This window comes from Paraburkholderia sp. (assembly GCF_049581445.1).
Taxonomy (GTDB): domain Bacteria; phylum Pseudomonadota; class Gammaproteobacteria; order Burkholderiales; family Burkholderiaceae; genus Paraburkholderia.
Genome location: NZ_JBAURZ010000047.1, coordinates 1 through 46,188, shown reverse-complemented (window position 1 = coordinate 46,188; position 46,188 = coordinate 1). Strand labels below are relative to the sequence as shown.

The 46,188-nt window shown below is 61.3% G+C and carries 39 protein-coding genes and 6 tRNA genes; 14 read left to right on the top strand and 31 right to left on the bottom strand.

All coding sequences use genetic code 11. The annotated features are described in order from the left end of the window. Positions 1–450 precede the first annotated feature (450 nt). On the top strand, positions 451–1,758 hold the full coding sequence (gene aceA / locus WCA85_RS03345; RefSeq protein ID WP_424061758.1) for an isocitrate lyase: 1,308 nt from the start codon (positions 451–453) through the stop codon (positions 1,756–1,758). Between the two features lie 204 nt (positions 1,759–1,962). Here the strand turns inward: aceA and WCA85_RS03340 are convergent, their stop codons facing one another. Beyond that, positions 1,963–2,397 carry a universal stress protein gene (locus tag WCA85_RS03340; protein WP_424061757.1) on the bottom strand — a complete coding sequence of 145 codons (435 nt, stop codon included), beginning with the start codon at positions 2,395–2,397 and terminating at the stop codon, positions 1,963–1,965. Between the two features lie 167 nt (positions 2,398–2,564). Continuing rightward, positions 2,565–3,467 (bottom strand): LysR family transcriptional regulator, encoded by a 903-nt coding sequence (locus WCA85_RS03335; RefSeq protein ID WP_424061756.1) that lies wholly within the window; start codon positions 3,465–3,467, stop codon positions 2,565–2,567. A gap of 161 nt (positions 3,468–3,628) precedes the next feature. On the opposite strand from WCA85_RS03335, the gene WCA85_RS03330 reads away from it, so the two are divergent. Continuing rightward, positions 3,629–4,351, top strand: coding sequence for a haloacid dehalogenase type II (locus WCA85_RS03330; RefSeq protein ID WP_424061755.1), 723 nt, complete (start codon positions 3,629–3,631; stop codon positions 4,349–4,351). 174 nt (positions 4,352–4,525) lie between these two features. Beyond that, a complete protein-coding gene (gene aceB / locus WCA85_RS03325; protein ID WP_424061754.1) occupies positions 4,526–6,127 on the top strand; it encodes a malate synthase A in 1,602 nt (533 codons plus the stop codon). A gap of 165 nt (positions 6,128–6,292) precedes the next feature. Here aceB and WCA85_RS03320 read toward each other — a convergent pair whose 3' ends face one another. Then, a complete protein-coding gene (locus WCA85_RS03320; RefSeq protein ID WP_424061753.1) occupies positions 6,293–6,700 on the bottom strand; it encodes a gamma-glutamylcyclotransferase family protein in 408 nt (135 codons plus the stop codon). Between the two features lie 164 nt (positions 6,701–6,864). Between WCA85_RS03320 and WCA85_RS03315 the strand changes: the two genes are divergently transcribed. Then, positions 6,865–7,842, top strand: coding sequence for an AraC family transcriptional regulator (locus WCA85_RS03315; protein WP_424061752.1), 978 nt, complete (start codon positions 6,865–6,867; stop codon positions 7,840–7,842). 43 nt (positions 7,843–7,885) lie between these two features. On the opposite strand, the gene WCA85_RS03310 is transcribed toward WCA85_RS03315, so the two are convergent. The 6 genes from WCA85_RS03310 to xylA form a co-directional block, all read right to left on the bottom strand. After that, positions 7,886–8,350: a GNAT family N-acetyltransferase gene (locus tag WCA85_RS03310; protein WP_424061751.1), complete on the bottom strand. Its 465-nt coding sequence runs from the start codon at positions 8,348–8,350 to the stop codon at positions 7,886–7,888. A 251-nt stretch (positions 8,351–8,601) separates the two neighbouring features. Further along, on the bottom strand, positions 8,602–9,801 hold the full coding sequence (locus WCA85_RS03305) for a sugar ABC transporter permease (protein ID WP_424061750.1): 1,200 nt from the start codon (positions 9,799–9,801) through the stop codon (positions 8,602–8,604). Then, positions 9,798–11,357 (bottom strand): D-xylose ABC transporter ATP-binding protein, encoded by a 1,560-nt coding sequence (xylG, locus tag WCA85_RS03300; RefSeq protein ID WP_424061749.1) that lies wholly within the window; start codon positions 11,355–11,357, stop codon positions 9,798–9,800. Before xylG ends, WCA85_RS03305 begins: the two co-directional genes overlap by 4 nt. Positions 11,358–11,436: 79 nt before the next feature. Continuing rightward, positions 11,437–12,465 (bottom strand): D-xylose ABC transporter substrate-binding protein, encoded by a 1,029-nt coding sequence (gene xylF / locus WCA85_RS03295; RefSeq protein ID WP_424061748.1) that lies wholly within the window; start codon positions 12,463–12,465, stop codon positions 11,437–11,439. A gap of 222 nt (positions 12,466–12,687) precedes the next feature. Next, positions 12,688–14,166, bottom strand: coding sequence for a xylulokinase (gene xylB / locus WCA85_RS03290; protein WP_424061747.1), 1,479 nt, complete (start codon positions 14,164–14,166; stop codon positions 12,688–12,690). A 156-nt stretch (positions 14,167–14,322) separates the two neighbouring features. Next, the gene (gene xylA / locus WCA85_RS03285; RefSeq protein WP_424061746.1) at positions 14,323–15,645 is read right to left on the bottom strand and encodes a xylose isomerase; all 1,323 of its coding nucleotides are present in this window, start codon (positions 15,643–15,645) and stop codon (positions 14,323–14,325) included. A 341-nt stretch (positions 15,646–15,986) separates the two neighbouring features. Between xylA and WCA85_RS03280 the strand changes: the two genes are divergently transcribed. From WCA85_RS03280 to WCA85_RS03270, 3 genes are all read left to right on the top strand, one after another. Further along, a complete protein-coding gene (locus WCA85_RS03280; protein WP_424061745.1) occupies positions 15,987–17,204 on the top strand; it encodes a XylR family transcriptional regulator in 1,218 nt (405 codons plus the stop codon). 45 nt (positions 17,205–17,249) lie between these two features. After that, on the top strand, positions 17,250–18,332 hold the full coding sequence (locus WCA85_RS03275) for an aldose epimerase family protein (RefSeq protein WP_424061743.1): 1,083 nt from the start codon (positions 17,250–17,252) through the stop codon (positions 18,330–18,332). A gap of 277 nt (positions 18,333–18,609) precedes the next feature. Continuing rightward, positions 18,610–19,050: a hypothetical protein gene (locus WCA85_RS03270; RefSeq protein ID WP_424061742.1), complete on the top strand. Its 441-nt coding sequence runs from the start codon at positions 18,610–18,612 to the stop codon at positions 19,048–19,050. A gap of 48 nt (positions 19,051–19,098) precedes the next feature. On the opposite strand, the gene WCA85_RS03265 is transcribed toward WCA85_RS03270, so the two are convergent. The 7 genes from WCA85_RS03265 to gltX form a co-directional block, all read right to left on the bottom strand. Then, a complete protein-coding gene (locus WCA85_RS03265; RefSeq protein WP_424061740.1) occupies positions 19,099–20,070 on the bottom strand; it encodes a hypothetical protein in 972 nt (323 codons plus the stop codon). Positions 20,071–20,521: 451 nt separating this feature from the next. Continuing rightward, positions 20,522–20,598, bottom strand: a tRNA-Asp gene (locus WCA85_RS03260). Positions 20,599–20,683: 85 nt separating this feature from the next. Continuing rightward, positions 20,684–20,759, bottom strand: a tRNA-Glu gene (locus tag WCA85_RS03255). Between the two features lie 60 nt (positions 20,760–20,819). Next, positions 20,820–20,896 (bottom strand) — tRNA-Asp (locus tag WCA85_RS03250). A 104-nt stretch (positions 20,897–21,000) separates the two neighbouring features. Further along, a tRNA-Glu gene (locus WCA85_RS03245) sits at positions 21,001–21,076 on the bottom strand. A gap of 154 nt (positions 21,077–21,230) precedes the next feature. Then, positions 21,231–21,306 (bottom strand) — tRNA-Ala (locus tag WCA85_RS03240). A 121-nt stretch (positions 21,307–21,427) separates the two neighbouring features. Next, positions 21,428–22,837 (bottom strand): glutamate--tRNA ligase, encoded by a 1,410-nt coding sequence (gltX, locus tag WCA85_RS03235; RefSeq protein ID WP_424061739.1) that lies wholly within the window; start codon positions 22,835–22,837, stop codon positions 21,428–21,430. A gap of 430 nt (positions 22,838–23,267) precedes the next feature. Here gltX and WCA85_RS03230 point away from each other — a divergent pair, with 430 nt between their 5' ends. Beyond that, a complete protein-coding gene (locus WCA85_RS03230; protein WP_424061738.1) occupies positions 23,268–24,239 on the top strand; it encodes a patatin-like phospholipase family protein in 972 nt (323 codons plus the stop codon). 127 nt (positions 24,240–24,366) lie between these two features. Here WCA85_RS03230 and WCA85_RS03225 read toward each other — a convergent pair whose 3' ends face one another. From WCA85_RS03225 to WCA85_RS03205, 5 genes are all read right to left on the bottom strand, one after another. After that, a complete protein-coding gene (locus WCA85_RS03225; RefSeq protein ID WP_424061736.1) occupies positions 24,367–25,041 on the bottom strand; it encodes a C40 family peptidase in 675 nt (224 codons plus the stop codon). A 128-nt stretch (positions 25,042–25,169) separates the two neighbouring features. Continuing rightward, positions 25,170–26,792: an ABC transporter ATP-binding protein gene (locus tag WCA85_RS03220; protein WP_424061734.1), complete on the bottom strand. Its 1,623-nt coding sequence runs from the start codon at positions 26,790–26,792 to the stop codon at positions 25,170–25,172. After that, positions 26,789–27,895, bottom strand: a complete 1,107-nt coding sequence (locus tag WCA85_RS03215) for an ABC transporter permease (protein WP_424061733.1) — start codon at positions 27,893–27,895, stop codon at positions 26,789–26,791. Before WCA85_RS03215 ends, WCA85_RS03220 begins: the two co-directional genes overlap by 4 nt. Before the next feature lies 1 nt (position 27,896). Beyond that, positions 27,897–28,934 carry a microcin C ABC transporter permease YejB gene (locus tag WCA85_RS03210; RefSeq protein ID WP_424061731.1) on the bottom strand — a complete coding sequence of 346 codons (1,038 nt, stop codon included), beginning with the start codon at positions 28,932–28,934 and terminating at the stop codon, positions 27,897–27,899. A gap of 74 nt (positions 28,935–29,008) precedes the next feature. Beyond that, positions 29,009–30,892, bottom strand: a complete 1,884-nt coding sequence (locus tag WCA85_RS03205) for an extracellular solute-binding protein (protein ID WP_424061730.1) — start codon at positions 30,890–30,892, stop codon at positions 29,009–29,011. Between the two features lie 174 nt (positions 30,893–31,066). Between WCA85_RS03205 and fabI the strand changes: the two genes are divergently transcribed. Continuing rightward, positions 31,067–31,858 (top strand): enoyl-ACP reductase FabI, encoded by a 792-nt coding sequence (gene fabI / locus WCA85_RS03200; protein WP_424061728.1) that lies wholly within the window; start codon positions 31,067–31,069, stop codon positions 31,856–31,858. Between the two features lie 179 nt (positions 31,859–32,037). On the opposite strand, the gene WCA85_RS03195 is transcribed toward fabI, so the two are convergent. The 8 genes from WCA85_RS03195 to cysS all read right to left on the bottom strand — a co-directional run bounded on the left by WCA85_RS03195 (position 32,038) and on the right by cysS (position 39,907). Then, the gene (locus WCA85_RS03195; protein WP_424061727.1) at positions 32,038–32,370 is read right to left on the bottom strand and encodes a hypothetical protein; all 333 of its coding nucleotides are present in this window, start codon (positions 32,368–32,370) and stop codon (positions 32,038–32,040) included. A gap of 417 nt (positions 32,371–32,787) precedes the next feature. Next, positions 32,788–32,881, bottom strand: a tRNA-Ser gene (locus WCA85_RS03190). Between the two features lie 227 nt (positions 32,882–33,108). Continuing rightward, complete coding sequence (locus WCA85_RS03185) at positions 33,109–34,359, bottom strand: aspartate kinase (protein WP_424061726.1); 1,251 nt, start codon at positions 34,357–34,359, stop codon at positions 33,109–33,111. Between the two features lie 75 nt (positions 34,360–34,434). Further along, entirely contained in the window at positions 34,435–34,668 is a 234-nt protein-coding gene (locus WCA85_RS03180; RefSeq protein WP_424061725.1) for a hypothetical protein, read from the bottom strand. Between the two features lie 85 nt (positions 34,669–34,753). Beyond that, a complete protein-coding gene (gene tilS, locus WCA85_RS03175) occupies positions 34,754–36,202 on the bottom strand; it encodes a tRNA lysidine(34) synthetase TilS (RefSeq protein ID WP_424061724.1) in 1,449 nt (482 codons plus the stop codon). A 52-nt stretch (positions 36,203–36,254) separates the two neighbouring features. After that, positions 36,255–37,226: an acetyl-CoA carboxylase carboxyltransferase subunit alpha gene (locus WCA85_RS03170; RefSeq protein ID WP_424061723.1), complete on the bottom strand. Its 972-nt coding sequence runs from the start codon at positions 37,224–37,226 to the stop codon at positions 36,255–36,257. Positions 37,227–37,421: 195 nt separating this feature from the next. After that, positions 37,422–38,462 carry a DNA-3-methyladenine glycosylase family protein gene (locus WCA85_RS03165; protein WP_424061722.1) on the bottom strand — a complete coding sequence of 347 codons (1,041 nt, stop codon included), beginning with the start codon at positions 38,460–38,462 and terminating at the stop codon, positions 37,422–37,424. A gap of 47 nt (positions 38,463–38,509) precedes the next feature. Then, positions 38,510–39,907, bottom strand: coding sequence for a cysteine--tRNA ligase (cysS, locus tag WCA85_RS03160; RefSeq protein WP_424061721.1), 1,398 nt, complete (start codon positions 39,905–39,907; stop codon positions 38,510–38,512). A 228-nt stretch (positions 39,908–40,135) separates the two neighbouring features. Between cysS and WCA85_RS03155 the strand changes: the two genes are divergently transcribed. The 4 genes from WCA85_RS03155 (at position 40,136) to WCA85_RS03140 (ending at position 43,191) form a co-directional block, all read left to right on the top strand. Continuing rightward, on the top strand, positions 40,136–40,861 hold the full coding sequence (locus WCA85_RS03155) for a tetratricopeptide repeat protein (protein ID WP_424061720.1): 726 nt from the start codon (positions 40,136–40,138) through the stop codon (positions 40,859–40,861). 71 nt (positions 40,862–40,932) lie between these two features. After that, complete coding sequence (locus tag WCA85_RS03150; RefSeq protein WP_424061719.1) at positions 40,933–41,514, top strand: peptidylprolyl isomerase; 582 nt, start codon at positions 40,933–40,935, stop codon at positions 41,512–41,514. A 251-nt stretch (positions 41,515–41,765) separates the two neighbouring features. After that, on the top strand, positions 41,766–42,260 hold the full coding sequence (locus tag WCA85_RS03145; protein ID WP_424061718.1) for a peptidylprolyl isomerase: 495 nt from the start codon (positions 41,766–41,768) through the stop codon (positions 42,258–42,260). Positions 42,261–42,393: 133 nt separating this feature from the next. Then, positions 42,394–43,191 carry a UDP-2,3-diacylglucosamine diphosphatase gene (locus WCA85_RS03140; protein ID WP_424061717.1) on the top strand — a complete coding sequence of 266 codons (798 nt, stop codon included), beginning with the start codon at positions 42,394–42,396 and terminating at the stop codon, positions 43,189–43,191. Positions 43,192–43,347: 156 nt separating this feature from the next. Here WCA85_RS03140 and cysE read toward each other — a convergent pair whose 3' ends face one another. Both cysE and WCA85_RS03130 read right to left on the bottom strand, forming a co-directional pair. Next, positions 43,348–44,169, bottom strand: a complete 822-nt coding sequence (gene cysE / locus WCA85_RS03135) for a serine O-acetyltransferase (RefSeq protein ID WP_424061716.1) — start codon at positions 44,167–44,169, stop codon at positions 43,348–43,350. 250 nt (positions 44,170–44,419) lie between these two features. After that, positions 44,420–45,310, bottom strand: coding sequence for an RNA methyltransferase (locus tag WCA85_RS03130; RefSeq protein ID WP_424061759.1), 891 nt, complete (start codon positions 45,308–45,310; stop codon positions 44,420–44,422). Between the two features lie 322 nt (positions 45,311–45,632). Here WCA85_RS03130 and WCA85_RS03125 point away from each other — a divergent pair. Continuing rightward, a partial coding sequence (locus WCA85_RS03125) for an inositol monophosphatase family protein (RefSeq protein ID WP_424061715.1) occupies positions 45,633–46,188 on the top strand: 556 nt, incomplete at its 3' end.

The following is a 46,188-nucleotide window of genomic DNA, read 5'->3' as shown; positions in this document are numbered from 1 at the left end:
GGCTACGGTGGCTCGCGTGACGGTGGCTACGGCGCACGCCGCAGCGACGGTCCGCGTACGGCGCGTCGCGGCAGCTAAATGGGCCACGGGTGGCCAACCGCCGCCCCAAACTCAGAAGAAACCGGTGCTCATGCACCGGTTTTTTTTCGTCCCGGCCTAAATTTCACGATGTGGAAAATTTTTTTGCCTCGTAAAAAATCGTGCTGCGTGGCACAACAACGTCTATTGCAGCAGGGAAAATCTCATTTCTTAATGCGGAATGATACATGTAAATGATTGATTATAAAAAATAAAAAATCTCCAACAAAGCTCCCTCTGCGTCTATTTTGCGCATCTCCTTTTGCCTAGACTCTTATACAAGACTTCACGAAACGAAACGCCCTCGCGGCGCCCGCTTCTGGAAGACAGAGTTCACCGATCCCACATCTCAGGCAAACCAAGGAGAACACCATGACGTCACGCCAGGAACAAGCCCAGCAGCTCCAGCAACAATGGGAAACCGATCCGCGCTGGAAAGGCATCAAGCGGACCTACACCGCCGAAGACGTGGTGCGCCTGCGTGGCTCGATCCCGGTTGAGCACACGCTCGCCAAACGCGGTGCGGAAAAGCTGTGGCATAGCGTCAACACCGAGCCGTTTGTGAACTCGCTTGGCGCATTGACCGGCAATCAGGCCATGCAGCAGGTGAAGGCCGGTCTGAAGGCGATCTACCTGTCGGGCTGGCAAGTGGCAGGCGACGCCAATGTCGCAGGTGAAATGTACCCGGACCAGTCGCTATACCCGGCCAACTCGGTGCCGCTCGTCGTGAAGCGCATCAACAACACGCTCACCCGCGCTGACCAGATTCAATGGTCCGAAGGCAAGAACCCGGGCGACGAAGGCTATGTGGATTTCTTCGCGCCGATCGTGGCCGACGCTGAAGCCGGATTCGGCGGCGTGCTGAACGCGTTCGAACTGATGAAGGCGATGATCGAAGCCGGCGCCTCAGGCGTGCACTTCGAAGATCAACTCGCTTCAGTGAAGAAGTGCGGCCACATGGGCGGCAAAGTGCTTGTACCGACGCGCGAAAACATCGCCAAGCTGACCGCTGCGCGTCTGGCCGCCGACGTCTCCGGCACGGCGACCGTCCTGCTGGCCCGCACCGATGCAGAAGCGGCTGATCTGGTGACGTCGGACATCGACGATAACGACAAACCGTTCCTGACGGGCGAGCGCACGGTGGAAGGCTTCTACCGCACGCGCCCGGGTATCGAGCAGGCCATCTCGCGCGGCCTCGCTTATGCGCCGTATGCCGACATGATCTGGTGCGAAACCGGCAAGCCGGATCTCGAGTTCGCGAAGAAATTTGCTGACGCGATCCACAAGCAGTTCCCGGACAAGTTGCTGTCGTACAACTGCTCGCCGTCGTTCAACTGGAAGAAGAATCTGGACGACGCGACCATCGCCAAGTTCCAGCGCGAACTCGGTGCGATGGGCTACAAGTTCCAGTTCATCACGCTGGCCGGCTTCCACGCGCTGAACTACTCGATGTTCAACCTGGCGCACGGCTATGCCCGCAATCAGATGACCGCGTTCGTCGAAATGCAGCAAGCGGAATTTGCTGCGGCCGAAAAGGGCTTCACCGCCGTGAAGCACCAGCGCGAAGTGGGCACGGGCTACTTCGACGCCGTCACGCAAACGGTCGAGCGCGATGCGTCGACGACCGCGCTGCACGGCTCAACCGAAGACGAGCAGTTTTTCGACAAGAAGGTGGCGTAACACACGTCGGGCCTGCGGCGCGGGCCTGGCGGGAATCTGGGAGACAGTAGAGCACGCGGCAAATGCAAAGCGTGCCGGTTGGAAGCGGCGCGTCGGCCTTAACGCCGGCGCGCTTTTCCAGCGCGTTTCTCGGCCTTTGTTCAGCGTTTTTTCAGCGGCAGCGAAGTACGGAGCCGCAAGCGACGCCTCTCGCCCACCCACACTTCAGCGGTACACGATCACCGGAATCTTGGTATGCGTGAGCACCCGCTGCGTTTCGCTGCCTATCAGCAGGCTGCCGAGTCCTCGGCGTCCATGCGAGGCCATGAAGATGACGTCGCAGCCGCCCTTCTCCGCAGCTTCGATGATGCCCAGGTACGGTGAGGGATGGACGCTGGTGCGGCTGGTGACCGCGACACCCACGTTACGCGCGGCCCGCTCCACCTCCTGCAGATGCACACGTGCTTCGCGCTCGCTGCGTTCGAGAAAATCCACGGGCGGCTCGATCACCACCTCGGAGAACGGCGAGTAAGGATATTGCGGCAGGCACGCGTAAGCGGTGACGTCTGCGCCGACGGCCTGGGCGAGATCGATTGCGCCTTCGATCGCTTTGCGTGACAGGTCGGAACCATCGGTCGGAACCAGGATGTGCTTGAACATGCTGTTCTCCGTCGTCGACTGCGGCCGGACCGGCCGGCAAGCGGCGCCTGCCTCAGCAGGCGCGTGGCGGGTCCATCAAACGATTGTAGTGCGCCGAATCGACGGTGGCGGCAGCGTGCGGGTCTGTCCGCATATCGGAAACCCCTGCGCCGTCTTGCCTGGAGCCCCTAGCCCCAATAACTCGGATGCCCGTACGTATGCTTGAGAAAATCGAGAAACAGCCGAACCCGCAACGGCAAATGACGTCGCTGCGGGAACACCGCATGGATGCCGATGGGCGGCGCCGCGAACTCGTCGAGCACGCTGACGAGCCGGCCAGCGGCGATATCTGTACCGACCTCCCACCAGGAGCGCCAGGCGAGCCCATACCCTTCGAGGCACCAATCATGCAGCACTGCGCCGTCCGAACATTCCATCGTGCCGGAAACCTTGATCGACACCACCTTGTCGCCTTGCTGGAACATCCATCCGCGCTGCTGGTTGGCGCTCGCGCCCAGCGCCAGGCAGTTGTGATGCGCCAGATCGGCGAGGCTCTGCGGGGCGCTGCGGCGCGCCAGATAGGTGGGCGAGGCGACGCACACGCGGCGGTTTTCTCCCAGCCGCAGCGACACCAGCGACGAATCCGGCAATTCGCCCAGCCGCACCGCGCAATCGAAGCCTTCGTTGACGAGATCCACCAGCCGGTCGGACAGATCGAGCGTGATGGACACGTCCGGATGCGCCACGGTGAAGGCCGGCACCAGTGGCGCGACGTGCCGGCGCCCAAAGCCTGCCGGCGCCGACACCCGCAGATGACCGCTCGCCTTCACGCCGCCGGCCGAGACGCTCGCCTCGGCGTTCTGCATGTCGTGGATGACGCGCTGGCAGTCTTCGAGAAACGCCGAGCCTTCGAAGGTCAGCGTGATCTTGCGGGTGGTACGCACCAGCAGCTTGACGCCCAGCCGCTCTTCGAGCGCGTCGATGCGGCGGCCGATGATGGCGGGCGCCACGCCCTCAGCCTGTGCCGCCCCCGAGAGGCTGCCCTTGGCCGCCACGGTGACGAAGGTTTCGATCTGCTTGAAACGGTCCATGGATGGTTGGAACCGGGCGCGCCCAATAAGCGCGCACGAAAGTGGGGATGCGCGACAGATTAGGTGGATGAAAGTAAAAGATCAAGTGATGTTTAGCCTCTTTTTTAGCACTGAGCATCACAAATACAATCCGTTTTGACCTCGAACTGGAGCGCACGGCAATGTCGGCCACAACGACACACTTTCCCAAAGCAGTCATTTTCGACGCCTACGGCACGCTGTTCGACGTGCATTCGGTCGTCGCTGCGGCGGAGCAGATGTTCCCGGGCCACGGAGACGCGCTCTCGCAGTTGTGGCGCCAAAAGCAAATCGAATATACGCAGTTGCGCACGCTCGCCGATCCGGCCGGCGGGCGCTATCAGCCGTTCTGGAACATCACGCTCGACGCCCTGCGCTTTGCCGCGCACAAGCTCGGTCTCACGCTTAACCGCGCCGCGGAAAAGCGCCTGATGGATGAATACGCGTGCCTGTCCGCTTTCCCGGATGCCGTGGCGGTGCTGCGTGAGTTGCGTCAGCATCCGCCAGCAGGAGTGCCGCTCGGACTAGCGATCCTGTCCAACGGCAATCCCCAGATGCTCGACATCGCCGTGAAAAGCGCCGGCATGACGGGCCTGTTCGACCACGTACTTTCAGTGGATAGCGTGCGCGCCTACAAGCCGGCTCAGGCGGCCTATACGCTCGGCACACAGGCATTTAGCGCGCCGGCGCGGGAGATCGTCTTCGTCTCGTCGAACGGCTGGGACGCCGCCGGTGCGAACTGGTTTGGCTACACGACGTTCTGGCTCAACCGGGCAGGCGCGCCCGCCGAGGAGCTTGGCGTCACGCCGCACGGCACAGGTAGTCGGATGGACGATCTGCTGGCTTTTCTACGAACTCCGTTCTAGCAAACCCGGGAAGCGCCCGACAAAGGCAGCAGCCGTACCCGCCACAGCCCTGGCGCGTAACGACCACTGCCCCCCACGGACGCTCCCCATCACAACAACCCACGCAGAACACCGCGCAAACGCAGTGCATTCCAACATTTGCATCTTTGCAATCTGACCGACCAAGGAGAAACCATGGCGAATCCGCTTTCATCGTCGCAGCTGCCGCAGGGCATGGAAATCACGGCTGATATCAAGCCGGGCTATGAAACCATCCTCACCCGCGAAGCACTCGAACTCGTCGTTGCGCTGCATCGTACGTTCGAGCCGCGTCGCCAGGCGCTGCTGAAAGCGCGTGTCGAACGCACCAGGCGCCTCGACGCCGGCGAGCGCCCCGACTTCCTCGCCGAAACCAAGGGCATCCGCGAAGGCGACTGGAAGATCGCGCCGCTGCCGCAGGATCTGCAATGCCGCCGCGTGGAAATCACCGGGCCGGTCGAGCGCAAGATGATCATCAACGCGCTGAACTCCGGCGCGGATTCGTACATGACGGACTTCGAAGATTCGAATGCACCGAGCTGGGATAACCAGATCACCGGCCATATCAATCTGCGCGACGCCGTGCGTCGCACCATCTCGCTGGAACAAAACGGCAAGTCGTACAAGCTGAACGACAAGATCGCTACGCTGATCGTGCGTCCGCGCGGCTGGCATCTCGACGAGAAGCACGTAAAGGTGGACGGACAGCGCGTATCGGGCGGTATTTTCGATTTCGCGCTGTTCCTGTTCCATAACGCGAAGGAGCAACTGGCGCGCGGCACGGCACCCTACTTCTATCTGCCGAAGATGGAGAGCCATCTCGAAGCGCGTCTGTGGAACGACATCTTTGTCGCGGCGCAGGAAGTTGTGGGCGTTCCGCGCGGCACGATTCGCGCGACGGTGCTGATCGAAACGATCCTCGCCGCCTTCGAAATGGACGAGATCCTGTACGAGTTGCGCGAACACAGTTCCGGCCTGAACGCCGGCCGCTGGGATTACATCTTCTCCGCGATCAAGAAGTTCAAGACCGATAAGGACTTCTGCCTCGCCGACCGCTCGCAGATCACGATGACCTCGCCCTTCATGCGTGCCTATGCGCTGTTGTTGCTAAAGACCTGCCATCGCCGTAACGCACCTGCGATTGGCGGCATGAGCGCGCTGATCCCGATCAAGAACGATCCGACCGCCAATGACCGCGCGATGGGCGGCGTGCGCTCCGACAAGGCGCGCGACGCCGGCGACGGTTACGACGGCGGCTGGGTGGCTCATCCGGGCCTCGTGCCGATCGCGATGGAAGAGTTCGTCAAGGTACTCGGCGACCAGCCGAACCAGATCGGCAAGCAGCGCGCCGATGTACAGGTGAGCGCGCACGACCTGATGGATTTCCGTCCGGAAGCGCCGATCACCGAGGCGGGTCTGCGCAACAACATCAACGTCGGGATTCACTACCTGGGTTCCTGGCTCGCCGGCAATGGCTGCGTGCCGATCCACAACCTGATGGAAGACGCCGCCACCGCGGAAATTTCGCGCTCGCAAGTGTGGCAATGGATCCGTTCACCAAAGGGCGCGCTCGACGACGGCCGCAAGGTGACCGCGCAACTGGTGCGCGATCTGTCGAAGCAGGAACTCGACAAGGTGAAAGAGGCCGTGGGCGGAGATACGAAGCCCTACGAGCGCGCTGCGCAGATCTTCGAAGAGATGTCGACCTCGGAGCAGTTCACTGACTTCCTGACGCTGCCGCTGTACGAGGAACTTTGAAGCGCGGCCTTTGAGCCGTGGTGGTACGCCTTGAAGCGCCCCTTCAATGGGGTCTCAAGTGCGATGACGTTGCCACGCTGCTGCGCGATTGAGCAGCGCTGGTCACCTCGCTGACCGACCGGACGGCCCAGCAGGCGCATGCCTGCCGGGCCGTTTTTTTCTGCGTTAGCGCTGGCGCGACCGGCGATACGCGACCCAGTCACCCGAGCGGATCTCCGCCAGGCCTTTCACTGCGTTTTTGGCCACAGGATAAAAGCGGCACGCCGTCGCGGCGCCGTCGAGTTGCACGATCACCTCGCTCGCGACAAACAAACCTTCGACGCCCGGATAGATCTCTTCGATTTCGTCAAGCACGGCAATCAACTCCGCGGCGATTTCGTAGACCTCGCCCTGCACCGGTGTGCCCGCGTCATCAAGGATGAGCCCAGGGTAAGCGCCGAAATCGTACAAATGGCCGCGTACGGTGATTGTTCCAAGCAGCCGCGGCTCGGCGATATCGTGCCGCGCGGCGGCTTCGCCAATGTCGTTGATCTCGCCGGCACGCAAGGTGCCATAGACGAAAACCTTCTGCATCGTGGTGGTCCCTCCTGATTCAGCGGGCATTATGCCCTCACGCCGTCCATCTCCGCGGTTCATACGCGTTTGCTGATCAGGCTGACCGCCACGTCAGGCAGTTCGGACGCGACACCCTACAATGGAGTCACCCCGCGCCTACGGTTTCGCCCATCGGCTCTCCCATGCACTCGCCCACCGCTCCCTTCCTGTCGACACGGGTCGACTTCGCCGATATTCCGCCGGAATTCGCGCCGACACGCGTCCATCCCATCCGGGTACGGTCGCGGCCGATGCCAGCGGGTGTGCGTATCGCGCGTCACACTCACGCGTGGGCGCAGGTTGCGTATGCGTCGCGCGGCGTGCTGCGCATCGCAACAGCCGGCACCACGTGGATGGTGCCGCCGTCTCGTGCAATCTGGGTGCCGCCGCACGTGACGCACGAGGTGGTGATCGTCGAGGAAGCTTTTTTGCGGACGCTGTATATCGATGAACACGCTGTGCCGCCCGGCATGGATGCGTGCCGCGTGGTGGAGGTGTCGAACCTCTTGCGCGAAGTGATCGTCGCGCTCGACATGCCGGACCTGTCCGCGAGTCGCGAGCAGGTACTCGGCGCCCTCGCGCTCGACGAGCTGACGCGCTCCGAGCCGCTGCCGCTGTCCGTGCCCATGCCCAACGAAAAGCGCCTGCGTGCATTGTGCGAAGCGGTGATTGCCGATCCGGCCAGTTCCGATTCGCTCGAACAATGGGCCGCAAGCGTCGGCGCCAGCACCCGGACCATCGCGCGGCTGTTTCGTCAGGAACTCGGCGTGAGCTTTTCGCAATGGCGTCAGCAGGCTTTGCTGGCGCGCGCGATTCCTCTGTTGAGTCAGGGACGGCCGCTCGCCCACGTGGCGCAGGAACTCGGCTATCAGAGCCAGAGCGCCTTTTCGGCCATGTTTCGGCGGGCCTTTGGCAAGAGTCCGCGGGCCTTCATTGAACGTGATTCGGAACGTGACTCGGAGTACTACTCGGATCGCGACCCAGAACATGATGCGCAACGTGAAGCGCAGCGCGGCTCCGAACGCGAGGAAGCGGATCTGGAAGGCGATGCCCGCGATGGACAACGCATGCTGGATCAAGCGGGAGGATTGGCGGATGAGTTCGGACACGGCGCCGGATGATCCAGGCTGTTCAGGCTAGCAGCCTGACCGCGCAGCGCAGCGCCTAAACCCGGCGTGCCAGATGCCGGATGGCCCCAAGCTGCGCGAGGCGCGGCCCGGCCAGTTTGTAGCCCATGCGCTGATAGAGCCGAGCCGCCGGGTTGTCGACAAATACCCGCAATTGCAATTCACGCAAGCCACGCTCGCGGGCCAATTGATGCGAGATGTGGAGCAGATAAGTGCCGGCGCCCTGCCGGCGATGCCCTTCAGCAATCTGCACGTCGCGGATATGCAGCGAATCGCCTTCCACCGTGATGCGCAGCACGCCGATCGGCTCGCCGTCCATTTCGAGGATGAAATTCTCCGACTCGCGCCAGCTACCCAGAAACAGGTCGCTGCGCCAGATCAGATGATGGCGATGATAGTAGCCGCCCATATTGTTGCGCGTCAGCGCCTCGGCGAACGCGAAATCATCCATGCTGGCCTGGCGCAACTGGAACGGCAACGGGGCATCGGTGGGGACGAACATGACACGGTGGGCAGGATGATGGTCGGCACACGGTAAAACAGCCGGCTCGCGCTTGCAATGGCTGTTTGTCCCGAGACCACCGATAACCTGCTGCAGGGGCGTGGCAAGCGCCCCCGCAGCGAGCGGATATCGCAAAACATGACGTTTTGCTTACGGACGCGGTGCAGCGATGAGGGGCATATGACTTCGAGTTGTACTTTACGAGCCCTCAGTCACGTTAGCCACACCGGCCACGCCATCACCCTTGGCCGCTACCGCCGATTAGACCCGGACACCACGTCGATCCACACCGCCAGCACGAGAATCCCGCCTTTGACGATCATCTGCCAGTACGCGTCGACATCGAGCATGGACATGCCGTTGTCCAGGCTCGCCATCACCAGCGCTCCGATCAGCGCCCCGTACACGGTGCCGGAGCCACCGCGCATCGACGTGCCACCAATAAAGCATGCCGCAATTGCATCCAGTTCGCCCATCGAGCCCGCCGATGGCGAACCCGCTGCCAGACGTGCCGTATTGACGATGCCACCGAACGCGCACATCAAGCCCATCAGCGCAAAGATCGCCAACTTCACGCGGTTCGTATTGACGCCGGACAGACGCGTCGCTTCGAGATTCGAACCCACTGCATAGATGCGCCGGCCGAATACCGTCTGCGTGGCGATCCACGTAAACACGCCCAACAGCGCGAGCAGAAGCAGTACAGGCACCGGAATGCCACCGTAGCGATCAAGCGTGGCCACGAAGGCGAGCAGGATCACGCCCGCGCCGACGATCTTCACCCCATCCTGCCAGACCGGCACCACCGGCAACTGATAGCGCTGCCGGTTGCTGCGTTGCCGCAGCGTGAGCAGCGCCAGCAGGACAAACAGCACGACAGCCAGCGTGTCGCCCACGAAGCGCGGCAGATAGCCCTGGCCGAGAAAGACGAAATTATCCGACACCGGCGCAATCGTCGAGCCGCCCGTCACTCCGAGCAGAATGCCGCGATAGGCAAGCATGCCGCCCAGACCGACGATAAACGACGGCACGCGCCGGTAAGTCGACCACCAGCCGTTGAACACCCCCACCAGCACGCCCAGCAGCATCACCACGGGCACAGTGACGCCGATCGGCCAATGGCGGTTGACGTCAAGGATCGCCGCGACACCGCCAAGCAGACCGAGCAGCGAACCCACCGACAAGTCGATCTCGCCCGCGATGATTACGAACACCATGCCGCACGCGAGCATGCCCGTAATCGACATCTGCCGCAGCAGGTTCGACAGATTGCGCGGCGTAATGAACGCGCCGTCGGTGAGGAACGAAAAGAACATCCAGATGGCCGCGACCGCGATTAGCAGCGCGAGAATCTTGTAGCGCGCGAACAGTTGCTGCAACCGCTGCGCGCCGCCAAACGCACTGCGCGCGGAGGCGTCTTTGGGATTGGGAGAAGTGACGTCGGGAGTCATGCTGCGCTCGCTCCGGTTGGGTTCGTGGATCGGTGCACAGGGCTGATGGCGGCCGTCAGGACATCTTCCTGGGTGAGGCCGTCGTTGATGAAGTCGCCGCGTAATTCGCCCTCGCCGATCACCAGCACGCGATCGCTGATGCCAAGCACTTCGGGCATTTCCGACGACACCATCACGATCGACATGCCACGCTGCGCCAGTTGCATGATCAGTTTGTAGATTTCGTATTTGGCGCCGACATCGACGCCGCGAGTCGGCTCGTCGAGAATCAGCACCTTCGGATCGGTGAGCAACATACGGGTCAGCACGGCCTTCTGCTGGTTGCCGCCCGAGAGGCTCGCAATCGACAGCATCGGATGCGCGGCGCGCACCGACAGGCGTTTCATCTCCGTATGAATCGTATCGAGTTCGGCCGCTGAATCGATACGCGCGCCTTTCGCAAAGCGCTGCAACACCGAAAGCGTGATGTTGTGGCCCACGCTCAAATGCGGCACGATGCCGTGGCGCTTGCGGTCTTCTGGGACCATGGCAATGCCCGCGCGAATCGCATCCGCCGGTGCGCGAATTTTCAACGGTTTGCCTTCAAGCATGACGCTCGCTTCGCTCACGCCGGGATAAGCACCGAAAATCGCCTGCATCAGTTCCGTGCGCCCCGCGCCAACCAGGCCCGCCACGCCCAGAATTTCGCCGCGCCTGAGCACGAACGACACATCGTCGACCCGCTTGCGACGCGGGTTGGTCACGTCGAAGCAGGTCACGTGGCGTGCCTCGAAGATCACGTCGCCCAATACACGCGGCTCGCGCGGGAACAGGTTCTTGATCTCGCGGCCCACCATCATGGCAATGATCCGGTCGGTGGTGAGCGCGCGCATCGGTTCGGTAGCCACGTGCCGGCCGTCGCGAATCACGGTGATGGTGTCGCATACCGCTTCCACTTCATCGAGCTTGTGCGAGATGTAGACGCAAGCCACGCCCCGCCGCTTCAGATCGCGCACGATGTCGAGCAGAATGCGCGTTTCCGAACCGGTCAATGACGACGACGGTTCATCGAGAATCAGCAGCTTCGCGCGCTTGTTCAGCGCCTTGGCAATTTCGATTAGTTGCTGATGGCCGCCGCCGTAGTTCATCACCGGCTGCGCGACATTGATGCCTTCGATATGCAGTTCACGCAGCAATTCATCGGCACGCTGGAACATCGCAGCGTAGTTCATGCGCCCGCCGGGCAGCGTGATCTCGTTGCCAAGAAAGATGTTCTCCGCGACCGACAACTCCGGCACCAGCATCAGCTCCTGGTGGATGATAACGATGCCCGCGTGCTCGGTATCGCGCACGTTGGCCGCTTTCAGTGGTTGCCCTTCCCATAGGATCTCACCATTCCATGTGCCGTATGGGTAAACGCCCGAGAGCACTTTCATCAGCGTCGATTTACCCGCGCCGTTTTCACCGCACAGGCCCACGCACTCACCAGGCGCGACCGTCAGGTCGATGCCGTCGAGCGCCTTGACGCCGGAAAACGCTTTGACGATGCCATGCATCGCCAGTAAAGGTTGCGCCATTCGCTTTTGCCTCGCTACAAGGAGCGCGAGAACGCCGCTGCGTTAAACGGGCTGCGGAGTTCTCGCGCGTGCGTCCCGTTTATTGGCTCGCGAGTTGGGCCTGGGTGTAGAACCCGTCCTTCACGACAACATCGACATTGCTCTTGGTGAGCAGCGTCGGCTGCAGCAGAACCGTGTCGACCTTCTTCTTGCCATTGTCGTACTGTGCGTTAAAAGCGGGCTTCTCGCCCTTCGCCAGTTGCACGGCGAGCTTGGCGGCTTCCCCGGCAATCAGCTTCAGCGGTTTGTAGACCGTCATGGTCTGTGTGCCGGCAATCACGCGCTTGACAGCGGCGAGGTCGGCGTCCTGACCCGAGATCGGTACCTTGCCGGCCATATGCTGTGCCGCCAGCGCCTGAATCGCGCCGCCTGCGGTGCCGTCGTTCGATGCCACGACCGCATCGATCTTGTTGTTGTTCGCCGTCAACGCATCTTCCATGACGCGTAGCGCAGTCGATGCGCTCCACTCCGGCACCCATTGCTGACCGACCACCTTGATGTCGCCCTTATCGATAGCCGGCTGGAGCACCTTCAACTGGCCTTCGCGCAACATCTTCGCGTTGTTGTCGGTCGGTGCGCCGCCGAGCAGGAAGTAGTTGCCCTTCGGCTGCGCGTTGTAGACGCCTTGCGCCTGCAGTTCACCAACCTTCTCGTTGTCGAACGAGATGTAGGCGTCGATGTCGGCGTCGAGAATCAGGCGGTCATAGGACACCACCTTGATGCCGGCCTTCTTCGCTTCGGCCACGACGTTGCCCAGCGTTTTCGAATTGAACGGCACGATCACGATCACATCGACGCCGCGCGAAATCAGGTTTTCGATCTGCGAGATCTGCCGCTCTTCACTCGCATCGGCCGATTGCACCGACACCTTGGCGCCGAGCTTTTCCGCCGCAGCGACGAAATAGTCGCGATCGCGCGACCAGCGCTCGACCCGCAGATCATCGATACAGAAACCGATTTCCGGATGTTCCTTGCTCGCATGCGCGAGCGGTGCGGCAAGCGACAAACTGGCGAGCACCGCCCCACACACGAGCGAACTCAAAACGGAACGACGCGTTGCGAATTTCATGTCTCACTCCTCTCTTTATAACCGGCAATACCGGACTGGACGGCCCGCGCGGCTCAGCGCGCGGCCGGATTCACGACAACGAAGCACTACCCCTTTGCGACACGGCCAGGGCGGCCGTGCTTTATTATTTATTAGGTATCCTCTGTGTTACGTGCTTGCCATCGCACTGCTTTAATAGTGCAAGGGCAACCTGTTTATCCCACGCGCAGCATTTCGTCTGCGCTAGGCATCCGCAGCAAACACCGGTTCAAGCGCCCGATACAGCGCATGAAACGTCGGGCGTCGTTCGTTCTGGTACCACGCGTGACGCACCATATCAGGCTCACGCACGGCGAGAATCTCCGGCGTCGGGCAGATCGCATCGAGCGACGCATTCGGCTCCAGCGCTAAATGCGCTAGGCGCGCTGCGCCTAGCGCGGGCCCCACTTCGCCGCCTGCGCGCAAGGTGAGCGGACGCCCGGAGATGTCCGCGAGCATCTGTGTCCAATAGGCGCTGCGTGAACCGCCACCGATCACCGAAATGTCGTCAGGCACGAGCCCTGCCGCGTGCAGCGCGTCCATGCCGTCGAGCAGTGCAAAGCCCACTCCTTCGAGCGTGGCGTTCGCCAGATCCGCGCGGCCTGTCTGGGGAGCCAAGCCGTAGAAGACCCCCTTCGCGTTGACGTTGTTGTGCGGCGTGCGCTCGCCCGTCAGATACGGCAGAAACCACGGACGTCGATCGCGTGCGTTCGCTTCGGCATCGGCCAGCAGCGCGGCGACGTCGGCATAGCCAGTCAACTGCGCGGTGAAGTCGATACATCCGGCCGCGTTGAGCATCACCGACATCAAATGCCATGTCTGCGGCAATGCGTGACAGAAGCTATGCACCGCAGAGGCCGGATTCGCCAGAAAGCCGTCGGAGACCGCGAAATATACCCCAGAGGTGCCGAGCGACAACATCGCCTGCTTCGGCCGGACAATGCCCACACCCACCGCTCCCGCGGCGTTATCCCCGCCTCCGGCAATCACCGGGATTTCAGCGAGGCCCCATCGGCGCGCCAGTTCAGGCTTGAGCGTGCCCGTGATGCGATTGCCTTCGAAGACCTCGGGCATCTGTTCACGTGACAGTCCACATGCCGTCAGCAACGCACTACTGTAGTCGCGCTGGGCGACATCGAGCCACAGCGTCCCTGCCGCATCCGATGGATCGGTGGCGAAATCGCCTGTGAGCAGGTAACGCAGATAGTCCTTTGGCAATAGAACGTGAGCAATGCGTGCAAAGATCTCCGGTTCGTGTTTGCGCACCCACAACAGTTTGGGCGCCGTAAAACCCGGCATGGCCAAATTGCCCGCGATCTGCCGCAGTTGCGGCACTGCGATCTCGAGTTCGCGGCATTCCGTATCCGAGCGTCCATCGTTCCAGAGAATCGCAGGACGAAGCACGTCGCCTTGCGCGTCGAGCAGCGTTGCGCCATGCATCTGGCCCGTCAGGCCCAACGCCTCTATCTGCTCAGGGCCAATGCCCTCTGCGCGTGCTTGCTCCAGCAGGTCGGCAAGCGCGCGGGTGGTGGCATCCCACCAGTCCTGCGGCGCCTGTTCCGACCAGCGCGGTTGAGGACGACTCACTGACAACGCATGCGTCGCCGTGCAGCGCACGCGGCCGTCGCGATCCAGTAGCACGGCTTTGACGCCCGACGTGCCGAGGTCGATACCGATAAACATGTCTCCACCCTCGTTTTGCGCAAGTGTGCGCTTCGCTTGCCTGTCTGCAATTGCGAAACTGGCTAGTGATCCTAATGTTTTTTCGTACTTTTGCTGCGCATCAGACTATGCGCAGCAAAAGCGTGGCCAGGCGTGGCCACCTATAAAGGAGCTCGCTTAGCGCAAGCCGTAGATCGCCTGATTTACGACACCTTCGAGTCGTTCCTGCTGACCGCTCGCGTGCTTCGGATTCAGACCGCGGCCAAGGGCATCAGTGGCCAGCGTCGACAACGAATATCCGCCAGAGAGAATCTTGCGGCCGAAATCCGTCTCCCAGCCCGCGTAGCGCTCACGCTTGAATTTCTCGAGTCGGTCGTTTTCGACCAGCACCGCCGCGCGTTCGACTGCCAGCGCCAGGTTGTCGATTGCGCTGATGTGGCCGTAAAACAGGTCTTCGGCATCGACGCTTTGACGTCGCACCTTCGCGTCGAAATTCATCCCGCCGGTCGTGAAGCCGCCGTGTCTGAGGATTTCGTAGAACGCCAGCGTCAGTTCCTCGACGCTGTTCGGAAACTGGTCCGTATCCCAGCCGTTTTGCGGATCGCCACGGTTCGCGTCGACGCTGCCGAAGATACCGAGTGCGAACGCCGTCGCGATCTCGTGATGAAACGAATGGCCGGCGAGCGTAGCGTGGTTGGCCTCGATATTGACGCGAATGTCATTCTGCAAGCCGTATTGCGTCAGGAAGCCATGCACTGCCGCAACGTCGTAATCGTATTGATGCTTGGTCGGTTCTTGCGGTTTCGGCTCGATCAGCAGCGTACCCTTGAAGCCGATCTTGTGGGAATGCTCGATAACCATACCGAGAAAGCGCGCGAACTGTTCGCGTTCGCGAACGAGATCCGTGTTGAGCAGCGTGTCATAGCCTTCGCGGCCGCCCCACAGCACATAGTTCTCGCCGCCCAGACGTTGCGTCGCGTCGAGCGCATGACACACCTGCGTAGCGGCGAAAGCGAACACTTCCGGATTCGGGCTGGTTGCCGCGCCGCCCGCATAGCGCGGATGGGAAAACAGGTTCGCGGTACCCCACAGCAGTTTCACGCCGCTATCCTGCTGCTTGCGTGCAAGGTAATCGGTGATGCGCGCGAAGTTTTCGCTGTACTCCTTAAGGCTATGGCCTTCGGGTGCGACATCGGTATCGTGGAAGGTGTAATAAGGGGTCCCTAACTTCGAGAACAGTTCGAAGGCGGCGTCGGCTTTCTGATGCGCCCGCTCCATCGCGTCGCCCGGTTGCTGCCACGGACGCTCGAAGGTGCCCTGTCCAAAGATGTCCACGCCCGGCCAGACAAATGTGTGCCAGTAGCACACGGCGATGCGCAAATGTTCTTCCAGCGTTTTGCCGAGCACGCGCTTGCTGCGGTCGTAGTGGTGAAAGGCCAGCGGATTATCCGATTGCGGGCCTTCATAGCGGATCGTCGGGATGTGTTCGAAGTAGGACATCAGTGTCTCCTTTTTGGGGTCGACCAGGGTAAGCGCTAACACGCCAACTCCGGTCCCATTAAAGATGGTTACTGTTATTGTTGCAGCGCAACCCGTACAACATCGGCGGGCCGGGTTCGACAAGGTGACGCCATGCTGCCAGTGTGAGAGGCCCCGCGGCAATTGCGAAATTGCGCAGGCCGGGTAATGTTTCTCACCGCGCGTCGGGTTCGCGTCCACACGGAACGAAATACCGGCCTAAAATAACCAGACGCTTAAAAAACCGGTGTGGCGTAACCCGCCGCACCCTATTGGAGACGCTGGCGCGGCGGCTTGTTCGGCCCCTCGTGCCATCTACCGCGATGACCCGACCCCAGACGCCTCAGACGCCGCATCGGATCGCCCTGCTGTTCAACGCGAACAAGGTGTATGACCGCGAGATCATTACCGGCATCGGCAATTATCTGCTCTCTACACGCGTGGCGTGGGACCTGTTCCTGGAAGAGGACTTTCGTTGCCGGCTGACAGGCATCGAACGCTTCGACGGCGACGGCATCATTGCCGACTTCGACGACCCCGCCGTATGCGAAGCGCTGCGCGGTTGCCCGCTGCCGGTGGTGGCGGTGGGTTCGTCGTACGAAGACGAGTCGCTCTACCCGCCCGAAGTGCCCTACATCGCTACAGATAACGCCAAGCTGGTGTCGCTAGCGTACTCGCATCTGATTGGCGCAGGGCTCGCGCATTTCGCGTTGTACAGCTTGCCGCAAGCACCGGAAAACCGTTGGGCACAGCAACGCGAACTGGCCTTCGCGAACTTGCGCGCCGCTGAAGGGCGCGAACCCGAAGCCATCGACGCCGAGATCTATCGCGGCCTGTCGACCAGCGCTCACGCCTGGAACCAGGCCACCGAACAACTCACCGCCTGGCTCGAAAAGTTGCCCAAGCCGGTCGGCATCATCGCCGTCACCGACGCCCGCGCGCGGCATCTGCTGCAGGCCTGTCTGATAGCCGGCATTGCAGTGCCCGAGCAGGTGGCAATCATCGGTATCGACAACGATCCTCTCACCCGCACACTCACGCGCATTCCGATTTCGTCCGTGATTCAGGGCACTGACGAGATGGGACGCACGGCGGCTCACGTGCTGCATCAGATGCTGCATGGCGCACGCTTTCCGGGCCGCCGTATCCGCGTGCCGCCTGTGGGCATCAACGTGCTCGAATCGACCCGTCACCAGCCGCTCACGAGCCCCTACGTGATGCGCGCGCGGCACTTTATCCGGCAGTACGGCTGCCAGGGTATCCGCACCGAACAGGTGGCCGATTACGTCGGCGTGTCGCGCTCTTCGCTCGAAGAATATTTTCGGCGCGAGTTGCAATGCACCGTGCACCAGGAGATCCTGCGTCACAAGCTCGATGCCGCCAAGGCCTTGCTCGCCAAAGGCGATGCATCGAGCGCGGAGGTTGCGATCCGCTGCGGTTTTACGTCTTTGCAGTACATGTATGCGGTGTTTCGCCGTGAGCTGGGCTGCACGCCGCGCGAATATCAGGAACGCGCGAAGTCTGAAGCGACGCCCGGCTAGCCGTACCCTTTTTCCCAGTTATCAGGATCTTTTTCTCTCGCCGCCATGATCAGTCACGCACAATTCTCCTCCGAGCCTTGGGGCACAGTGCCCGGCGGCGACCCGGTCCAGCTCTTTACCTTGCGCAATGCACACGGCATGAAGGTCGCCATCAGCGATCTGGGCGCGACGCTGGTGTCCTGGCACGCGCCGGACCGCACCGGCCGGCTCGGCGATATCCTGCTGGGGCACGACACGCCTGCCGATTATCTGGCCGCGACGACTTACATGGGCGGTCTGATCGGACGCTGGGCCAATCGCATCGCGGCGGCGCGCTTTACGCTCGACGGCATCGAGTACACGCTCGATCGCAATGAGGGGAACAACCTCTTGCACGGCGGCACCATCGGGTTCAACCGTCTGCGCTGGGACGCAAGCGAAGATAACGGCGCACTCGTGATGCGGCTCGAATCGCCTGAAGGCGACGCGGGCTTTCCTGGCCACGTCACGGTGCAGGTGCGCTATACGCTGGATGACGACGGCGCGTTGACCATCGACTATGAAGCGATCACCGATGCGCCGACGCCGCTCAATCTGACGAGCCACCCCTATTTCAATCTGTCGGGGCTCGCGGCGAGCGATGTGCGTGGGCACGTCGTCTCCATCGATGCCGACCAGTTCTACGAGGTCGATGCGGAGATGATTCCAACACAACGCGCCGAGGTTGCGGGCAATGCGTTCGACTTTCGCCAAAGCGCGCCGCTCGGCGCGCGGCTCGACTGGCCGAACGAGCAACTCGCACTCGCGCAGGGTTTCGACCACTGCTACGTTTTGCGTGATGATGCGGCCGACCCGGCGACCGGCACGCAGCCGGTCCGTGAAGTGGCGCGCGTCTACGATCCTGCCTCCGGGCGCGAACTGAGCGTGCTTACCGATCAATGGGGCTTGCAGTTTTACACCGGCAACCATCTTGCAGGACTCAAGGGTCGGGGCGGCGTGACGCATCCGCGCTACGCGGGTCTCTGTCTCGAAGCGGGCGGCTTTCCCAACCAGATCAACATGGCCGATCACGAGCAGGTCGTGCTGAGGCCGGGCGAGACCTACCGTCACGTCACGCAGTACCGCCTGGGGGTTCGTTCGGGGCTTTGACACGGACCGAATCTCGACGCTATTGCGTGCAACATCGAGGTTCAAGCAACGCTCTCCTTCGCTGCAGCGCAGGCTGTTGCCATAGGGTCATCAATGGGTGACTCCTGCAGTGACTCGCGCATGAATTCAAGCTTAAATCGGCGTGATAGAGTCCTTGCGATGCCGCCGCCAGGCGGCACGTTTACGTGCACGCATCGGCCTTGCGTTTTTGCCAAAGGAGAAGAAAATTAACAAGAAGCTAACAGCAGCAATTGCGACAACCGTCTCTCTGTTTTCGATGTATGCCTTCGCCGCGAACGTCGGAGCGCCCTCGTTTCTGCAGTCCGCCCCTGCGGTCACCGTCAACGGCGCGACGAATAACAACAACGGCGGGGAGAACAGAGACCGCGAAACGCTGTCGATCAGCGTAGTGGATGCCAACGGTCCGGTCGCCGATGCGAAATGCATCTTGACCAATGCGAAGGGCGACTGGTCACTCACGGCGCCCGATAGCGTGGAGGTACGGCGCTCGGATTCAGACTTGCAGATCAAATGCGAGAAGCCTGGCTATGCGCCGGTCGTCACGACCATCAAAGCCTCGAAGACGCAGATTCCCCGACCGCAGTTCCATTTCGCGGCAGGCGGTGATGACGGCGATCAGGATGCGATGATCACGGTGCCCCAGTATGCGGCGTCGATCACGGTGACGTTCGATGCCAGGCAGGCCAACTCAAACTGAACGCAAGCGGGTTTGTATCGTCTTCGCAGGTGATGCAAACCCAGGTCGCTAGCGAGCTGAACGCGGCGTCGGTGCTAGCGGCTTCTTTTGCGTCGACGCTCTCAGTGAATCACGCAGCCGCTTGATCGCCAGACGTCCTCGCCACAACCAGTGGGCGATCAAGACGCTGCGCCAAAAACGCACCGGCACGAACGTCGCCTGATGCGACTGTCGTTCGAGAAACGCTTTGCTCGCAGGCAGATGCACGAATGAGCAACTGCGAAACCATGCGAGATTGCGATAACAGTTGCCCGACCAATGTCGGCCAATGGCCTGATAGGCACCTACTTCGACCATGCCCTGTCCCTCGTCGGCAAGCGTGTTCAAGGCCGCGGAAATAAACGTCTCGTCCCCGTGATGCAGCAGGCGTCCGCTCTCCAGAAGATAGCGCGCGTAATACTCGCGCGCGAGTGAAACGAGGCGGCTCAACGTCAGCGGCGTAGCCAGCATGAATTCGCCGCCGTACCAACGCGGGTTGCGCAAACGCCGGTTCGCCACGATCTCCAGATCGTTGATCACGGAGGCAGAACCGTAGGCAGAAAAGACCTGGTCCGAGATATCGAACACCCCAATGCCCGCGTCCGCACAGCGCGTGATGAGGTCGTCATTCAGGGGCCGGATTGCGACCATATCCGCATCGAGCAAGAGCATCAGCGTGTCATCAGGCAACGCGTGCGCCAACTGATCCATCAGATCGAGCTTGAAGTGAGCGGCGTAAAACGGCGTGGCCTTGGGCAGGTCAATGGTCATCACCAGTTGATGCACACGGGGGTGCGCCTCCTGTGCGAACGTAGCAAGCCGCTTGTCGATCTGATCGGGCGTGTTGGTGATGATATTCAGACGCGGCATGCCGGCCCGCAAAAGACTCCGGTTCAGGCCAACTGCCTGATCGACATACGACAGCGGGTCTTTGCTCGCGGCATTCGGACTGCGGCCTGCGTCGGCGTCCACATAGACCAGTGTGCAAGGAAAGATTTCCACCCAACGGCCCTCCTCGCGAAACCCGCTCAAGCCCTGTTTGCACCGTCGTGATGCGCGTCGCACGCAGTGGTAACCAGGCCACACCGCGTTGTTACTCGACACGCCCGAGCGCTACAGCACTCATCAATACTCGTTCGCTAGTCCGACCATTGCAACCGCCCACGCCAGGCAGGAACGGTCAAGACACAGGCACATCAGGACGGACCGGTAATCCATGCCTCGAGCGCGTGTTGGACTCGGCAAACGTGGCGCAGATTACTCGTATCCAGCGAGCGGCTACGCTGCGCTCCGCGTTGGTATGCTGATCGAAGTTGGTGCGCGGCGGGAGGGTCGATTCTGATCTGCGAGGCACGCATTCGGTGCTCGTGAGAAATCCTAAGTGATCCCAATCACAGCCGGGAAAACAAAAAAGCCGTTGAATCTTTTCAGATTCAACGGCTTTCGTGCTTTCTGGCGGAGCGGACGGGACTCGAACCCGCGACCCCCGGCGTGACAGGCCGGTATTCTAACCAACTGAACTACCGCTCCAGATTTTTGCACCGGCGCTTATGAGCGTGGACCCCTTCTCACAAACCGCATCGTCTCAACTGCTCACCGAGCGATGCCGATGTCTTGGCGTCCCCTAGGGGATTCGAACCCCTGTACTCACCGTGAAAGGGTGATGTCCTAGGCCTCTAGACGAAGGGGACAACGTACGCTTACACCTTTAACGAAAAAGCCCGTTCAAGTTCATATGAACGGGCTTTGACTGGCGGAGTGGACGGGACTCGAACCCGCGACCCCCGGCGTGACAGGCCGGTATTCTAACCAACTGAACTACCACTCCAATCTTTACACCCTAGCTTGCGAGCGTTGGTCGTTTCTCTGCAAGCTGCACTGCCTTATTGCCAACCGGGAACTAACCCGGAACACTAAAGCGACGCTGGTGTTTGGCGTCCCCTAGGGGATTCGAACCCCTGTACTCACCGTGAAAGGGTGATGTCCTAGGCCTCTAGACGAAGGGGACATAATCTTTTCAGATCTGTCTTTATCTTGCTGCCAACTGACGCTAAATTCACTCGTCAGCAGCAAAGACCAATATTCTAACTACCTTGCTACCGTTTGTGAAGTCTTTTTTGCTACAGGATCCAAACATCGGAAAAGACTTCAATCTGCTCTGATGGTGGAGGTAAGCGGGATCGAACCGCTGACCTCTTGCATGCCATGCAAGCGCTCTCCCAGCTGAGCTATACCCCCCTTGCAGAACAGAAACGAGATTTTAAGGAGCAAATCTCGCTTTGTAAATACCCTTTGAGTGATTACATGCGACTTTTTTTGTACGCCGCATGCAATCCCTCTCATGGCCATTCAGCTAGCCTCAGGCAAGTCCCTTCTCAAGGCGTTTGACCACCACGTCACGACCGAACAGCATCAGCACGCTGTCGATGGAGGGCGTATGCGTCGTGCCCGCCACCAGCAGACGCACTGGCATCGCCAGCTGCGGCATCTTCAGCTTGTGTGCGCCGAGCGTCGCCTTCAATGCGGCAGAGATGCTTTCCTTGCTCCACTCCGCGCTCTTCAAGGCCGCTGCGAGATCGGCAATGGCCGGACGCACGGCGTCAGTGACGTGCTGTGCCAGCGCGTCGGCTTCGGGAGCAGGCTCGCGGTAGAACATTGCGGCGTTTTCCGCGATTTCCTTGACCGTCGATGCGCGATCCTTCAACAGACCCACCACAGCGACCAGATCAGCGCCTTGCGCGATCGTTGCCTCATCGATACCCAGCTCGGCGAAGAACGGCCGCGCGAGATCCGCGAGGCGCGCGTTATCCGCTTCCTTGATGTAGTGCGCGTTGAGCCACTTCAGCTTATCGTGGTCGTACTGAGCCGGCGACTTGCCGAGGTGCTCCAGATCGAACCACTCGACAAACTGTTCGCGCGAGAAGATTTCCGCGTCGCCGTGTGACCAGCCAAGGCGTGCGAGGTAATTGAGCACCGCTTCCGGTAGAAAGCCGGCGTCGCGATAGCCCACCACGCTCATTGCGCCGTGACGCTTGCTCATCTTTTCGCCCTGCTCGTTCAGCACGGTCGGCAAGTGCGCGTAGACCGGCGGCTCGGCGCCGAGCGCACGCAGGATGTTGATCTGACGCGGCGTGTTGTTCACGTGGTCATCGCCGCGAATCACGTGCGTAATGCGCATGTCGATGTCGTCGACGACCACGCAGAAGTTGTACGTCGGCGTGCCGTCCGGACGGGCAATCACCAGATCGTCCAGCTCGTCATTCGCGATTTCGATGCGCCCTTTCACCGCGTCGTCCCACGCGACCACGCCGGTCAACGGATTGCGAAAGCGCGTCACGGGCTGCACGCCGGCCGGCGGAACCGGCAAGGTCTTGCCGGGTTCCGGGCGCCACGTGCCGTCATAGCGCGGCTTTTCGCCGGCGAGACGCTGACGCTCGCGCAATGCGTCCAGCTCTTCGGTCGACATGTAGCACGGGTACACCAGCCCCTGCTCTGCCATCTGCTTGAGCACTTCGCGATAACGGTCCATGCGCTGCATCTGGTAGAACGGGCCCTCGTCATAGTCAAGGCCGAGCCACGCCATGCCTTCGAGGATCGCGTCCACCGAGGCAGAAGTGGAGCGCTCCAGGTCCGTGTCCTCGATCCGCAGCACGAAGACGCCTTCGGACTTGCGCGCAAACGCCCACGGGTACAGCGCAGAGCGGATGTTGCCAAGGTGGATGAAGCCAGTGGGGCTCGGTGCGAAACGGGTGCGAACAGAGGTGGTCATGTGCGGTTACTCGGAAAGCGGACAACGCTGCGCGGCGCAAAGCGCCAGCGTGCGCCGGCACGCGCGGCAGCGGAACACACCCGTGCAGCGAAGCCAACCCTGCACGGATACGAATGAAAAATGCGAGAGGCGAATTATACCTGTCGCCCCTCCCGACGTTCTCCCTCCTCGCCCTGTCTGCCCGCGTTTGTGCTTCGCCCGCTTTTGGTTTGCCCTCTACCTCCGAGCCGCCGCCCCAACCCACATCTCCACGTTTCTGTAACGTTTCCTCACGCGCGCCGCGCCGCGATAACGCTTTGATTTATGATGTGCGCGCGCCGTGACTGAGCCAGATCGCGGCGCGTGACGATCGCCGCCGGCGATCCTGTTTGCGTGAAACGCGGCCGCACGGCGATCCTCGCAGGAGCCGGCGCCGTTGCTGGAGAAATCGTTGAATTCGTCCGCCCCCCGTTTGAGCCGCCGTATTTTTTCGCTTGCCGCGGCGTCTGCCGTGCTCACCGCCTGCAGCACGGTCACCACCAGCAGCAGACCCGAGAGCGGCGAGAATCTCGCGTCCACCACGCCGCCGGTTACGCCGCCCGTCGCACCCCCTGCAGGCGTCAAGCCGCAGCGGCCGATCCGCATTGGCCTCGCACTCGGCGGCGGCGCCGCGCGCGGCTTCGCTCATATCGGCGTCATCAAGGCGCTCGAGGCACGCAATATCCAGGTGGATCTGGTGGCCGGCACCAGCGCCGGCTCGGTGGTAGGCGCGCTTTACGCGTCTGGGATGAACGGCTTCGCGCTCAACAAGCTCGCGCTGAACATGGACGAAGCGTCGATCAGCGATTGGGCCATGCCCTTTCGCACTCGCGGCTTCCTGCAAGGCGTGGCGCTGCAGGATTACCTGAACAAAACGCTGAATAACCGTCCGATCGAAAGGATGGCCAAGCCGCTCGGGGTGGTCGCGACCGATCTCAACACCGGCCAGCCCATCCTGTTCCGGCGCGGCAATACGGGAATTGCGGTGCGCGCATCGTGCAGCGTACCGTCGATTTTCGAGCCAGTGAAAATTGCCGGCCACGAGTATGTGGACGGCGGCCTGGTAAGCCCCGTGCCGGCATCGTTCGCGCGCAAGATGGGCGCGGACTTCGTGATTGCCGTCGACATCTCGCAACGCCCCGAAAGCGGCCTGACGTCGAGTTCGTTCGACGTGCTGCTGCAGACGTTCACGATCATGGGCCAGACCATCAAGGCCTACGAACTGGACAAGTACGCCGACGTGGTGATCCGCCCGAATCTGGCCGCCATGAGCGGCAGTGACTTTTCGCAGCGCAATGCGGCGATCCTGGCCGGCGAGGAAGCGGCCGCGCGCATCATGCCGGAGTTGCAACGCAAGTTGGCGGCAATTCAGGCAGCAGCGTAACGGGGTTGCACCTGAGGCGCTGCACCGCGCTTGAAGGGTGTATGCAGCATTACGGCAATAAAAAAGCCTGCTTCAATAGAAGCAGGCCCTTTTGCGACTACCTGGTTGTCAACTCTCAGCAGAGAACTTAATTGTTACCGCCGTTCAGCGTAGCGTTCACGCGCTGTTTCAGATCCTGCGCACCCTGGTACGAAGTCTCAATCCGGCGTGCGCCCGTAAAACGCTTTTCCCAGTAACCTTCATCCAGATCGTCAACCCGGATCGTGCTGCCCGTGGACGGCGAATGCACGAACTTGTTGTCGCCGATATAGATGCCAACGTGCGAGAACGTGCGGCGCATCGTGTTGAAGAACACCAGATCGCCCGGCTTCAGGTCGCTCATGCTGACTTTTTCGCCAACCCGACTCATTTCTTCAGCACGGCGCGGCAGCGCCATGCCCAACGTGTCCTGGAAAACGTAGCGCACGAAGCCGCTGCAATCGAGCCCTGAATCCGGCGTGTTGCCGCCCCAGCGGTAACGCACGCCAATCATATTTAGCGCGCCGACCACAACATCGCCCGCTTTGCCGGCCATGCCAGACAAAAACGAACGCGCGCCGCTACTGGAATCGGTAGCGGCGCTGCTATTTTGCAAAGGGGATGCGGACAAGGAATTCGACCCGTCCTGGATCGAAAATGAAGCATTCTGACTTGAACTGCTTACTTCGTCGGCGAACACGCCGGGAGCTGCTGCCATCAGTACGCCAATGAACATCCCGGCGACGACGCGCGTGCAAGCCTGGGTTAAGTTTCGGTGCTGCATTGGTCGGTATTTTTTGCCTAAAAATCAGTGGGATACGGAAAAAAGTTTGGTCGATACTAGCCAGTAAGTATTCACGTGTCAAAACAAATAGAAAAATACAATCGCGACACGCACCCAATTGGTGAATATCAGCCGGACAAAGCGGCTTCCAACAGCTTTCGAGTGTAAGGATGGGCCGGTGTCGCAAAAATCTTCTCCACTTCGCCCGTTTCCACAATTGAACCGTTTTGCATGACCGCCACGCGATGCGCCATCGCGCCGATCACCGCCAGGTCATGGCTGATGAAAACGAACCCGAGGTTGTACTTGTGTTGCAACCCGGTGAGGAGCTTGAGGACCTGCTGCTGGATTGACACGTCGAGCGCGCTGGTGGGTTCGTCGAGGATCAGGATGCGCGGTTCGAGCACCAACGCCCGCGCAATGGCGATGCGCTGCCGCTGCCCTCCGGAAAATTCGTGCGGGTAACGGTAGAGCACCGTGCGATCGAGGCCAACCTCTCGCAGCACGGCAACTACCTTGTTGCGCCGTGCTTCGGCGTCGAGTTGCGGCCGGTGCAAAGCCAGCCCCTCACCGACGATGCGCTCAATGGTCTGGCGTGGCGAAAGTGAACTAAACGGGTCCTGGAAGACCACTTGCATGTTGGAGCGCAGCGCGGTCTGCTCCGCGCCGCGATAACTCGACAGCGGCCTGCCCTGAAATTCGATCTCGCCCTGAGCGGTACGTTGCAGACCTAACAGCGCCATCGCGAGGGTCGATTTTCCGGACCCTGATTCGCCGACGATACCCAGCGTCTCACCCTGCCTCACCGACACGCTCGCGTCCGCCACCGCGCGGAAGCGTCCCGAGCGAAACCAGCCGCCGAAACCCGGCAGCTTCGTTTTGAATTCGACCGATACATCACGCGCCTCGAGCAGCACGGGCGAAATGGGCAGCACCGGCACGACCGTGCGCTCCGGACGGCTTTGCAGTAGCCGCTGCGTGTACGGATGCTGCGGTGACGTAAAGATCTGCTCAACCGTACCGCTCTCGACCAGCACGCCCTTTTCCATCACCGCGACCCGCTGTGCAAAGTGACGAACCAGATTTAGATCGTGTGTGATCAGCAGCACCGCCATGCCGCGCTTTTCCGCTTCGTCGCGTTGTAGTTCGAGCAGCAGTTCAACGATTTGGGCGCGGATCGTCACGTCGAGCGCCGTGGTCGGCTCGTCAGCGAGCAGCAGACGTGGACGGCAGGCGAGTGCCATCGCAATCATCGCGCGTTGCCGCTGGCCGCCGGATAGCTGATGCGGGTAGCTATTAACGCGCTTGCCCGGCTCCGTGATGCCCGTACGCGCGAGCAGCGCAACGGCACGCTTGCGCGCCTCTTTGGCCGGCACGCCATCGTGGACCACAATCGTCTCCGCGATCTGCTCACCGACCGTATAAAGCGGATTGAGCGCGCTCATCGGCTCCTGAAAGATCATCGCAATCGCGGAGCCGCGCAGACCTTGCATCTCGCGTTCGCTCTTTGCCAGCAGATCTTCGCGGTCAAGGCGGATCGCCCCGCTCACGTCGGCATCGTTCAACAGACGCAAGATCGACAGCGCCGTCACGCTCTTGCCCGAGCCCGATTCACCGACCAGCGCCACCCTCTCGCCACGTCCGATCGCGAGCGTCACGTCCTTCACGGCAACCGTGTCGCCAAACGTCACGCGCAGACGATCGAGTTCGAGCAACGGTCCTGCCACGGTTTGCTTTAGCGCTTCGCTCACTGGTTGCCTCCGGCGCGCATCGCATCGGAGATGCGGGTGTCGAGGGCATTGCGCAACGCGTCGCCCATGAACGTCAACAACAGCAGCAAGATGACCAGCACACCGAAGGTGAACAACGAAATCCACCACGCGTCGAGGTTGTCCTTGCCCTGCGCGAGCAGTTCGCCGAGGCTCGGCGTGGGCGACGGCACACCCAGACCGAGAAAGTCGAGACTCGTCAACGACAGGATTGCGCCACTCATGCGAAACGGCAGGAACGTAATAACGGGTGTCAGACTGTTGGGCAATACATGACGCCACATGATCTGCCAGTTCGACAGTCCCATCGCGCGCGCCGCACGCACGTAGTCCTGGGTGCGGTTGCGCAGAAACTCCGCACGCACGTAGTCGGACAAACCAATCCAGCCGAACAGAGACAACAGCACGATCAGCAGGATGAAACCCGGCTCGAAGATCGACGCGAAGATGATCAGCAGATACAACTCCGGCATCGCACTCCAGATTTCAATGAGTCGCTGCCCGAAGATATCAGTACGTCCGCCGAAGAAGCCCTGCACGGCACCGGCCAGGATACCAAGCACGGTGCCGATCAGCGTCAGCACCAGCGCGAATTCAACCGACACGCGGAACCCATATATCAGGCGCGCAAACAGATCGCGGCCGCGGTCGTCGGTGCCAAGCCAGTTATCGCGCGAAGGGGGCGCCGGGTTGGGCGCCTTTGAAAAGTAGTTGAGCGTGTCGTAGTAATACGGATTGGGCGGATACAGCGCGAAATTACCCGGCTTGCTAAAGCGGTCGCGAACATACGGATCGAGATAGTCGGCCGGTGTCGGAAAGTCGCCGCCAAATGCGGTCTCCGGATATGTCTTGAACATCGGGAAATACGTTTGCCCGTCATAACGGACCACCAGCGGCTTGTCGTTGGACCACAGCGGTGCGGCCAGACTCGCCCCAAACACGACGAGAAAAACGATCAGACTCCAGTAGCCCAGACGCTGCTTGCGAAAACGCTGCCAGACGCGGCGCGCCGGCGACGGCGACACGAAGGCGCGCACTGGCTCGGTACGCGGCGCCAGATCGGCTCGGGAACGGGCTCGACTCAAATCAGCGCTCCAGTTGTTCGAATTGAATCCGGGGATCGACCCAGACGTAGCAGAGATCGGAGATGAGCTTGGTGGCCAGACCGATCAGCGTGAACAGATAAAGCGTGCCGAGCACCACCGGATAATCGCGCTGCACCACGGATTGATACGACAGCAGCCCCAGGCCGTCGAGGGAGAACAACGTTTCGATCAGTAGACTGCCGGTGAAAAACGCGCCGATGAACGCGCCTGGAAAACCGACAATCAACGGCAGCGACGCATTGCGAAACACATGCTTCCACAGCACGCGCCGCTCGGAGAGTCCCTTGGCCCGCGCAGTCAACACGTATTGCTTGCGGATCTCGTCGAGAAACGCGTTCTTGGTCAGCATCGTGACGACCGCGAAGCTACCCACCACCGATGCCGTAATCGGCAACGTGATGTGCCACAGATAGTCGAGGATCTTGTGACCCAGACTGAACTGCGCCCAGTTATCAGACGTGAGATTGCGCAGCGGAAAGAGTTGCAGGAACGAGCCGCCGCCAAACAACACCAGTAGCAGAACGCCAAGCACAAAGCCCGGAATGGCGTAACCGATCAGCACGATCAGGCTGGTGGCGAAGTCGAAATGCGAGCCGTTGCGCACGGCCTTGGCAATGCCGAGTGGCACCGAAATCAGATATGTGAGAAAGAAGGTCCACAAGCCGATGCTGATCGACACCGGCAGCTTCGACACCACCAGCGACCACACGCTTTGATGACGGAAATAGCTTTGCCCCAGATCGAAGGTTGCAAAGCGTTTGAGCATCAGGCCGTAGCGTTCGAGCGGCGGCTTGTCGAATCCGTATAACGCCTTGAGCTGTTCAATCTGTTTGGCGTCGACGCCGGTGTGTGCACGCAAACCAAACGGCGCGCCGTTTTCCGCGCCTTTGCGTAACTCATGCGTCATTTGCTCGACCGGGCCACCGGGCACGAACTGGATCACGACGAAGGTCAGCGTTAGCACACCGAGCAAAGTCGGAATCATCAACAGCAGGCGTTTGAGGATGTAGCTCCACATGGCGGCGTTTCCGATGCGCTAGCGCAATACGTTGAAATGACGGACGGGACCAACGAAACGCAACAGCAATGTTTTCAAGGTTTGCTCTGCGTAGGCGTGAACCACCAGTTCGTTGTGATCCAGTCGCCTGCTGAATAGTACAGCGGCAGGGTTTGGGGCCACGCCATGCCACGCTTGAACGCGACGCGCCACACCGAACTGTACCAATGCGGGACCACATAATAGCCATGCATCAACACCCGGTCGAGCGCATGGGTGGCGGCGACCAGTTGCTCGAGCGTCTGGGCCTGAACCAGCGCGCGCAAAATGGCGTCGACGGCTGGCGACTTGAGGCCACCCAGATTGTTGGAGCCAGGGATATCGGCGGCCTTGCTGCCGAACTGCTCCACCTGGTCGGTCCCCGGCACCTGCTCGTCGGGCACCTTGATGATCGTTGCATCGAACTCAAACGCGTCAAGGCGCTTCTGGTACACGGCAAAATCCGTCGTACGATAGTTCAACGTAATGCCGAGCTTCGCAAGATTGCGCTGGTACGTGGCAATTACCGGAGGCCACACCGCCGCGCCGGAAGAATCGTCCAGCATCTCGAAGACGAACGGCTGCCCTTGCGCATTGCGCAGCGCGCCGTCGCGATAGGTCCAGCCGGCCGCGGCGAGTAGCGCGCGGGCTTGCAGCAGGTTGGCTCGCAGCGAGCCGGGAGGATCGGTGTCGGGCTGTTTCGGCATCGGGCCGAACACCGCCGGATCAAGCTGGCCGCGCCACGGGTTGAGCAACGCCAGTTCACCCGCGCTCGGCGTGCCGGTGGCCTGCCACTGGGTATTGACGTAGTAGCTGTCGATCCGCGTGTACTGGTTGTAGAAAAGCTGCCGGTCGAGCCATTGGAAATCGAGCGCAAGATCGAGCGCCTTGCGCACCCGTACGTCCTGGAACATCGGCTTGCGCAGATTCAGCACGAAACCCTGCATGCCGTTGCCGTTGTGCTGCGGAAATTCACGCTTGATCAATTCGCCGTTGTCGAATGGCTTGCCAACATCGCGCCGCACCCAGTTGCGCGCAACCATTTCCACCATCGCGTCGTACTCCCCTGCCTTGAACGCCTCGCGGCGCGCAGTGTCGTCGGAATACAGCTTGTAGGTGATGCGATCGAAGTTGTTCGAGCCGACCCGCACCGGCAACGTCGCGCCCCAATAGTTCGGATCGCGCCGGAACGTAATGGTGCGGCCATTGCTGTAGCTTTCGATCAGATACGGGCCGCTCGCGATCGGTTTTTCGAACGCGAGTTGATCGAACGGAATTCGCGTGCCATTCGGCTTCATACCCCACTTGTGCGAGAACACGGGAATACCGCCCGCGAGCAACGGCAACTCGCGGTTGTGCTCGCGAAACTCGAAGCGGATCGTTTGCGGATCGACCACCACGGCTCGCGTGATGTCAGCAAAATACGACGCAAACGACGGCGCGGCCTGAGGGCTTTTTAGCGTGTCGAAGGAGAACTTGACGTCGTCCGCCGTCACCGGGTCCCCGTTCGAGAAACGCGCGTGCGGATTGATGTGGAAGGTGGTCGACAAGCCGTCCGGCGCGATGCGAATGTCGTCGGCGAGCAAGCCGTACTCGGTCGCAACCTCGTCAGAGCTTCCCGTGGCGAGACTCTCGAACAGAAAGCCCATGCCCGGCGCTGCATTGCCGCGCAGCGTGAACGGGTTGAACTTGTCGAAGCTCGTTTGCCGGTCCGGATTGGCCAGTACCAGTGTGCCGCCCTTCGGCGCATCCGGGTTGACGTAGTCGAAGTGTGTGAAACCGGGGGGATATTTCGGCTCGCCATATTGCGCGATCGCGTAGGCCGCGTGCGCCGGCGAGGCCGCCAGCGATGCAGCGCCGACTGCACAGAAGATCAGCAAAGCGTGCGCCAAAGAGCGTGGCACAGCCGGCAAACAGACACGCGAGAGCCTCTCATTCATGGTGTGCAGCGTAGCCAATAAGCCTGCGCACAGCGCTTGAACCCAGCGCGAGCCAGTTGTCATAGGGGCCTTGTTGGTCAGTGGGCAGTTGCAATGTGAGAGAATTCTACCCAATAATCCCGCGCGATCCCGCACATCTGAGCTCGCGGCGCGCTGACTTCATTAGGAGAATTCATGGGCTTCCTCGCTGGTAAACGAATCTTGCTGACGGGCCTCCTGTCGAACCGTTCGATCGCGTACGGCATTGCGCAGGCTTGCAAGCGCGAAGGCGCAGAACTGGCGTTCACGTACGTCGGCGACCGCTTCAAGGACCGCATCACCGAGTTCGCGACCGAATTCGGCAGCGACCTGATATTTCCGTGCGACGTGGCTGACGACGCGCAGATCGAAGCGCTCTTCACTTCGCTCAAGGAACGCTGGGACACCCTCGACGGCCTTGTCCACTCGATCGGCTTTGCGCCGCGTGAGGCGATTGCCGGCGACTTTCTCGACGGCATGACGCGCGAAAACTTCCGCATCGCCCACGATATTTCCGCATACAGCTTCCCAGCGCTCGCCAAGGCTGCTCTGCCGATGCTCTCGTCGAACGCGGCACTGCTCACGCTCAGCTATCTCGGTTCAGAGCGCGCCATCCCCAACTACAACACCATGGGTCTTGCCAAGGCATCGCTCGAAGCGAGCGTGCGCTATCTGGCTGTCTCGCTCGGCGCGAAAGGTGTGCGCGTCAATGGTATTTCGGCTGGTCCGATCAAGACGCTCGCGGCAAGCGGCATCAAGGGCTTCGGCAAGATTCTCGATTTCGTCGAAGGCAATGCACCGCTCAAGCGCAACGTGACGATCGAGCAGGTAGGCAATTCTGCAGCGTTTCTGCTGTCGGATCTGGCGGCTGGCGTGACGGCAGAAATCCTGCACGTCGATAGCGGTTTTAACTCCGTAGTGGGGGGCATGGCTGCCGTCGCAGAGTAATCGCGTGCGCTGCTCACTTGCGCGCGCTGAACGCGCAGGGCACAACAGCCATCATTTTGCCGTGGGACCAGAGTAACGCGCTGAGGCGCAACCTCTGGTCTCACGCAACAGGCAACAAAAAACCGCCGGGAAAACGGCGGTTTTTTGTTTTCAGGCTTGCCATAGCAAACCTGTGCAGCTTAGTTCCAGTGACCGTGGTCATGGTCGTGGTAACCGCCACCGCCGTGATAGCCACCGTGATGGCGATACCAGTCGTCACGACCCCAGTAGCGACGGCCGTCCCAGTAGCGGTCGCCGTGCCAGCCGATCACGATAGCCGGGCCACCGTAATAGACAGGAGCCGGTTGATAAACGACCGGCGGAGGCGGCGGCGCATACACAGGCGCCGGAGCGACGTAGACCGGTGCCGGAATACCGATGTTGACACCCACGCTCACGCCGGCCATTGCTGCACCCGACGCGCCCAGCGCGAGGACCCCGATGAGAAGCGGAACAAGACGAGCGGACTTCATGGAATTCACCTTTTTAACAAGTGTGTGGTGTTGTTGGCCGAAATATAGCGCAAGGAAACGATCCGCGTATTTCAAGTTTGTAAGAACTGATGCATAACATCGCACTCTGAAGCGCCTGGTTACGTCTGGTTACACAGGACCAGGTTTCTGTGAAAAACCACCCCCGCCGTAACACATGGACTGGTCATTCAGGCGCAAGCGAGGAGCACACGGCATACCGCGCGCTTTCTGCCGATCACCCCGGGCGCCCGACCATGCGTTTTGCTTCGGCATCCGAAGCAAATGCATTTTCTGGCTCAGCGGGCAAACCGTTCGTCTCGAAAGACAGTTTTCCGTTCCGCGCAAACGACCACAATGCGACCCACAAAAAACAAAACCCCAAGAGACCGCGATCTCTTGGGGTTCAGCCGCCATTGCTGGCGGAGACGGAGGGATTCGAACCCTCGATCCAGGTTTTGGCCCAGATGCTCCCTTAGCAGGGGAGTGCCTTCGACCTCTCGGCCACGTCTCCCAAACTTTCGGTCGCGCAGGGAGTCAGCGCGACGAAGCCAAGATAATAGCGGCCTAAACGGCGAAGGTCAATGTCTACCGGACATTTTTTGTGCCAGATTAGTCAACGCCGACGCAATTTGTTCGCATGGCCGCAGCACAACAAACGGGGCGCTCTTTTAGCGCCCCGTTTGTCCCGCAAATTCACGCGAATTTATACAAACTCGCCATGCAAACCCGCCAGCGACGTTACGCCTGATCCAGCTCGAACGCCTTATGCAGCGCGCGCACGGCGAGCTCCATGTACTTCTCGTCGATCAGCACCGAAATCTTGATTTCGGAGGTTGAGATCATCTGGATGTTGATGCCCTCTTCCGACAGCGTGCGGAACATCGTGCTCGCGATACCGACGTGCGAGCGCATGCCAACGCCGACCACCGACACCTTCGACACCTTCGGATCGCCCAGCACCTGCTCGGCCTTCACGTGATCCTTGACCTGACCCGTGAGAATGTCCATGGCGCGCTGATAGTCGCCGCGGCCCACCGTGAACGTGAAGGCCGTTTTGCCCTCGACGCTCTGGTTCTGGATGATCATGTCGACGTCGATATTCGCGTCCGCCACCGGACCGAGGATCTGGTAGGCGATGCCCGGCTTGTCGGGTACACCCATCACGGCGATACGTGCTTCGTCGCGTTGGAACGCGATGCCCGAGATGACTGCTTTTTCCATGGTCTCGTCTTCTTCAAAAGTAATCAGGGTGCCCGAGGTCATTTCGGCTTCGAGCGGTATCAGCGGATCCGTCAGGCTCGACAGCACGCGCGTCTTTACCTGATATTTGCCAGCGAATTCCACCGAGCGGATCTGCAGCACCTTCGAACCCAGGCTTGCCATCTCCAGCATTTCTTCGAACGTCACGCGGTCCAGGCGCCGTGCCTCTTCAACCACACGCGGGTCAGTCGTGTAGACGCCGTCGACGTCGGTATAAATCAGGCACTCGTCAGCCTTCAGCGCAGCCGCAACCGCCACCGCCGAAGTGTCCGAGCCGCCGCGCCCAAGCGTCGTGATATGGCCTTCCGGGTCAATGCCCTGGAAGCCGGTAATCACCACGACTTTGCCCGCTTCGAGATCGCTCAGCACGCGTGCACCGTCGATTTCGCTGATGCGGGCTTTGGTGAATGCGCTATCCGTTTTGACCGGCACTTGCCAGCCCGCATAGCTGACTGCGTCAACGCCTGCTTCCTGCAGGGCGATGGCGAGCAGCCCCGAGCTGACCTGCTCGCCGGTGGCGGCAATCATGTCCAGCTCGCGTGGGCTCGGCTGAGCCGAAATGTCTTTCGCGAGGCCGAGCAAGCGGTTGGTTTCGCCCGACATCGCCGAGGGCACCACGACCATCTTGTGGCCAGCTTTGTGCCATTTCGCGACGCGCTTCGCGACGTTCTTGATGCGCTCGACCGAGCCCATCGAAGTACCGCCGTATTTATGTACGATGAGTGCCATTGTCGTTCTGAACTGGAGAAGTAACCGCGCTGGCGCGCTGGAGACGACCGCACAAAAGCACCAAAGCGCAACGTTTCAGGAACGACGGCGAAGTGTGGCGGTGTAGATGCAGCGCACGTGCAGCACGCGCGGATTTGCCCGCGAGGGATCGCCTGGGACTGCCACTGGTTGCCGGAAAATATAGAAAAACGCCCGGAAAACAGCAATGGCGACATCAAAAGCGGCTTGGGCAAACAAGTTAACGTACCTGATAGAGCGCAAAAAGACAAGCCACAATCCTGGCAATAACGGTTGCAAAGGCTTGTCCACAAAGGATTTGCGCCCGGCCTGAAGACACGCTCACGCGCCCGCAACAAGACTGGGCGCGTCCGCCGCCAGCCGCCCGACCGGTCGGTCAGGCGATTGTCAGGTCCTCGCGCCACTCGATACGCACGTGACGGGCGCCCCCTTCGGCGTCGACGCTGCCGGTAGATGGTGTCGCCGTCAATGCAGCGCGATTCACGCCCAGCAAGGGCACGAACAGCAACGTGTCGCCGACGAACAGCAGCGGCACATCACGCTTCCACGCAGGCACGCCCTGCTCCTGAAACAGATTCTTCAAGGTACGGCTCGGTCCCTGCGCGCTGCTGCGCATACGCTCGCCGCCGCTGCGTGAGTGGGCGCTCAGCAGGGCGCCGCTCAGCACGGCTGCTGAAATCGCAAGGGGATCGTCGGCCGCCGTGTCGACGAATACGAACGTGCCGCGCCACTGCGGCAAGCGCCAGATCGATTCGCCGCGCCACGCCAGTTGACTGACCGGGCGCCCAGCGAGCGCCGTTTCGTCAGCGGGCTCTGAGCTGTCGCCCGCTTCCCAGTAGATCTGGCCACGATAGCTGCGCAGCGCTTCGCCCGCATGATCCACGCGCAGGTTGTGAGCGTCGCTGACTTCGCGCAGTTGCCGTAACGCATCGCTCAGACGCGCGCTCGACGCGGCTGGCAAACCAAGCGAGCGCATCCAGTAACGCAGCAGGTTCAGCGCGCGTTCATCGTCGAACCCGAGTAAGGCATCGTGCGAAAGCGCGCGGCCTTCGTCACACGCGGCAGCGTCGAGGTCGATTCGCGCCAACTCATCCAGCAGACGTTGTGCGGATGCCGCATGCGCCGCGGTGCGCGCTAACGCATCGCGAAAACCCGGAAACTGGACAGCCAGCGTGGGCAGCACATCATGACGCAAGGCATTGCGCGCATAACGGGTGTCCGCGTTCGATTCATCTTCGATCCACGTCAGCTTTCGAGCCTGCGCGTACTGCTCTAGTTGCGCGCGCAACAAATGCAAGAACGGCCGTATGCGCATCGCTGTCGCGCCAGGTGGCGCGTATTGCGGTGCCATCGCAGCGAGTCCTGGCAGACCCGCGCCACGGAGCAATTGCAGCAGAACCGTTTCGGCTTGATCGTCGGCGTGCTGCGCGAGCCACAAGGTGCCAGCGCCGTGCTGCGCGCAGAGCGCATCGAGCGCGCGATAACGCGCGTCACGCGCAGCCGCTTCAACACCGAGGCCCACGTCTCTCGCCACCTCGACGCGTTGCGCAGCGAAATCGACACCCCGCTCGCGTGCAAACGCCTCACAATGCGCGAGCCATTGATCGGCGTAAGGGCTAAGGCCATGATGAACATGCAACGCAATGCAACGCGCCGCTCCCGCAACGCGCACTGCGGCATCGAGCAGCACAGCCGAATCGACCCCCCCGCTAAAAGCCACCGCGATGCGCGTGCCGGACGGCTGCGCAGAAAGCGCAGCGCCGACCGCCTCGAGGACGAGGCGGTCGGCGGGATGATCAGCGGGATGATCAGCGGGATGAGTCACGGCGGCAGGGCCTGGGGCGCGAGGCGCCGTGCAATGGAGAGCCGGCGCGGGCTTATGCGCCCGGCGTCGTTTCCTTGTACTTGCCGTACGCCATCAGCCGTTCGAAACGGCGTTCGCGCAGGTCGGGAATGCTCATGCCCTGGAACTGGCGCAGCGAGTCGGCGAGCGCACGACGCAGCATGGCGGCCATACCCTTCGGATCGCGATGCGCGCCGCCCAGCGGCTCATTGACGATCTTGTCGATCAGCCCAAGCGCTTTCAAACGATGCGCGGTGAGGCCCAGCGCTTCCGCCGCTTCAGGCGCCTTGGCCGCACTCTTCCACAGAATCGATGCGCAGCCTTCCGGCGAAATCACCGAATACGTCGAGAATTGCAGCATCAATACGCTGTCGCCCACGGCAATCGCGAGCGCGCCGCCCGAACCGCCCTCACCGATAATCGTCGAGATGATCGGCGTCTTCAGTTCGGCCATCACATACAGGTTGCGGCCGATCGCTTCCGATTGGCCACGCTCTTCAGCACCGATGCCAGGGTAGGCGCCCGGCGTGTCGATGAAGGTGAAGATCGGCAAGCCGAATTTTTCGGCCAGACGCATCAGACGTTCGGCCTTGCGATAGCCTTCCGGACGCGGCATGCCGAAATTGCGCAGCGAGCGTTCCTTGGTGTCGCGCCCCTTCTGGTGGCCGATCACCATGCAAGACTGGCCATTGAAACGGGCAAAGCCGCCCACGATTGCCAAGTCGTCTGCAAAGGCGCGGTCGCCATGCAGTTCATGGAAATCGGTAAACAATTCGCTCACGTAGTCGAACGTGTACGGGCGCTGCGGATGGCGCGCAATCTGCGAAACCTGCCACGGCGACAGATTCGCGTAGAGATCTTTGGTGAGCTGTTGACTCTTCTTGGACAGCCGCTCGATTTCTTCCGAAATATCGACGGCCGAATCGTCCTGCACGAAGCGCAATTCTTCGATCTTCGCTTCGAGCTCAGCGATCGGCTGCTCGAAATCCAGAAAGGTGGTCTTCATTGGTTTTAATCCTTGGACTTACCGGCAGCGCGTATTCTAACCGCGACCGCCGCTGTCAAAACCACCGCGAAACTATCGAATCGGAAAAATTGATAGTTTCTAGGTAGCAATCCACCAGCATTACATGCTCAGCAAGCGCTGGGCCGCCCGCGTTTTCACGCAGAAAGCCGGCGCCGGGCGCCAGGCGGGGAGCGCTCAGTAGTCGACCGGTAACGGATCGAGGCTACGCCACATATACCATGTGGCAACCGTGCGCCACGGCTCCCAGTTCGCGGCAACTTCGCGTGCTTCACTGCGCGTGACCGGCTCGCCACTGAAATAGTTGACGCTGATTGCGCGAATCAGACCGAGATCGTCGAGCGGCAAAACGTCCGGGCGCGACAGATTGAAGATGAGGAACATCTCCGCCGTCCAGCGTCCAATGCCGCGAATCTGCGTCAGTTCGGCAATCACCGCCTCGTCGTCCATCGAGGTCCACTTGCCCACGTGCAACGCACCCGAGACAAAGTGTTCGGCCAGATCGAGAATGTATTCGGCCTTGCGCCGCGACAAGCCGCACGCCATCAGCTTGTCCTGACCCAGCTTGATGAACTGTTGCGGCACGAGCTTCGGACACGCGGTTTCGACGCGCTGCCATGCCGCCTGCGCCGAGGCTACCGAGATCTGCTGCCCCACCACCGAACGGGCCAGCGTCACGAACGGATCGCCGCGGCTCATCAGATGCACGGGGCCAAATTTTGGAATCAGTTTCTTCAGAATACGGTCGCGCTTGACCAGGTCCGCGCAAGCTTTGTCCCAATATGCGGGGCGCGTTACTTCGGGCGTGAGGCCTCCCATCTGAACCGGTACCGCGACATTGGCATCATCCAATGCACGTGATTTGCGCACGACTTCGCCTTCATGCAGTGCATCGCGCGCGAGTTCCTGGGCCTCGCCCTTGATCTCGACCGGCAACGCGCCGTTGGCACCATTGATGCCATCATTTTTGCCGCGCGCTGCACGCGCCGGTTTTGCAAGCCTCGTCGCTTTCGGTACGACTGCGTGCGCACCTGTGCCGTTGAGGCCGCGCTTCACCACCGTCTTGCTTGCGGTACTGCCCGTCTTGCCGCCCACCTTGGTGGTGCCGGCCGGCGCTTTCGCAGTGTTGCCGCTGCGTGCGTGAGTCGCTTTCACTGCAACTGACGTGCTTGTTTGAGACGCGGCCCGTTTAGCCGACGTCTTCGTGGCCGTTGCCATCCTGCCTCCTGCCTGGCGAATCGATCAAAGGGAAGTACGAGGTACGCTTACACGCGCCGCCACTCGGTCAACCCGCCCGGTTTGTCTTCAAGTGCAACGCCGGCCTCGAGCAATTCGGCCCGAATCCGGTCTGCTGCCGCATAGTCCTTCGCCTGCTTGGCTGCCACACGCGCAGCAATCTTCGCTTCGATCGCGGTAGTGTCGAGCGCGCTTTCACTCGCGCTGCCTGACGCCTGCTGCAGAAATGCACGCGGCTCACGGCCGAGCAGTCCGATAATGCCCGCGAGAGCACGCAGTTGTCGGGCCAGCGCAGCATCGCGCGTGCGATTCACCTCAGTAGCGAGTTCGAACAGCACCGCTACCGCAACCGGCGTGTTGAAGTCGTCATTCATCGCCGCGCGAAAACGCTGCGCGTGCGCTTCGTTCCAGTCAAGTTCGGCATCATCCGCCGTCACGTCTTTCAATGACGTGTACAAACGCGTCAGTGCGCCGCGCGCGTCGTCGATATGCGTATCGCTATAGTTCAGCGGCGAACGGTAGTGCGCACGCGCAATGAAGAAACGCACGACCTCAGCGTCATATTGCGCGAGCACTTCTCGAATCGTAAAGAAGTTGCCGAGTGACTTTGACATCTTCTCATTGTCGATCTGAACGTAGCCGTTGTGCATCCAGTAATTGACGAACGTTTGACCTGTCGCGGCTTCGCTTTGCGCGATTTCATTTTCATGGTGCGGAAACTGCAGGTCCTGGCCGCCACCGTGAATGTCGAAATGATCGCCAAGCAATGTGCAGCCCATGGCTGAGCATTCAATGTGCCAACCGGGACGGCCGCGCCCGTATTTAGAATCCCAGCCCGTATCAGCGGGTTCATCAGCTTTGGCCTGCTTCCACAGCACGAAATCGAGCGGATCCTGCTTCGCGTCGTTGGCCGCCACGCGTTCGCCTGCGCGCAGATCCTCGATCGACTTGCCCGAGAGCTTGCCGTAGTCAGCGAATTTGCGCACGGCGTAGTTCACGTCGCCATCGCTTGCCTGATATGCGTAGCCGTTGGCTTCGAGTTTATCGATCATACCGAGCATCTGCGGGATATATTCCGTCGCGCGCGGTTCGAGATCGGGCCGCTCGATGCCAAGCGCATCCGCATCTTCATGCAGTGCCTTGATGAAGCGGTCCGTAAGCGCCTTGATCGTCTCGCCGTTTTCGACAGCGCGGCGAATGATCTTGTCGTCGATATCGGTAATGTTGCGCACATAAGTCACGTTGTAGCCGAGCGTGCGCAGCCACCGCTGTGCGATATCGAACACGACCATCACGCGTGCGTGACCAATGTGACAGTAGTCATACACCGTCATCCCGCAGACGTACATTCGTACGACACCCTCTTGCAGCGGCACGAAAGTTTGCTTTTCACGCGCGAGCGTGTTGTAGATGCGCAGTGATTCCATAGAGACGATGCGTGGGCCGAAAGAAATCCGCAATGCGTTACGTGCATGCCGCGCCGGTATTGCAGACGGGACGGCATATACAGCAGCAAACCGGTGCACCTGGTGCGGCGGTCAGGCTGCGGTCAAAGCGGAGACGACCACGAGTGGCGAAAAGACAGTCTGCGGTTCAACGGAACGCTCAGACCTTTTGTTAGAATGGCTCGGAGTATAACATCCAGACCTGAGCCTATGAAACCTTCCAGCGGCCGCGCGCGCAGCGCTGCGACCCTAGCCGCGACGGCCCTGTGCGGCCTTGCCGTGCTGTTCGTGCCGGGTGCTCCCGCGTATGCGCAAAAGAGCCCCGCGCTGTCGGCAGGCCCGGCTGTGCGCGACGGCACACCGGAAATCGACGCCTTGATCGCGAAGAAAAGCTGGAACGCGGCGCTCACCCAGCTCGACGCGCGCATTGCCGCGAATCCGCGTGACGCCCAGGCACAATTCAAGCGCGGCACGGTGCTCGCGCACCTGAATCGCGACGACGAAGCCATCAGCGCATTCGTCGCCCTGACGCAGGCTTACCCTGAGTTGCCCGAGCCGTACAACAACCTTGCGGCGCTCTACGCCAAGCAAGGCCGCTACACGGAAGCGCGCGCGGCGCTCGAAACCGCCACCAAGGCGAACCCGAACTACGGCCTCGCGTACGAGAACCTGGGCGACCTGTATCTGCGCCTCGCGGCCTCGGCGTATCAGCGCGCACAAGGCCTCGGCCAGGCGAGCGGCACGACGCAGCAGCGCCTCGCCGACATCCAGAAGATCGTCTCGCCGCCCAAGAGCGCGACGCCCGTGAAGAAAGTGGCTGCGCCCGACGAGTACACGAACCGAGCCACCTCGAACATCACGGAATCGCCGAGCTTCCAGTTTGGCGGCGCCAATGGCTCACTCGCGATACCGCCGTATATGGCGCCGTCGCAGTAAGTTCACAGCACGCTCACGCAGAGTCATCGGTAGAGTCATCGCCAACGTTTTTTTCCACCCAGAGGATCTTCATGAAATGGTTGATGTTGGCGCTCGGTAGCGCCGCCCTGATCGCGAACGCACCCGCTTTTGCCCAGTCCGCGCCGCAGGCCGCGCACCCGTCCGTCCTCTTCAAGACCACGGACGGCGACATCCGTGTCGAGTTGTACCCGGAAAAGGCCCCCAAGACGGTGGCGAATTTCCTCGACTACGTGAAGTCCGGCCAGTACAGCGGCACGATTTTCCATCGCGTGATTCCTGGCTTCATGATTCAGGCCGGTGGCTACACGCAGAGCTTTGCAGAGAAGCCGACCCGTGCGCCGATTCCGCTTGAAAGCCGCAACGGTCTGAAGAACGCCACCGGCACGATTGCGATGGCACGCACCAGCGATCCGGATTCCGCCACCGCGCAATTCTTTATCAATACTGCGGATAACGCCGGTCTCGACTATCCGGGCCAGGACGGCAATGGTTATGCCGTGTTCGGCAAGGTGACCGCCGGCATGGATGTCGTGAAGAAGATTGAAGGGACACCGACCACCACGCGCGGTCCGATGGCCGATGTGCCCCAAACGCCGATCGTGATCGAGTCGGCCACCGTGGTCAGCAAGTAAGCGCCAAAAGTAAACGGCAAGTAAGCGAATAACTCGCGATAAGCTTTCGATCAGCCCGCGAATAGCTCGAGCACGCGTTCACCTGCCTCGCCAGGCGAATACCTGGCACGCAGGCTGCGGGTTGAGCAGCAGTCAGCACAGCCGGTGATGCAATCCAGCGCCGGCTTGGCACAATCAATGCCCGGGCGACGCGTCATGCGAACATACGATGCGCGTCGCCTTCCACCCACCGTCCAGCAAAGGATTCCATCATGGTCGAACTGCACACGAATCACGGCATCATCAAACTTGAACTGGATGCCGAAAAAGCACCGAAGTCGGTCGAGAACTTCCTCAACTACGTGAAGGCCGGTCATTACGACAACACGGTGTTTCACCGCGTCATCGACGGCTTCATGATTCAGGGCGGTGGCTTCGAACCCGGCATGAAGCAAAAGCCGACCGAAGCACCGATCACCAACGAAGCAAACAATGGCCTGAAGAACGTCAACGGCTCGGTCGCGATGGCACGCACCAACGACCCGCATTCGGCGTCCGCGCAATTCTTCATCAACGTCAACGACAACGACTTCCTGAACCACTCGTCGCCGACGCCGCAAGGCTGGGGTTACGCCGTGTTCGGCAAGGTGGTTGACGGCCTCGACGTGGTCGAAAAGATCAAGAAGGTCAAGACCGGTTCGAAGGGTTTCCATCAGGACGTGCCGGCTGACGACGTGATCATCGAGAAAGCGGTCATCGTCGACTAAGCTCGCTTAGCGCAAGAAGCGTGGCGGGCAGAAGCAATTGCGCAGCCGCCACGCAGACTGAACCGCTTAAGGCTGAACGCGCCGAACCCACTCGGTCGAAGCACTCACTGCAACTGGAACCTGGCACTCTTCAATGCTGCAAGAAACGCCGCTGCGAAGCGCCGCCGCGGGCGTGCCTGGCGAGGGCAAGCGCCCGCACGCTGCGCGCCCGTTTTTTTTCATCTCCGATCTGCATCTGAGCGAGGCGATCCCGCGTACGGTCGCCGCGTTCGAGCACTTCATCCGCTTCACGGCTGAAGAGGCCGACTCCGTCTTTATTCTCGGCGACCTGTTCGAATACTGGGTGGGTGACGACATGCTCGGCGACCCGTTCGTCGCGGGTATGGCGGCCCTGATGCATACGTTGTCGGAACGCGGCATCGCGCTCTACATCATGCATGGCAACCGCGACTTTCTGCTGGGCAAGCGCTTCATGACAGCGGCCGGCGCGATCTGGTTGCCCGATCCGTTCGTGATCACCGCATTCGGTGCACGCATCACACTCGCGCACGGCGATGCGCTCTGCACGTCGGACCGCGCGTACATCCGCTTTCGCCGCTTCGCACGCTGCCGCGCTGCGCAGATGCTGTTCCTCGCATCGCCTTTCAAGTGGCGGCACGCGCTGGCTCAAAGGATGCGCAAGGCGAGTCATGAAGGCCGCTCACGGCCGGTCTCACCGAAGTACGACGTGACGCACGAAGGCGTAGCGGCGCTTCTTAAACAAACTGGTACGACGATCCTCGTGCACGGTCATACCCACAGACCGGCGCGGCATTCCGAGCCCGGCGGCACACGCTGGGTTCTGCCGGACTGGGATCTGGATCATGGCGAGCGACGCGGCGGCTATCTGCGCATTGATGCCACAGGGCTTAGAGCATTGCCGCTCGATTGAGCTAGACACCGTGTCGAAGTACGTTGCACCGCGCCGCTTGACGTCGAGTAGCGTTCGTCGGCGGCCTTGGATGCCGTATAACCCGTGGGTGCCCGACAAAGCTCGTCGGTGCACAGTAACGCGTCGGCAAACCCACGTGAGCGCCAATACCGCCAGTCAGCGCCCGGCCTCCACGACCTCCGGCTTCCCCGCTATCGCCGCCGACAGGCGCCGCAAATCGAGCAACGCGGCGTCCGTGCCTTGCAATGCTTCCAGACTCGCGCCCAGCCGTTCCAGCGCAGCGACAATCTCGTCGATGCGTTGCGATTGACCGGCTGCATGATCGATCAGCCCATGAATTGCGAGGGATACAGGATCATCGGCATTCGGAGTTATGCCATAGGCGCAGAAGGCGGCACGCTCAGATGCGGGCTTCGCGCCACACGGTGCGTCCGCCGTTGTGGCGCTCGACGCGGCACGGGTCGCCGCCTGGATCACGCGCGCCGGATTGCCAACGGCTGTGCCGCCGGCAGGCACGGCCTTCACCACCACCGCATTCGACCCGATCTTTGCATCCGCGCCGATCGTGAAGCCACCGAGTACTTTCGCTCCCGCGCCGACGATCACACCGCGCTCGAGCGTCGGATGCCGCTTCGCACCTCGCGTCAACGACGTCCCGCCAAGCGTGACGCCCTGGTAAATGGTGCAGTCGTCACCGATCTCCGCGGTCTCGCCGATCACCACGCCCATCCCATGATCAATGAACACACGCCGGCCCACCGTCGCGCCGGGGTGAATCTCGATACCGGTCAGAAACCGCGCCATTTGCGAGACGAAGCGCGCGATCCAGCGCCGCTCGGCTCGCCAGCACGCATGAGCGAGCCGGTGCAGCACGAGCGCGTGCAGGCCCGGATAGCACGTGAGGACTTCCCAGCCGCTGCGAGCGGCGGGATCGCGCTCGCGGATCGTGGCGATATCTTCGCGAAGTCTCGTGAACATGGTAGTGGCGCCGGCATGGGGGAAGAAAAATCGTCGTTGCCGAACACGGCACGACAGATCGCCGCCGATTAGCAGATCGGCAGCTTTGCTTAGAACGTTTCGAGGGATTGTAGGGCGAATGGCGAAAACCTGCCGGATGCCCCCGCTGAAGGCAAGGTTGTCACGCGGGCCGCGACGCTTCTCTCGTCCAAGGGCAACCGGTGCCCGGCCGCCAGCCTCGGAACCCCCTCGGACCTAAGTCAGGGCCGTGTCAGGATTTTTCGGCGCCGGATGAAGCGTCGCCGGGTGTTTCGCCTGTTGGCGTCTTCACCTTCAGCAGAATGTGCTTGGCGATACCGCGCACAATGTTGACCTCTTCGCGTTCGAGCCCCGAGCGTGCGAAAAGGCGTCGCAGGCGTGACATCAGTTTCTTCGGATTGGCCGGATCGAGAAACTCGAGCGCGATCAGCGCGTTTTCCAGATGCACGTACATGCGCTCGATATCGTCGCTCAGGGCGAGCGCAGCCACATCTGCGCCCTGCCCCTCAGCAAACGCCGCACTGCCAATGCTGCCTGCGCTGCCGGCCACACTGACGCCGCTTGCGCCGAGATACGCCGTGCGCAGCTCATAGGCCAGCACCTGTACCGCCTGCGCCAGATTGAGCGAGCTATAGGCCGGGTTCGCGGGAATGTGCGCGAGCACGCTACAGCGCTCCACATCCTCGTTAGAAAGCCCCGTACGCTCGTTGCCGAACACCAGTGCGATATCACCATGCACAGCATGCTCGCGGGCCTGTGTCGCCGCCGCACGTGGCGCGTACTGCGGTGGGCCGTATTCGCGCAAGCGCGCCGTCAACGCCACCGACCATTGCACGCCATTCAACGCGTCCGCCAAGGTGGGCACCACATGCGCGCCGGCCAGTACGTCGTCGGCACCGCTTGCCATGGCGATCGCCTCGGGATCGGACTGCACGTGAGGAACACGGGGCGCCACCAGCACGAGCCGCGAAAAACCCATCGTTTTCAGCGCACGCGCTGCCGCGCCGACGTTGCCGGGATGGCTGGGTTCGACCAGCACGAAGCGCGTCGACGTGAAGCCGCCGCGCACCGGCGCGGCGCTGTCCGGCCCACAAAGGTCCGAGGCAGAGGAAGAAGACGGAATGTGGGTTTGGGCCACGATAAAAATGGGGAGCTAAAGACCTGTATGGTAACGCCAGCTCGCCCGGATCGGCGCACTATCGGACGGACGAGCCGCACGGATCGAGCGCGACGCTGCCGGAGATGGCCGGAGTCGGGTAAAATCACGTTTATCGCGCCGTCTTTGCACGAGCGCCTCGTTCTTATCCAATTCGTCTCCGTCGACGGAGCGCGCCGTCCAGCGTCGCTCTGCGTTGTTTTCTGCTGATTTCCAGCTGATCTGTTCAGCTCTCATCGGCTCATTACCGGTAAGCAGCTACGCTGCCCCGGCACAAGGATCCAGGCTCATGCATCCCATGCTCAACATCGCCGTCAAGGCCGCCCGCCGCGCCGCGCAAATCATCAACCGGGCGTCCCTCGACCTTGACCTGGTTCAGGTCAGCAAGAAACAGCACAACGATTTCGTCACGGAGGTCGACAAGGCATCAGAAGCGGCCATCATCGACACGCTGAAGACCGCTTACCCCGATCACGCCATTCTTGCCGAAGAATCCGGCAAGTCAGACAACGAGTCCGAGTACCAGTGGATCATCGACCCGCTCGACGGCACCACCAACTTCATCCACGGTTTCCAGTACTACTGCGTGTCGATCGCCCTCGCGCATAAGGGCATCGTGACGCAGGCAGTCGTCTACGATCCGAACCGCAACGACCTGTTCACCGCCTCGCGTGGCCGCGGCGCGTTCCTGAACGACCGCCGCATCCGCGTAAGCCGCCGCGACCGACTCGCCGACGGCCTGATCGGCACCGGCTTCCCGTTCCGCGAAACGGACGGCATCGATGCCTATGGCCGCCTCTTCAGGGAAATGACCGAAGCGTGCGCGGGCCTGCGCCGTCCGGGCG

Bases quoted from the DNA above. Each gene is read 5' to 3' on its own strand.
- aceA (WP_424061758.1), top strand. From the start codon at position 451: ATGACGTCACGCCAGGAACAAGCCCAGCAGCTCCAGCAACAATGGGAA.
- WCA85_RS03340 (WP_424061757.1), bottom strand. From the start codon at position 2,397: ATGTTCAAGCACATCCTGGTTCCGACCGATGGTTCCGACCTGTCACGC.
- WCA85_RS03335 (WP_424061756.1), bottom strand. From the start codon at position 3,467: ATGGACCGTTTCAAGCAGATCGAAACCTTCGTCACCGTGGCGGCCAAG.
- WCA85_RS03330 (WP_424061755.1), top strand. From the start codon at position 3,629: ATGTCGGCCACAACGACACACTTTCCCAAAGCAGTCATTTTCGACGCC.
- aceB (WP_424061754.1), top strand. From the start codon at position 4,526: ATGGCGAATCCGCTTTCATCGTCGCAGCTGCCGCAGGGCATGGAAATC.
- WCA85_RS03320 (WP_424061753.1), bottom strand. From the start codon at position 6,700: ATGCAGAAGGTTTTCGTCTATGGCACCTTGCGTGCCGGCGAGATCAAC.
- WCA85_RS03315 (WP_424061752.1), top strand. From the start codon at position 6,865: ATGCACTCGCCCACCGCTCCCTTCCTGTCGACACGGGTCGACTTCGCC.
- WCA85_RS03310 (WP_424061751.1), bottom strand. From the start codon at position 8,350: ATGTTCGTCCCCACCGATGCCCCGTTGCCGTTCCAGTTGCGCCAGGCC.
- WCA85_RS03305 (WP_424061750.1), bottom strand. From the start codon at position 9,801: ATGACTCCCGACGTCACTTCTCCCAATCCCAAAGACGCCTCCGCGCGC.
- xylG (WP_424061749.1), bottom strand. From the start codon at position 11,357: ATGGCGCAACCTTTACTGGCGATGCATGGCATCGTCAAAGCGTTTTCC.
- xylF (WP_424061748.1), bottom strand. From the start codon at position 12,465: ATGAAATTCGCAACGCGTCGTTCCGTTTTGAGTTCGCTCGTGTGTGGG.
- xylB (WP_424061747.1), bottom strand. From the start codon at position 14,166: ATGTTTATCGGTATCGACCTCGGCACGTCGGGCGTCAAAGCCGTGCTA.
- xylA (WP_424061746.1), bottom strand. From the start codon at position 15,645: ATGTCCTACTTCGAACACATCCCGACGATCCGCTATGAAGGCCCGCAA.
- WCA85_RS03280 (WP_424061745.1), top strand. From the start codon at position 15,987: ATGACCCGACCCCAGACGCCTCAGACGCCGCATCGGATCGCCCTGCTG.
- WCA85_RS03275 (WP_424061743.1), top strand. From the start codon at position 17,250: ATGATCAGTCACGCACAATTCTCCTCCGAGCCTTGGGGCACAGTGCCC.
- WCA85_RS03270 (WP_424061742.1), top strand. From the start codon at position 18,610: ATGTATGCCTTCGCCGCGAACGTCGGAGCGCCCTCGTTTCTGCAGTCC.
- gltX (WP_424061739.1), bottom strand. From the start codon at position 22,837: ATGACCACCTCTGTTCGCACCCGTTTCGCACCGAGCCCCACTGGCTTC.
- WCA85_RS03225 (WP_424061736.1), bottom strand. From the start codon at position 25,041: ATGCAGCACCGAAACTTAACCCAGGCTTGCACGCGCGTCGTCGCCGGG.
- WCA85_RS03210 (WP_424061731.1), bottom strand. From the start codon at position 28,934: ATGTGGAGCTACATCCTCAAACGCCTGCTGTTGATGATTCCGACTTTG.
- WCA85_RS03205 (WP_424061730.1), bottom strand. From the start codon at position 30,892: ATGAATGAGAGGCTCTCGCGTGTCTGTTTGCCGGCTGTGCCACGCTCT.
- fabI (WP_424061728.1), top strand. From the start codon at position 31,067: ATGGGCTTCCTCGCTGGTAAACGAATCTTGCTGACGGGCCTCCTGTCG.
- WCA85_RS03195 (WP_424061727.1), bottom strand. From the start codon at position 32,370: ATGAAGTCCGCTCGTCTTGTTCCGCTTCTCATCGGGGTCCTCGCGCTG.
- WCA85_RS03185 (WP_424061726.1), bottom strand. From the start codon at position 34,359: ATGGCACTCATCGTACATAAATACGGCGGTACTTCGATGGGCTCGGTC.
- WCA85_RS03170 (WP_424061723.1), bottom strand. From the start codon at position 37,226: ATGAAGACCACCTTTCTGGATTTCGAGCAGCCGATCGCTGAGCTCGAA.
- WCA85_RS03165 (WP_424061722.1), bottom strand. From the start codon at position 38,462: ATGGCAACGGCCACGAAGACGTCGGCTAAACGGGCCGCGTCTCAAACA.
- cysS (WP_424061721.1), bottom strand. From the start codon at position 39,907: ATGGAATCACTGCGCATCTACAACACGCTCGCGCGTGAAAAGCAAACT.
- WCA85_RS03155 (WP_424061720.1), top strand. From the start codon at position 40,136: ATGAAACCTTCCAGCGGCCGCGCGCGCAGCGCTGCGACCCTAGCCGCG.
- WCA85_RS03150 (WP_424061719.1), top strand. From the start codon at position 40,933: ATGAAATGGTTGATGTTGGCGCTCGGTAGCGCCGCCCTGATCGCGAAC.
- WCA85_RS03145 (WP_424061718.1), top strand. From the start codon at position 41,766: ATGGTCGAACTGCACACGAATCACGGCATCATCAAACTTGAACTGGAT.
- WCA85_RS03140 (WP_424061717.1), top strand. From the start codon at position 42,394: ATGCTGCAAGAAACGCCGCTGCGAAGCGCCGCCGCGGGCGTGCCTGGC.
- cysE (WP_424061716.1), bottom strand. From the start codon at position 44,169: ATGTTCACGAGACTTCGCGAAGATATCGCCACGATCCGCGAGCGCGAT.